Raw genomic sequence first — 46,041 nt, forward strand, 5'->3', positions numbered from 1 at the left:
CGCCCTCACGACCGGTGACGACGCCGACGTGGCGGTCGCCGTCGCGCAGGCCTACGCGGCGGCCGTCGCCGTCCACGCGGCCGAGGAGGCCGTGCAGTTGCACGGCGGCATCGGCATGACGTGGGAGCACCCCGCCCACCTCTACCTGAAGCGGGCCAAGGCCGACTCGATCGCCTACGGCACGGCGGGCGCCCACCGTGAGGCGCTGGCCGAACTCGTCGACCTGCGAGCGCCCCGACCATCATGAGGTGAAGCCCGCGAGAAGCCCGTCCCACCTGGGGCGGGCTTTTCCGTGCGCCGCCGCCGAAGGAGTGAACAAGCGAGGGCAGTCCGGCCAACTCCTGTCAGGTACAGGTTCGTTGGCATCCCTACAGCCTCATACTCCCTGTGGTCCGACCCCGCCCCACAGGGAGGAACACCATGGCCCTCATCACCCGCCGCAGAGCCCTCACCGCGTTCGGCGCCACCTTCGCGGCCGTCCTCGCCCCGCCCGCGGGCAGCGCGTTCGCCGGCGAACAAGGGCGCCGGCCGCGGCCGTTGTGGCGCGCCCACGCCCACAACGACTACGAACACCCCCGCCCGCTCTTCGACGCCCTCGACCACCGCTTCGGCAGCGTCGAGGCCGACATCTTCCTCGTCGGCGACCAGCTCCTCATCGGTCACGACGCGACCGAACTCGACCCGAGCCGCACGCTCGAATCCCTCTACCTCGACCCGCTCGCCGCCCTCGTGAAGGCCAACCACGGCTCGGTGTACCGGGGTTGGCGCCAGCCGCTCCAGCTCCTGATCGACATCAAGACCGAGGGCTCCTCGACCTACCTCGAACTCGACCGCCATCTCCTGCGCTACAAGCACCTGTTCACGACGTACGCCAAGGGACGCGTCCACCAGGGCGCCGTCACCAACGTCATCTCCGGCGACCGCGCGGCCCGTACACCGATGGAGGCACAGACCGTACGACGCGCCTTCTACGACGGCCGCCTCACCGACCTCGGCAGCGCGGCGCCCGCCTCCTTCGTCTCGCTCATCAGCGACAACTGGCAGACCAACTTCACCTGGCTCGGCGACGGCGTCTTCCCCGACGCCGAACGGCAGAAGCTGCGCGGCATCGTGCGGCAGGCGCACTCGGCCGGGCAGACCGTACGGTTCTGGAACACCCCGGACGTGGCGGGCCCGGGCCGTGACGCGCTGTGGGGCGAACTGTTCGCCGCCGGTGTGGACTTCCTCAACACCGACGACCTCGCCGGTCTGGAAGCGTTCCTGGACGCCCGCCGCACGGTGTGACACCACATGGGGTGACGGCACATGTCGTGACACCACACGTTCGGGGGACACGTCGGTAGCCCGGATGAACCCTCCGCTACGCCACACTTGCGGCCGAAAGCCGCGAACCAGACATGGCGGCGTGGCGGAGGAGGGTGACGATGGCCATTTCCATCTCTGTGGTGCTGCTGCTCCTGATCCTTGCGGTGATCTTCATGCGCAGCGGCGGGCTGAAGCTCTCCCATGCGCTGGTCTGCGCACTGCTCGGGTTCTTCATGGCGAGCACCAGCATGGCGCCCACGATCCACAGCGGCCTGACGGCCACCGCGGATCTGGTGAGCGGTCTGCGTCCGTGAGGTCAGCCGGTCGAGAAGACTCCGATGCCGTTCGGTACGGGCCGTTCGGCGCCGCCGCTGGGATGGTTCCGTACCGTGACGGCGCTCGCGCCGGGCGCGCGGGCGACCAGGGTCGTCGAGCCGCCGCCGTCCAGGCTGAAGGCGTCGACCGAGCCCAATTTCCGCATCTGGCCGGCGACTTCGGCGATCGTCAGACCGCTGCGGTAGGCGACCGCACCGTCCGTCGCGAACAGCACCAGCCGGTGGCCGCCGTCGGCGATCCCCACGGCGGTGCGCACGGCGGACGTCGAGTCGTCCAGACCGGCCAGCGGCGCGCCCCCGCGCAGGACCGGGTAGCCGCCGAGGGCGAAGCGGTACGGGACCCCGGACCTCGACGCGACCAGCTTGTGCTGCACCTTCACCCGCTCGCCGGTGAACAGCGTCCGCAGCCGCTGCGCACCCGCCTCACGGCCGACGAGGACGGTGGTACCGGGCGCGATGGCACCGCTGCCGGGCGTGGCGGCGGACGACACGACCCGGCCGCCGCGGACGGTCACCTCATAGGTGTTCGCACTACAGGCGCCGGCCCGGTTCGTGTCCGTGCCACATGTGGCGCGCACCCGGGAGACGCTGCCCCACTGTGTGGTGAACGCACCGATGGAGTTCTGCGGCAGGGCGTACTGATTGAACCCGCCGAGCGTCAGCAGTCCGTGCGGGGTTCTGACCGATCCGCTGAGGGTGAGGCTGTCCAGCCGGGCCACGCGGTCGACACCCACACCGAGCACGTTCCGGGTGTTCGTGCCGGGCGGCAGCGCGGGGCCGAAGCGCTGGCCGTCCGGTACCGCCGCCTTGAGTGCGACACCGCTCGCGATCGCCGGTCCGTCGGTGGAGCCGGTGGCCTCGACGCCCGGGTGCTGGGTCTCGGTGATGTTGAAGAAATCACCGTTGACACCCGCGACGGCACCCGCCGAGTCGGCCAGCCGGGAGACGGGCTGCCGGGCCGCCACCGCGCCCGGGTACAGCAGGTTGACGCGCACATGGGCGGTACGCAGGTCCACGACGACCACATGGGCGTGGGTCACACCCCTGGCCGCCGTGATGTCGAACTGCTCGTAGGTGACCCCCGGCGCGAGCCGCGTCGTGCCCTGCACGGCGCCGGCCGGTGCCGCCCCCACCAGGGCCGCACCGGCCAGCGCGCCGAGTGCCGTGAGATACGCGAGTACGGATCTGCTTGCTCTTAAAGGCTTTTGACGGTGCGTCACAAAGTCCCCTGATGTGTCGTCAACTCTCCCAGGTCTCAGGGGAAGTGCATCAGAAGACGATGACCGGCGGGGCTCCTAGGCGCCGACTACACGGGAACGAGTGAGAAAACGTACCCCCTCGGGTGCTTCCAGCGAGAAACCACTGCCGCGACCCGCTACGACGTCCACGATCAGGCGGGTGTGACTCCACACCTCGTACTGGCTGCGCGAGATCCAGAACGTCACGGGCTCCGGCACGCCCTCCACCGCCAGCTCGGCGAGGAGCACGTCCGAGCCGCCGGTGCGGAACTCGCCCTCCGGGTAGCACATGGGCGCGCTGCCGTCGCAGCAACCGCCGGACTGGTGGAACATCAACGGGCCGTGCTGTGCGTGCAGTTGACGCAGCAGGTCGGCCGCGGCGGGGGTGAGTTCGACGCGCGGGGTGTTGTCGTCCATGTCAGCCGTCCCAGGAAGCCGGATGCGATGACCCATCGCAGCACACACGAGGTTGCGAGAAGGTTGCGCGCCTACTCGGCACGGAGCGCGGTCGCCGTGCGGACGCGTGCCGCCCAGCCGGCCGGCAGCAGGGAGCCGAGTACGGCGACGGCGACACCGGCGAGTGCGAGCAGGACCAGGTCCCGGGCGTCGTAGACGTCGACGACGGAGTGCGGCAGCCGTAGGCCCGCCGCGTGGCCCATCGCGGGGATCACCGCGCCGTGCACGGCCAGGCCCAGCGGCACGCCGAGGGCGCCGCCGGCCAAGCCGGGCAGGAAGACCGAGGAGACGACCGTCGTGACGGTCTGCCGGGGTGTCATGCCGAGGGCCTTGTGGATGCCGAGGTCGTGGACGCGCTCGTGGGTGTCGAGGACGACCCCGCCCAGCACACCGAGTCCGGCCACGCACACCAGCATCAGGGTGAGCAGTGCCGTGAGCGAGTCGAGGACGGTGACGGTGCCGCTGCCGTTCGTGTACTTGGCGCTGCTCGCGCTGACCCCCAGGGGCTTCAACTCGGCGTTGAGCGCGGTGACATACGCGTCCGTGTCGGTGCCGGGCCTCAGATCGACGTACTGGGTGGTGGAGTCGAGGTCGGGCGCGGCGGGCTTCAGCGTGGCGGCGTCGGTGAGGACGGTCCGGCCGTCGTGACCGGTGTCGAACACCTCACCGACGATCCGGACCCCAACTGCCTTGTCCCGCACGGTGAGTGTGATCGTGTCGCCGATCTTCGCCCCGGTGGCGGTGAGGACGGTACTGGGCACGACAGCCTCACCCGGCGCCCTGAACCACCGCCCGCTGACCATGGTGTAGCCGCCCCAGGAGGCGTCACCGTCGAACGCGGTCACGGTCACGGCACCGCTCATCCCCGGGACGGCCACGTCCATGGAGGCGCTGCCGTAGTACGCGCGGGTGCCGGGCTGGGCGGCGATGGCGGCGGCGACGGCGGCGGGATCGATGGGTTCGGCGGCGGCCGGCTGCCCCTGGCGGACCACCTTGCCGGAGCCGTCCCCGGCGGGCCCGTCCGACGAACTGACGCTGACATCGGCCGCGTTGTGGTTCTTGGACGCGATCACCTCGCCCAACGACGAGGACAGCCCGGTGGCGAAGGTGACGGCCGCGACCCCGAACAACACCGCCACGACCATCGCGACCGCCCGCACGGGCCGCGCGAACGGCCGAGCCAGCCCCAGCCCCACCGCCCACGACACCGGCAGTCGAGCGGCGACTCGGGCTGCCCGACGGCCCGGGCGTGCGGGTGGGGCTGGCTCGGTCGGTTGCCGGGTTCCGTCCGTGGCCGGGGTGGGGCGGCCCACCCCCAGAACCCGCCTCGTCGCCCACCGACCCCGCCCCGCCCCCGGCGTCCGCCCGACCGTCAGTGCGTCGACCGTTCGCAGGTGCCCCGCCCGCCAGGCGGTCGCGCACGCGGTGAGGGTGACTATGGTCAACACCCCGCCGATTACCGCTGCATCGGCCCAGAACTCGATGCCGAGACCGGCCGTGCCGTAGGCGTCCGCCGTGTCGGAGAGGACGGGGGTCGCGAGAAGGTGACCGGCGGCTGTGCCCAGTGTCGCCCCGGCTGTTGCCGGAATCAGGGTCTGGGCGGCGTAGGCCCGTACGACCTGGGCGGGGGTGCAGCCGACGGCCTTGAGGATGCCGATGCGGCGTTGGGCCGTCGCCACCGCGCCGGCGACCACGTTGCCCACGATCAGTACCGACATGACCAGGCCCAGCACCCCGAACGCGACGAGGAACGGCACGAACAGCGCGGCCTCCCGAGTCGCGATCTTCCGTACGCCGAGCCAGGACTGAGCACCCGTCAGGGACTTCGCGGGGACCGTCGCCGTGATCGCCGCGCGGTCCCGGGTCAGCTGGGTCGACGTGTCGGCGTGGGTGAAGCGGTAGAGCATCTGGTAGCCGGACGTTTTGCCCGACGGTGTCAACTCGGCTATCTGCGAAGGGAGTACCCATGCGTCGGCGGTACGGCTGACCGAGCGGGCCACCCCGACCACCGTCAGCGTCGGGCTGCCAGGCAGATCCGGGAACTCCAGTTTCTGGCCGAGTCGCCCCTCGGGTCCCGTGTCCGCCGATACGACGATCTCGCCGGGCTTCTCGACCCAACGGCCCCTGGTCAGAGCCACCTTGTCGACCGTGCCGCCCGGCGCGGAACGGCCGGCCACCGAGAGCGGCGCGCCGCTGTGCCCGTCGAACCCCGGTGTGATCGTCGCGGTCGGGAACGGGCCCGATGACTCCGTGACTCCGAACGCCCGCGCCGAGGCGGCCAGTTGGGCGGCCGTCGCCCTCCGCGCGTCGAACTGAACGGTCAACTGCGCCCCGTGCTGCCGGTCGAAGGCCTTCTCGAACGGCACCTCGGACGACACGAGCAGCGCACCGCCGAGCACCGACGCCGTCACCGCCAGCATCGTGGCCAGCCCGATCACCAGCGTCTGCACCCGGCGCCGGGCCGTGCCCGAGCGGATCACCTGCCCCAGCGCGGTCATCGGACGGACTCCGGCTCCGGGACGTCGGACGTGATCCGGCCGTCGGTGAGCCGGACCGTGCGCCGGGTGCACGACCGCGCCAGCTTCGTGTCGTGCGTGACCACGACGATCGTCTGACCGTCGGCGTTCAACTCCCTTAGCAGGGCGCTGACTTCCTCGCCGGACGCGGAGTCGAGCGCGCCGGTCGGTTCGTCGGCGAGGAGGAGCGGGGGACGGTTCATCAACGCCCTTGCCACGGCGACCCGTTGACGCTCACCGCCGGACAGCCGGCCCGGATGGGCACCGGCGTGCCGGGCGATGCCGAGCGACTCCAGCAGTTCGGTCGCCCTCTTCCGTGACTCGCGCCGCCCGAGGCCCGCCAGCCGCGCGGGCAGCGCCACGTTGTCGGCGACCGAGAGATCGTCCAGCAGATGGAAGAACTGGAAGACCATCCCGATCTTCGCCCGCCGGTAGCGCGCCGCCCCGGCCTCGCCCAACCGGTCCACCCGCACCCCGTCCACGGTGACGGACCCGGAGTCCGGCCGGTCCAGACCGGCGACGAGATTCAGCAGCGTCGACTTGCCGCTGCCCGACGGTCCGAGGACCGCGACGGCCTCACCGGCCCGCACGCTCAGCGACGCGTCCGTCAGCGCGGGCGGCCCGCCGCCGTAGCGGCGGCTCACATCGAGCAGTTCGATGAGCGGTGTCGTCATGGGGGCCTTCCTCGGCTGTCGGAGACTGTCGGATCGGACGCCACCGACGCTAGGAAGCCGACCGCCCAGGCCGCGCCGGTCGCCCGGACCAATTGCCGTACCGCACAAGGACGATGGGCCACGACCTCATCCCTGAGATGTAGCCGACGGATGTACGCGCCCCGTCCGTCGGAGGGATTCCGGGCACGGTCGGCAGCCGAGAGAATGGGCCGGTGACGGTGGGAGAGGAAGCCCCGGCCCGGCCGGTCGAAGCTCGGCCTGCCCCGGTCCGGCTGCGTCGAGCGATCGGGGCTCTGCTGCGTCCCGGTGGTCAACTGCCGCGCCCCACAAGGCAACAGCGGCTCGTCGACGCCGCGCTCGCGCTCGTCCTCACCTTCGTGTCGGTGCAGTACGCGTGGGGCGACGGCTACGACGAGGCCCACCGGTACCGCATGACCGACCTCGTGATCCTGGTCTGCCTGGCCTCGACGTCGCTGGCTTGGCGGCGACGCTACCCCCTCGCCGTCCTGTGGATCGTGACGGTCGCGACGGCACTGACCCCGGACGACGTCGCCCGGCTCACCTTCTACGCCTGCGTCATCGCCGCCTACAGCGCGGCGGCCTACAGCCCGCACCGTCTGCCGACCCTGACCGGCCTCGCCGTGGCGGTCGCCGTCATCAGCAGATCCGGCCGGGTCGGCCCGCCCGACCCGTATGTCTATGTCGCCCCGACCGTGCCCACCCAGTACGTCCCCCTGTTCATCTCGGTGCCGATCGTCGTGGCCGCCATCGGACTGCGCACCTGGAAACTCCGGGCCGCCGAGACCCGCACCCGGCTCACCGCGGTGCAGAGCGCCCGGGCGGAGGAGCTGCATCGGGCCGTAGAACACGAACGCGCCCGGATAGCACGGGAGTTGCACGACGTGGTCACGCACAATGTCAGCGTGATGCTCATCCAGGCCGGCGCCGCCCGCACGATCATGGACAGGTCCCCGGAGCGGGCGCGCGAGGCGCTCCTCGCCGTCGAGGCGGGCGGCCGGGCCGCGATGGGGGAGCTGCGCGATGTGATGGGCCTGCTCACCACGGACCTGGACTCGGACCCCGCCGAGCCGGAAGACCTGGCTCCGCAACCGGGTCTGGCGCGTCTGGAGGCGCTGATCGGCCGGATGCGCGGCGCGGGCGTGCCGGTCGAACTGACCGTCTCCGGAACGCCCCGCTCCCTCCCCGCCGGCGTCGAACTGGCCGCCTACCGCGTGGTCCAGGAAGCCCTGACCAACACCGTCAAGCACGCGTCCGGAGCCGACGCGAGCGTCCAGGTGTCGTACGGCGACGACGAACTCCACGTCGAGGTCACCGACACCGGTGGCCGGCCCGGTCCCGGCGCGGTCACCGGCAACGGCCGCGGTCTGATCGGCCTGCGCGAACGCCTCGCCGTCTACGGCGGCACCCTGCGCACCGGCCCGCGCCCGCTCGGCGGTTACCGGGTGCGGGCCCTGATCCCCCTGGAGGACGCGTGAACAGCGCCCCGCGTGTCGTGGTCGCCGACGACCAGGCCCTCGTGCGCACCGGCTTCCGGCTGATCCTCGACGCCCACGGCATCGAGGTGGTCGCCGAGGCCACCGACGGCGCCGAAGCGGTCGACGCGGTCCGGCGCACCCGGCCCGACGTGGTGCTGATGGACATCCGGATGCCCGACATGGACGGCCTGGAGGCGACCCGGCGCATCCTGGCGGGTGCCGGGGACGCCCCGCGCGTGGTCATGCTGACCACGTTCGACCTCGACCACTACGTCTACGCGGCGCTGGCCGCCGGAGCCAGCGGGTTCCTCCTCAAGGACGTCACACCGGAACACCTCGTCGCCGCCGTCCGCACGGTCCGCGCCGGTGACGCGCTGCTCGCCCCGACCATCACCCGCCGCCTGGTCGAACGCTTCGCCCACCGGGCCCCGGAGACGGCCGCCCTCCATCGCGACCTGGCCGCCCTCACACCCCGTGAACTGGACGTCCTGCGGCTGCTCGCCCAGGGCCTGAGCAACGCCGAACTGGCCACCGGGCTCCATCTCTCCGAGGCCACGGTGAAGACCCACGTCTCCCACATCCTCGCCAAGCTCTCGCTGCGCGACCGGGCCCAGGCGGTGGTCGTGGCGTACGAGACGGGGCTTGTCAGTCCCGGGGCGTCCGAGGACACCGCCGCCGGGACGACGCGCGCGGGCGGTCGCGGACGCGGGTGAGTCGTAGAACGGCCCCTCCTGGACATACCGCGGGCCCCGGAGACGAAGCTTCGTCTCCGGGGCCCGTGTGGGGAGCCTGGTTCAGCCCTCGACGACGCCGGACGCGGCGATCTCGATCTTGGCCTTGGTGGAGCCCGACTGCGAGCCCAGGGACTCGATCTTGTCGATGATCTCCTGGCCCTCGACGGCCTCGCCGAAGACGACGTGCTTGCCGTCGAGCCACGGGGTGAGGACCGTGGTGACGAAGAACTGCGAGCCGTTGGTGTTGCGGCCGGCGTTCGCCATCGACAGCAGGTACTTGCGGTCGTGCTTCAGGGTGAAGTTCTCGTCGGCGAACTTCTCACCGTAGATGCTCTTGCCACCGGTGCCGTTGTGGTTGGTGAAGTCGCCGCCCTGGAGCATGAACTGCGGAATGACACGGTGGAAGCCCGAGCCCGCGTAGCCGTAGCCGTTCTGCCCGGTGGCCAGCTCGCGGAAGTTGCGGGCGGTCTTCGGGACGACCTCGTCGAAGAGGCTGAAGACGATGCGGCCCGCGGGGGCGCCGTCGATGGTGATGTCGAAGTAGACGTTACTCATGGTCAATTTGTCACTTTCGGTGTATTGCACCCTCTGCCCGGTGTGGCCGTGTGCCGTGCGCCGGGCCGTTACATCAAAGGGCTCTGATCGGAGTCCAGTCCGTCGAACTCTATCCGCAGACCGGCGCGCACGGCGGCCCGGTGTAGGGCCGGGAGGCCCGTGGTAGCGTCGGTATACAAACTGTATGCGATGTCTGGGGGTTGCCGTGGTGTCCGGTCGGGAGAAGGCCTACGCGTATCTCAAGGACACGGTGCTGACGGACCCCGGGATGCAGGGGGCCTTCCTGTCGGAGCAGGAGCTCGCCGATCGTATCGGTGTCTCCCGCACCCCCATCCGCGAGGCGCTGCTGATGCTCGCCGCCGAGGACCTGGTCGAACTCGTGCCCAAGCGCGGCGCCCGCGTGGCACCGCTGACGGGGCGCGAGGTCCGGGAGCTGATGGAGCTGCGCGGCATGGCCGAGCGGTACGCGGCCGAGCGGCTCGTCGCGGCCGACCGGGTGCCCCTGGAGGAACTGCGCGCGCTGCTGGGACAACAGCGCGCGCTCACCGGCGCCGAGGAGACCCACGAGTTCATCGCCGTCGACCACCGCTTCCACGCGTCCCTGGTCTCGGCCGTCGGCAACACCCTTCTGGACCGGCACTACGACGGCCTGCGCAGCCGCCAGGTCCGTGCCGGAGTGGTCGCCGTCTTCAACCAGCGGGGCCGGCAGAAGGCGGTGCTCGACGAGCACGAGGCCATCGTGGACGCCCTCGCCGCCGGTGACGCGCGGGCCGCGTGCGCGGCCATCGACCACCACCTGGAGTCGACCCTCAAGGTGCTCCTCGACGGCTGAACCCCCTCTGTATCAGGGGCAGTTGATCACGCGGTTCAGGGGTAGGTGATCACCAGCATCGTCACCCCCTCCGGTGAGATCCACGGCCCGTGCGGCATACCCGGAGGGCGACAGGCGTACATGCCCGCCGTGAAGGTGCGGTCCAGCGTCAGGTCGTGCATCACCCCCTCGACGAGATACACCTCCTCCCATACGTCGTGCAGGGCCACGCCCGCCGCCGAGGAATCCGTGCCCGGCGCCCACCGGACGAGCGCGGTGCGCCGGCCGCTCTCGGGGTCCTCGGCCAGGACGCGCTCCTCGACGCCGGGTCCGGCGCCCGCCGGGGCGGCCCAGGGTCCGTCGGGGTGGTGGAACTCCAGCTCGGGCCCGCTCATCGCCACACCTCCGGCCGCCGGTTCGCCAGCACCGACGTCTTCTCGCGGACCGCGCCGACCTCGTCGACGTCCAGATCGGTCACCAGCAGCTCCGGCTCCGCGCCGAGTGCGGCCCGTACGGTCCCGTCGGGGCCCACCACCAGGCTGTGCCCGACGCCGGTCGGTACCGGGCCAGGACCGGTGCCGGGGTCGGCCTGGCCGACGGCGGCGACCCAGACGGTGGCGTCCAGCGCGCGGGCCCGCACCAGCAACTCCCACTGGTCGAGCTTGCCGGGTCCGGCACCCCACGAGGCCGCCAGCAGGGTCCCCACCGCCCCGTTGTCGGCGTGCGCCCGGAACAGCTCCGGGAAACGGACGTCGTAGCAGGTGGCCAGGCCCAGCCGGACACCGTCCACATCGACCACGGCGGGGCGGGAACCCGGGGCCACACTCTCCGACTCGCGGAAGCCGAACGCGTCGTAGAGATGGATCTTGTCGTACGACTCCTCGACGCCGGGGCCTGTGGCCAGCAGGGTGTTGGCGACCCGGCCCTGGTCGGCCGGGGTGAACATGCCGGTCACGACGACCGTGCCGGTCGAGCGGGCGATCTCGCGGACACCGTCGGCCCACGGTCCGTCGAGGGGCTGGGCGAGCGGGGCCAGGGGTGTGCCGAAGCAGGCCATCGTCGCCTCGGGGAAGACGACGACGCGGGCTCCGGCGTCGGCGGCGCGGCGCGTCCACTCGTCGACCAGGCGCAGGTTCTTGTCGGGGTCGGGGCCGGTGGTGAGCTGGCTGAGGGCGATCCGCATGAGGCGGTCTCTCCTTGTCTGAGGGGGCGATGTCAGCGTGGCAGGGGGAGGTCGGCCGAGACCGGGGTCCTCGGCGCGGCGAGTTGAGCGTCCTCCTCGACGGCGGCCTCCGGGTTGCGGCCCAGCAGGACGCCCACCAGGGAGATCGCGGAGGCGAGGGCGATGTAGAGGGCCAGCGGTACCCAGCTGTCGTAGGCGCTCAGCAGGGTGGTGAACAGGAGCGGGGCGATGGCGCCGCCGATGATCCCGGCCAGGGTGTAGGCCAGCGAGGAGCCGGTGTAGCGCAGCCGGGGCGAGAACTGCTCGGCGATGAAGGCGGCCTGCGGGCCGTAGAGACAGCAGTGGATGACGAGGGCCACGAGGACGCCGGCGGCGAGCGGCAGCCAGGAACCGCCGGCCGCCATCGGGAAGAACACGAACGGCCACACCGCCGCCGCGATCGCCGAAGTGCCGTACAGGAGGCGGCGGTTGACGCGGTCGGAGAGCGCGCCGGCCAGGGGCATCAGGAAGACCTGGACCGAGGAGCCGATGAGGACGGCCGCGAGGGCGGAGCCGCGCGACATGCCGAGTTCCTGGGTGGCGTAGGTCAGGACGAAGACGGTGAACATGGCGTACAGCACGTCCGGGCCGACCCGGCAGAGGATCGCGGCGGTCAGGGCGCGGGGCTGGGTGGTGAAGACCTCGCGGACGGGTGTCTGGGGGCGGGACTGTTCGGCCTCCATCGCCTTGAAGACCGGGGTCTCCTCCAGCTTGGCCCGGATCCACAGGCCGAAGCCGACCAGCACGCCGGACAGCAGGAACGCCACGCGCCAGCCCCACGACTCGAACTGCGCTTCGGTGAGGAGCGCGCCGAGGGCGGCGAGCACGCCGTTGGCGAGCAGGTTGCCCGCGGGCGGGCCCACCTGTGCGGCGGAGGCGTAGAAGCCCCGGCGGCGCGAGTCGCCGAACTCGCTGGACAGCAGGACGGCGCCGCCCCACTCGCCGCCGACACCGACGCCCTGGGCGAAGCGCAGGACGACGAGTGCGATGGGCGCGGCGATGCCGATCGTGCCGTAGGCGGGCAGCAGGCCGATCAGGAAGGTGGCCACGCCGATCAGGACCAGGGTGGCGATCAGCACCTTCTTGCGGCCGATCACATCGCCGAGCCGGCCGAAGACGAATCCGCCGAGGGGGCGGGAGAGGTAGCCGACCGCGTAGGTCGAGAACGCCAGGAGCGTCCCGGTGAGCGGGTCCTCCGACGGGAAGAACAGATCACCGAAGACCAGGGCCGCGGCGGCGGAGTAGACGGCGAAGTCGTACCACTCCAGGGCCGTGCCGGTGAGGCTCGCGACGAAGGCGCGGCGGACGCCGGAGTGCCTCGCCGCGGTCCCGGCGTCGCTCTTCGGGGTGTCGTGCATGGTGCCCATCCTTGCTCGGGAACATCGACCTTCCGGCATACTTCTTGTATACAGGTCGTATGCGCAAGCCCTGCGCCGGAAGTTCACGAGCCCGTTTCCTGACTGGGAGTGCCCTCATGGCCGTGCTGACCTTCGAACTGCCCGACGGAACGACACGCGAGGTCGATGTCGTCCGGGTCCTCAACGCCGGGTACGCCGGGCGCAGTCAGGACGATGTCGCCGCGCATGTCGCGGAGCTCGCCGAGCTGGGCGTGCCGGGTCCGTCCGTGACGCCCGCGCTCTACCCCGTGTCCCCGTATCTCGCCCAGCAGACCGGGCGGGTCGCGGCCCAGCACGGCCGCACCTCCGGCGAGGCCGAGTGGGCGCTGGTCGTCGCGGCGGGCGGCGAACTGCTGCTGACCGCGGCCTGCGACCACACCGACCGCGACCTGGAGGCGCACGGGGTGGCGTGGAGCAAGAACGCCGGCCCCGATGTCCTCGCCCGTCACGCCTGGCGGCTGGCCGATGTCGAGTCCCGCATCGACGAACTCACCCTGCGCGCCTGGGTCGGCCACGCCGGCACCGAGACCGAGATCCAGACCGGCACCCTCGCCGAACTCCTCGCCCCGGCCTACTGGGTCGACGTCCTGCGCGCCCGCGGCGAACTGACCCCCGGCACCGTCCTGATCTCCGGCACCATCCCGATGGCCCCGGGCGTCGACCAGTTCGCCGACAGGTGGCGTGTGGAACTGGCCGACCCGGCGGCCGGGGACACCATCAGCCTTGCCTACGACGTACGGCCGATGCCGGAGCCGATCGGCTGACCGGCCGCCTTCAGGGTGATGTCGTCGGCGTAGTAGGTGCCTTGTGCGTACCAACCGTGCACGTAAATGGTCGCGCTGGTCTGGGAGTTGCCGGTGGTGAAGGAGACGGTCAGGGGGCTGTAGTGGGCGGGGGAGGTCGCCCAGGTGGAGGTTCCGCCGCTCACGCCCAGGTAGACGTACGAGCCGCGGACCCAGCCGCTGAGCGAGTACGTGGTGTTCGGCCGTACCGCGACGGTCTGGTCGCACTGTGCGGTGTCGCTCGAACTCACCTTGCCCTGAAGGGCTTTGGCGCCCGCGTGGACGGGGGAGGTGACGACCGAGCCCGGGTTGCCGCCGCAGTGCCACGGCGAGACGCCGCCCGACTCGAAGTCGGGGTTGGCCAGGGCGTCGGAGGCCCCAACTGCGTTCGGGGCGGCCGATGTCGGTGCGGCGGACGCGCTCGCCGAGGGTGTGACCGGGGTGGCCTTCGTCGGGCTGGGGATCAGCAGGGAGCCGCCGAGGCCGGCGACCGCCGCCGCGGCGATCGTGATCGTCATGGCTGCCCGGCGCTGTCCGGGCCCCAGGCGCGGGCGGTCCTCGGGGTGTTGAGGGCGGGCGGTGGTGTCGTGTGCGGTCTTGTGGCCGGGGACGGGCGGGAGTTGCTCCGTCTCGCCGTCGGGCAGGGTGTGCGGGGCGGTCGCGGTGCCGCGGTAGTGCTGGTCCTGGCGTATCTCGTCGAGGAGTTGGGCCAGTGCGTCCGTGTTGCGCGGGCGCAGCACACGGATGGGTTCCAGCACGGTGCGGTCGTCCGGTGAGTCGGACGCGGTCGGTATGGGCACGGCGCTCTCCTTACGTCCCGTGGCACAGACCGGAGCTGTCCCTCGGGGATGGATACGCAACGCCCGCTGCAGAGGTTCAGTCGGCGCCGTGCGCGGCGTCCGTGAGGTCCGGGACAGCCGTACGTCGTGCGGGAGTCGACGCGGGCCGGCCCGAGGTGGGAGTCCTGGACTGTCGTACGCCGTCCGGGAGTTGGCGCGGGCCAGCCCGAGGTTGGAGTCCTGGACTGCCGGACGCCGGCCGGGGATTGGCGTGGGCCGGTCCGGCGTTCTCGGCTGTACCCTCCGCGGTCCTACGCCGCGGCCGCGTGGGCCGCGCCCACCAGTGCGGCGTCCTCGGCGGAACCGGCGGGCTTCAGCACACGAGTGCGCCGCGCGTCGGCACGCGGGTCCTCCGGTGTCCAGCCCCCGGTCGCGAGGCCGGCGGACAGCGCGGGGGCGACGAGGTCCCAGGAGCGGGCCATGGAGCCGCCGACGACCAGGGCGGTCGCGCCGAAGTCCACCATGCGCGGGCCCAGTACGACGCCCAGTACGGTGAAGACCTCGTCGAGTACCTGCCGGGCCCGCTTCTCTCCCGCTCCGGCCCGGTCCGCGATGTCGTGCACATCGGCGGCGGGGTCGCCGTAGCGGGTGAGGATCGCGCGGCGGGAGACGGTGTCCTCCAGCGGGCGGCCGTCGATCTCGGTGAGGTCCATCCGGCCCTCGGGCGGTATGCCGGGACCGTCGGCGCGGATGAGGCCGTCGGCGATAAACGCCGAACCGACACCGGTGCCGAGCGTGATGCCCACCGCGCGCCGATGTCCCCGGACGGTGCCCGCGGACCACTCGCCGGTCAGGAACGCGTGGGCGTCGTTGAGGAAGACGACGTCGCCGGGACGCTGCCGCAGCCCGTGCAGGAGCGCTGCCCGGACGTCCAACCCGTACAGGGCGTCGAACTTGCCCACGTCCTTGAAGAGGGCGACCCCTCGTGCGTAGTCGAACGGCCCGGGCACCGCCACGCCCCACCGCGCACCGGGCGGCGCCGACAGCCCGTCGGCGCAGCACCGTACGACGTCGAGGATGTCCTCGGCGGCGCCGTCCGCGTCGAGCGGCTCGCGCGTACGGCTGGTGACCCGCCCGTCGCGCGGGTCGACGAGCGCGGCGGTGACATGGGTGCCGCCGATCTCCAGGACGGGGATCAACGGACCAGCGCCTTCACGACACGCACCGGGCCGCCACCGGTCGCTCGCAGGGTGTACCGCCCGACCGCGGCCGGCACGGTCAGGGTCTCCGCGTAGGCCAGTTCGTGCCGGTCCCCGGCCGCCGTGCGCACGGTGACGCCGTCCCCCTCCACCACGTTCAGAATGTGGAACCGCCCCTGCGTGTCGTCCGAGGCCTCGGCCTCGGCGTCGAGCACGAACCTCCTGACCTCGTAGAACATCTCGTCCAGCCCGCCGATGACCTCCTCGCGCCAGCCGGTGCCCTCGCGCAGGGTGCGCGGTTCCTGCACCAGATCACGGGCGACGGCCGTACCGCGCCGTGCGGTCGCCAGGTTGGCGAACCCGTGCTCGTACGGCAGCGGGCGCGGGTTGCCGTCGGCGCCGGGGCGCAGCCAGTCGTAGAACCTCAGGCTGTACAGGTACGGGGTGGCGCTGATCTCCAGGACGAGGTTGCCCGCGCCGCTCGCGTGCGGGGTGCCCGCCGGGATCATGAACAACTGGCCCTGCTCGGCGGGGAAGGACAGGACGTGGTCCTCGGGGTCCATGGGGACTCCGTCGGCGATCGCCCGCTCCACCTCCTTGCGGAAGACGTCGGCGTCGGCGTCCTCGCGCAGGCCGAGGTACACCTTGGTGTCGGTGCTGCCGAGGGTCAGGTAGTACGTCTCGTGCTGGGTGTAGTCCCAGCCGAAACGCTCGCGCATGTACGACTCCTTGGGGTGGCAGTGCACGGAGAGGCTGCCGCCGCCGACGGTGTCCAGGTAGTCGAAGCGGATCGGGAAGGACGTGCCGAAGCGGGCGTGCACCTGAGCCCCGAGCACGCTCAACGGCTCCAGTACGCACAGGAGTTGGAACGGCACCTCGGCCTGATCCTCCGGTCCGGTGCCGATGAGAATGCCGGCCTCGGGGGCGATCAGTTCGTAACCGAGCGCGGTGTTGCGGGAGCCGGGGTTGAAGCCGAGCTCGCGCTGTGCCCAATGACCGCCCCAGGGCGTTGAGTTGAAGTACGGGAGGGCGCGGACGGGCTTGCGGGCCAGCTCTGCGTAGGTGGCGCGCAGGCCTGGTCCGTCGATCCACGCCGGGTGGTCGGGGTGCTGCATGTCGAGCCAGGCGTCGAGGCGGGGCGCGAGCGCGTCGCGGTGCCGGTCGAGCATCGGCCAGTCGATGTAGAAGAGGCGTCTGAAGTCGGGCTTCTCGTCCGGCAGACCGAGGTTGGCGCCCACCTCACCCGCGCCTACGGCGGCCTCCGCGTAGCGCTTGGGGACGTCGGCGTACCAGAGCAGGTCGTGCTCCACGAGGGCGGCGCCGGGGCCGTGGACGAGGAGCAGGCCTTCGGTCGGCGGTGCGGCGAGAGGCAGGCTCTCGAAGAGGTCGTCGAGGGGGTTCTCGGCGAGCTTGCGGAAGTAGGGGTCGTCGGCGTCCGGCAGGTGTTCGGTGCGGATTCTGATGTGGGCCGGTGATGCGTAGTGGGTGCGGATGTCGAGCAGGGTGACGGGGGTGCCGCGTCCCGTCAGTTCGTGGGTGAGGCGGTCGGAAAGGAGGGACCAGTCGACGGACGGGGGGCCGTCGATCGCCAACACCGCCGGACCGGAGGGGAGTTGGGAGGCCGCTGCCTGCCAACCCGAGTGGAGGGCGGCCTGCGGGGCGGGTGTGTAGCGCGGGTCGAGCCGGAACACGGGGTTTCCCTTCGTGGGCGGAGCGCCGGTCATTCCTTGCTCGATCCGGCGAGCATCCCGGACACCAGCGTGCGCTGCGAGAAGAGGAAGAGCACCAGTACGGGGAGGATGGCGATGACGATGGCCAGGGCGAGTTCGGGGATGGTGATGTTCAGTCCCGCGCCGGCGACGGGGTTGAACGACGGTGTGGAGGTGAGGAGTTGGTTCAGGCCCACCTGGACGGGGAACTGCTCGCTGTTCGGCAGCACGAGATACGGCAGGAAGAAGTTGTTCCAGTTGCCGACGAAGCTGAAGAACGCGACCAGTCCGACCACCGGCTTGGCGAGCGGGAGGGCGATGCGGGCGAAGAGCTGCCACTCCGTGCAGCCGTCGATGCGCGCGGCGGACAGCAGGTCCCTGGGGAGGCTGCTCCCGAAGTAGATGTAGACCAGGTACACGCCGAACGGATAGAAGGAGAAGGGGAGGATCAACGACCAGACGGTGCCGATGAGATGGAAGCGGTTGAGCTCCAGGAAGATCGGCAGCACCAGGGTGGCCTGCGGCATGATCATGGCGACCAGGGTGATCACCAGGAGCGTCTTGCGCCCCCGGAACTTCGTCAGCGCCAGCGCGTACCCGGCCGGGACACTGACGGCCAGCGTCAGGACGAGTGAACCGCCCGAGTAGATGGCCGAGTTGAGCAGCCATCTCGACATGGCGCCGTCCTGGAAGGCGAACAAGTGCCGCCAGGCCGTGCCTATTTGGTGGAACGAGCCGAAGGAGAGCGGGTTGTCCCGCACCACTTCGCCGGCCGTCTTCGACGGGGCCAGCAGCAGCCAGATCACCGGCAGCACGAAGAAGACGAGGAGGAAGGCCAGGAGGAGGCCGACTACCAGGAAGGGGAGGCTCCTTGACGGGTGGACGCGTCGCCTCACGGCCGTCAGGAAGAGAGTCGTCTGTGTCATTTCTCGTCCAACGTGAACAGGTTCGAGCGGGCGACCAGCAGACCGGCGACGAGGAGGCCCACGGCCAGGAGGACGACGGAGATGGCGGCGGCGCCGTTGAAGTCGCCCTGCTGGAAGGCGTAGACGTACGCGAGTTGGTTCGGCGACCAGGTGGGACTCACCCTGCCGAGGCTGGCCGTCTGGAGGAGTTGGGGTTCGACGAACAGCTGGGTGCCCGTCGCGAAGGCCATGATCGTCATGTAGACGATCCACTGCCGGATCATGGGTATCTGGATGTGCCAGGCGGTGCGCCACGGGCCCGCGCCGTCCATGCGGGCCGCTTCCAGCACCTCGTCGGGGATGTTGTTCAACGCCCCGTACATCACGACCATCCAGCCACCGGCGCCGGTCCAGAAGGCGATCAGCATCAGGACCAGTGGCAGGTTGCCGGGCGCCAGGACGGCGGCGAAGGTCTTGAACCCCAGGGCGGTCAACAGCCGTGACACCGGGCTGACATCGGGGTCCAGCATGAACAGCCAGACCAGCACGCTCGCCACTCCGGCGAGGGCGCCGGGGATGTAGTAGAGGAAGCGGAAGAGCGCCGAGGTGCCCGGACGCACCCGGCTGCGCAGGATCACGGCGGTCAGCACGACCACGACGACCAGGGTCACCAGCCACATGACCAGATAGACCAGCATGTGGGTGAAGGCCGGGACGAAGCGGTAGTCCTGGACGACCTTCACGAACTGGTTGACCCCGGTGAACTGGCCCCGGTCGTTGGTGAGCGACAGATAGAACGCGTACCCGGTGGGAAAGACGCCGAACGCGAGCAGCAGCACCGCGTACCCGGCGACGAAGAAGTAGCCCGCGCGACCGCGGCCCGTGCGCCGCGGCGTGGTGCCGCGGCGCACGGTGGAGGCGGTGACGCGCTCGGTCTCCAGCAAGGTCACTGATCGACCACCTTGTAGCCCTGGGTCTTTGCCTCGCCGGCGATCTCCTGCTGCCAGGCGGGCAGCGTCTCCGTCAGGCTCTTTCCGGCGGTCAGCGCCGGGAGGACGACGCTGGACCAGGCGGTGGAGTCCGAGAACCTGGTGTTCGACCAGCCGGTCCACACCTCGTTCGCGGCCTGCTCGAACGGCCCGCTCACGTCATTGGCGAAGTAGTCCTTGTTGGCGGGGTTCGCCAGCCACGCCTTCGCGGCCTGCGTGTACGCCGGGTAGGTGGGCGCGGCGGCCTGGTTCTCGTCGGAGGTGGTCAGCCAAGTGACCAGGTCCGAGGACGCCTTGAGGTTGGCGCTGTGCGAGGACACCATCCACACACCGCCGCCGACGTTGCCCGTGGCGGCCGTGCTCTCGCCCTGCCAGGTCAGCGGAGATGCCGCGGCGATCTGCTTGGCCGGGGTCTTGAAGCCGGTCTTGAACAGATACTGGCCGTACCACGAAGGGCCGTACGCCATAAGGACTTTGGAGCCGCTGTTCTTCGCGAAGCCCTGGCTGAAGAAGCCCTGGGTGGCGACCGCCTTGGCGCTGATCAGGTTGTCCAGCAGCGTCGCCATCCGCGTGCACTTCGGATCGGAGAGGTCGGTGCGCAGGGTGTCCGGCTTCACCAGGTCGAACGCGGGGCACTGGCCCGACCAGAAGTACGACTCATGGGAGTTGGTGTCGCCGACCGAGCCGACGAGATAGCCCGGGTGCTCCTTGGCGACCTTCTTGCCGAGGGCCTCGTACTCCTGCCATGTCGCGGGGACCTTGTAACCCCACTTGTCCATGAGGGACTTGTTGTACCAGAGGAGGACCTGCGCGATGTCATTGCGCATGCAGTAGGTGTGGCCGTTGAACTGACAGGGCGTCAGCGAGCCCTTGGCGAAGCCGTCCAGGGTGGTCTGCGGTACGAGCTTCTCGTCCAGCGGCGCGGCGAAGGGCTGCGCGCCGGGCTTGGTCGCCTCCGACGCCCAGGTCACGTCGGTCGGATTGCCGAACACCACGTCCGGCCAGCCGCTGCCGGTCCGGTCGAACAGCTGCACCTTCGACTGGAGATACGTCGAACCGTCGGCGCCGCCGTCGTACGTGACGATCTTCATCTTCACGTCGGGGTGCGACTTCTGGTAGGCCTGCACCGACGGCAGCCTGGTCGAGTCGGCCCACACCGTTATCTGCGAACCCGCCTTCTGCGTGGCCGGCTTGAACGCCGAAGTGCCGGAGGAGGAAGGGGTGGTGGTGTCGGCGCCGGCACAGCCGGCCAGGGCGGCCGCGGTGGCCAGGGACAGCGTGACGGCCGCCGCGCGGAGCAGCGAGTGACGCCGGCCGGTTCTCGGAGATCGGGAAGACTCCATCGTCTTGCCTTGCCTTTCTGTTCTCGCGCCGCTCAGCGCGCTTGCTCGACGAACGGCAGAAGTGCGCCGCCGTAGCCGAAATCGAGGGGAAGGGCGATGCCGGGCCCCGTGGGGGCGTGCACCAGGCCCTGGTCGTCCACATGGCGCTCTCGGACGACGTTCACCGAGGTCACCAGGGACTCGTAGTAGGTGGTGTTGGAGATGGCCATGCACAGGTGGTGGTTGGGGATGTCCGAACCGTGCACCTCGGCGCGCAGCCGGTAGGCGTCGGCGAGATGCGCGGTGCGCAGGGCGCCGGTGATGCCGCCCCGGAGGGTGGTGCCGGCCCGGACACCGAAGGTGGCGGCGCCGGACCGGATGAAGTCCGCCGCGTTCATGTGCGCGCCGTCGGAGGTCTCCGCCACCAGCAGCGGTACGTCGACGGTCTCGGCGAGCCGCTGATAGGCCGAGATGCTGAACTCGCGGATCGGCTCCTCGTACCAGAGGTAGTCGGCCTCGGAGAGCGCCCGCCCCAGCCGGATCGCGTCCGGCAGGTCGAAGCCCGCCGAACCGTCGTACATGAGCGGGACGCCCGGACCGACGTGCTCGCGCAGGGCCAGGCACAGTTCCGCGTCGCGGCGGGCGTCGCCCCAGGCGTGCAGTTTGATCCCGCGATACCCCAGGGCCACACACTGGTCCGCCACGTCGAGGAACTCCGCGATGCTCGCGAACGTCGAGGTGGAGGCGTAGGCGGGGATGGCGTCCCGGAAACCGCCGAGCAGGCGCCAGACCGGTTCGCCGTAGTAGCGGCCGGCCAGGTCCCACAGGGCGATGTCGATCAACCCCAGGGTGGGGAGCGGGAGTTCGTGGATACGGTCCAGCTCCCACACCCGATGCCACAGCCATTCCCGCTGGAACGGGTCGGCTCCGAGCAGTTCCTCGCGGAAGACCCGGTCCACCAGGTCCCGCAGGACGAGGTGGGCGCCCGGACGGGCGAACACCGCGACTCCTTCGGCCCCCTCGTCCGTCCCGATGTGCAGGACCGCGCCGTCGCCCACCGGAGCGCTTCCGCTCAGCCCGTCGCGCCAGCGGAAGGGCGGAGCGGCTGCCGGAACATCGATCCGGTGTACTTCGACATGGGTGATCTTCATCCTGGCTTTCGTCTTCTGTAGGGAAACGTTTTGGCTGGGAAGCGGGCGGGGCTCAGAAGCCGCCGTACGCCTGGAGCGCGTAGACGCTGCCGCCGTTGCCGCTGGAACCGGTGACGGTCAGACGCAGATAGCGCGCGGTGACCGGGGTGCCGGCGAAGGCGTAGTTGGTCTGCGCACTGGTGCTCTGGGCGGTGTGGTCCTCGAACGTGGACCAGCTCTGGCCGTCGGTGGAGTACTCCAGGCGGTACTTGTAGCCGCTCGTCAACTCGAAGGTGGTGACCACGGTGGAGACGGCGGTGTCCTTGCCGAGGTCGACCTGGATCCAGGACGGGTCGGGCAGTCCCAGGCCCTGCGCCCAGCGGGTCGACAGATCGCCGTCGACCGCCTTCGCGGGGGCGTAGCCGTCCGACTCGGAGGACGAGGTCGCCGTTCTGTTCAGGGCCAGGTCGTTGTCGGCCGGGGTGGTGACGACCGCCGCCTTGCTCGGGGCCGAGGCGTTCAGCGCTTCGTCCCGTGCCACGACGGTGAAGGAGTACTGCGTGCCGGCGGTCAGACCGGAGACCCGCAGGCTGGTGGCGTCGGTGACACCGATCCGCTTGCCGTCCTGGTAGACGACGTAACTGGTCACACCGGTGTTGTCAGTGGCCGCGGGCCAGTCGACGTCCACCAGGCTGGGCAGCAGCGGCTTGACCGTGGGCTGTCCCGGGGCGGTCGGGGCCGTGTGGTCCGTGACGGTCCTGGGGGTGCCGTAGACCTGGAAGTCGTAGATGCTGCCGCCGTTCCAGTTGGAGCCGGTGACGGTCAGTCGGACGAAGCGGCCCGCGACCGGGGTGTCCGTGTGGACGTAGTCGGTCGCCGTCGTGGTGTTCGCGGCGGTGCGGTCCGCGAGGATCGTCCAGTGGACCTCGTCGGGGGAGACCTCGATGCCGTACTTGTATCCGCCGGCCTTCTCGAAGGTCGTGATCGCGCCGTTCACGTCGTACGACGCACCCAGATCGACCTGGATCCAGGACGGGTCGGGCAGGCCGAGGCCCTGCGCCCAGCGGGTGGAGAGGTCGCCGTCGACCGCCTTGGCCGGGGTGTTGTCCTCGGAGTACGACGAGGCGGTGATCGACTTCTTCAGCGCGAGGTCGGAGCCGGACGGCATGGTGACCTTGAGCGTCTGGCTGGGCTGGGACTCGTTGCCCGCGGCGTCACGGGCGGTGATCTTGAAGGTGTACGTCTTTCCGGCGGTCAGGCCCGGGAGACGTACCGAGTTGGTGCCCGTGGCGCTGACCAGCTTGCCGTCGCGGTAGACGGAGTAGCCGGTGACGGCCGTGTCGTCGGTGGACGCGGCCCAGGTGAGGTCCGCGATCGTCGGGAAGTCGGTGACCGCGCTCGGAGTACCGGGCCTGCTGGGCGACTTGTGGTCGGTGACGGCCGGGCCCGGGTCGAGGTGGCGGTAACTCGCTTGCAGGCCCGCGTTGTTGACGATGGAGGCCGGCAACTGGGCGCAGGAACCCGCGGTGGTGTTGCCGCTGATGGTGCTGCCCGTGCTGTTGGCCTGGGTGGAGAAGGCGGGCTGGGTGGTGTAGTTGCCGGTGGCCTTGATGTCCAGGCCGTGGTTGAGGAACAGCCACTGGTAGGCGACGTCGCACAGGGCGTTGCCGGTGTTCGTCCAGTACCGGCTGCCCTCGTCGTGGTAGATCGCGCCGTAGGCGGGCGGCGGGGTGCCGTGGATGTAGTTGCCGGACACCACACCGCCGGGGTTGGAGCTCAGTGTGTAGATGGCGCCGCCGTCGGCCTGCGACTTCATGATGTCGTAGATCTCGTTGTCCGTGACCTTGGTGTCACGGCTGGTCGTGGGGGTGTCCCAGATCGGAACGCCCAGGTTTCCCGGGTAGTTGGTGTCGCCGCCCTGGTCGGTGAGGCCCCAGCCCCAGCCGACGGAGATGCCGGTGTAGGGCAGGTCGTAGACCTTGTTGTGGGTGATGGTGGTGTGGTCGGTGTAGCCGGTCAGGATGCCGACGGAGCCGTTGTACTGGTCGGCGACCTTGGTGACCACGTTGTTGGCGACCCGGGTGTCCTTGGTGATGTCCCGGGGGTCGTCGGGGTGGGCGTCGATCACGTCGACCCCGCCGATCTGGACGCCGGTCGCGGCGATCTGGCGGAAGACGTTGCCCGTGATGTCGGTGCCCTGCGTGCCGGTGTTCAAGTTCAGCCCGACCGCGCCGAGATGGGTGAAGGTGTTGCCCTCGAAGCCGATCCCGTGGCCGTAGTCGACGTTGACGGCACCCGGAGTCTTCTGCCACTTCAGACGGGTCGCGTCGAAGTCGGGGTCGTTGCCGACCATCCGGAAACCGGCCTGGCCCTCGATGAGGCCCTCGGACGAACTGGGCGCGAGCCAGGTGGAGTAGGAGAAGGTGATGCCCTGGAAGGAGACATTGCCGACCGGGGCGGCTCGGGTGCCGTCGAGGTCCACCAGATCCTGCACCTGCGGCACGGTGACGGTCGAAGTGGACAGGTTCTGGCCGGACTTGGGCATGTAGTAGATCTCGCCCGCGCCCTTGTCCAGGTACCACTCACCGGGTGTGTCCAGCAGCTCGCGGGCGTTCTCCAGCCAGGTCGGGTTCTGGATCTCCTGGCCCTGCTGGAGATGCGCGTTGTGCCAACAGGGCTGCTGCATCGTCATCTTGTTGTCGGCGATCGACTGCACGGGGCAGCGCATCAGCTTCCAGCCCCAGGAGCTGACGACCTCCAGGTCCGAGGGACGCTTGTAGGAGTTGAGGCTGGAGTCGGTGAAGGCGTAGCCGGTCGAGGTCTGGCCGAAGCCGCCGGGGTTCTTGCCGCTGCGCGCCCGGGTCTCCAACTCGCCGTCCACGTAAAGCTGTCGGGTGTCGATGTCGCCGACCTTGGCCTTGTAGACCTGTCCCGCGCTGTCGGCCGGAACCCAGCCGGTTATCTGCTTGCCGCCGCTGATCACCGGGTGCGCGCCGGGGGCGGCCTCGTAGAAGATCCGGTGGCCGTTGGTGCCGGAGTCCCGGGCGGTCAGGGCGAACGTACGGCTGAGCTGGTAGGTACCGGACAGGAGCCGGACATGGATGTCGCCCTTGGCCTTCTGCTTGACGTCGCGTACGTAGTCCCGCGCGTGGTCGAGCGTCTTGAAGGGGTGAGCGGCGGTACCCGAGCCCACGTCACGGCCGGTCGGGGAGACATAGACATTGAGGTCCGGCTGCGGGGGAGCGGCCTGGGCCGGTACGGCGTTCAGCAGGGCTGCCGCCACCGTGGCCACCGTGAAGGCGGCCGTGAAGGCGGAGGGGAATCTTCTTCGCGGCGGCGTGGAGGCGCCCCTGCGCGCAGACGGATGAGACACACGGATCCAATCGCCTGAGGGAGGTTGTTACCTGCAAGTCCCGGTCGTCCACCGGGACTTGCAGGGCATCGGGCGGCCCGATCGCTGTGCTGGGGCACACACGGGGCCGGCCGGGTTACGAGGCCGGCGTCTCCGGGGAGGGCGGTTGAGCCCCGGGACTGAACAGCCGGTCGCGAATCTTGTTCTCGAACTGGCTCTGGGTGGTGGCGATGTGTTCCACCATCAGCCGCTCGGCGAGATCGGCCGCCCCCGCGGCGACCGCCTCCGCTATGGCCACATGCTGATGGGCGGCGACCTCCAGCGATCCGGGCACGTCACCGTGGAAGAGCAGTACGTCGGACTGGGAGGCCAGGCGCCGCACACCGGCGACGCTCGCCCTCAGGAACACGTTGTGCGAGGCGGCGCCCACCGCGTCGTGGAAGGCGGCGTCGGCCTTGGCGAAGGTGTCGACGTCGTTCATCGAGGCCGCGGTCAGGGAACTCTCCGCGCTCTCCCGTATGGCCCGGACCTCGATCGGGGTGGCGTGCGAGGCGGCACGACGCGCTGTCTCCGACTCGATCACCTTGCGGTAGTCCAGGAGCATCCGGACGTCTTCCATGCCGGTCGGCCGGAAGTGCGAGAACTCGTCGTCCAGCAGCCCGCCGACCGAGGCGGCGACGAAGATGCCCGCGCCGCGCCGCACTTGGAGCCGGCCGATGGCGGCCAGGACCTTCACGGCCTCGCGGGTGACGTTGCGGGATGCTCCCAGGATCTCGGCCAGGCCCTGTTCGGTGGGGAGGCGGTCGCCGGGCCGCAGGTTCTGCTGGGCGATGTACTCCAGCAGTTGCTCCGCGACCAGCTCATATCCCGGACGGTAGGCCGGTGTTGAGTCGCCCAAGGCGAGTCCCCTCTTGCTTCACGGATGAATCAGGTTCATTTTCGTGGCCAATATGGCACTGCGGTGGGGAGTTGGGAAGAGATCGGACACATCTCGGTCTGAAGTCCTGCGGGTATCCTGACAAAATCTCATTAACTACGCACTTCTGTCGAGGTGTTGCGTGAAATGGATCCCATCCTTAAGGTCCTGCCTGCCAGATGAAGCAGATCCTTCTCTATGCGGCGAGGGCCGCGGAAGCGGGAACCTCGTGAGGGCACGCCCACTCGGTCGTACGAGCGTCCAGGTCAGCACACTGGGATTCGGTGCCGCCCCCATCGGCAACCTCCACGGTCCGATCGACGACGACCAGGCGCGGGCCACCCTCGACGCCGCCTGGGACGTGGGGGTGCGCTACTTCGACACCGCCCCGCACTACGGCCTCGGACTGTCCGAACGGCGGCTCGGCGATGCCCTCGCCCATCGCCGACGTACGGAGTTCACCGTCTCCACCAAGGTCGGCCGGCTGCTGGAACCCCACCCGGCCCCCACCGGATCCGACCTGGCGGCAGGAGGCTTCGCCGTACCGGACACGCTGGTCCGCCGCCCCGACTACTCACGGGACGGCGTACTGCGCAGCCTGGAAAGCAGCCTGGACCGCCTGCGACTGGACCACGTGGACATCGTCTACGTCCATGATCCCGACGATCACCTGGACGCGGCCCTCGGCCAGGCCCTGCCGGCGTTGACGGCCCTGCGCGACCAAGGTGTCGTCGGTGCCGTCGGCGTCGGCATGAACACGGTCGCCCCGCTGCTGCGCGTCGTCGCGGAGGCGGACGTCGACGCCGTGATGGTGGCCGGACGGTGGACCCTGCTCGACCGCACCGCTCGCCCGCTGCTGGACGCGTGCGCCGAACGCGGGGTCGCGGTGGTCGCCGCCGCCCCCTTCAACTCCGGCCTCCTCAGCCGCACTTACCCCGCGAGTGACGCCACCTTCGACTACGGCCCCGTACCGGATTCGGCACTGCGCCGCGCCCGGCTCCTCGCCGAGATCTCCGCGCGACACGGCACCGTACTCCCGCACGCCGCCCTGCGGTTTCCGCTGCGCGAACCCGGGGTGGCCTGTGTGGTCGCGGGGTTCCGCACCCCTGAGGAGGTCGGGTCCGCCGCGCGCTGGGCCGGCGCCGATCTGACACGGGAGGCGTGGGTGAACCTTGACGCGGCGGCTGCGGATCGGTTCGACGGCACGTCCGGTGCCCTGGGCGCGGAGGCGGCTACGCAACCGAACTGAGCGTCTGTGAACGGACCGTCTCGTTCGGCGCGTTTCCCGCGCGGCGCGGCGGCGTCCGCCACCAGGGCAACACCGTCGCCCGGGACCTGCTGGCCCGCCGTCCCATCGCCCTGCACGGCACGCTCCCCGCCCTACCGCGAGGCACGAGAATCCCCACCCGGAACGGCCCACCCGTCACCGTGGGCATCGGACCACCGCTGCGGACCACCTCTGCGGATCGCCGCCGGCGAGGCAGCCCAGTCGTTCCGGGACCGGATGCGGGAGCGCGTCAGCGGGTTGTGAGGGTCACCGGTCGGAGTCGGACAGCAGGCCGATCAGATAGATCGTGATCGCGCGCTCGAGCGTCGCGGCGAAGGGCGTGCGGAGGAACACGAGGCTCGGGTCGGTGGCGTAGGCGGTGCGGACGGCGTCCGCCGGGTGGCTGTGGGTCCACAGGGCTCCGACGAGGACGATGGTCATGCTGGCCGCTTCGGCCGCTTCGGCCGCCTCGGCCGCCTCGCGGTCGTCGAGCTCGGGGAGGATCTCCCGCAGCATGCCGGCCAGACCGGCGAGACCGTCGTGGGCACCCCGCTTGTACTTCGCGGCCAGCTCGGCGGAGACATTGTGCTCCAGGATGCCGGCCTGGGCGCTGAGCAGTTCCGACGGGAAGCGCGCCACCCTTGTGCACCCCAACGCCGCCGGCCACGCCAACGCCGCCAAACAGGTCGAAGCCGCCATCCGTAAGGCACTGACCTGACCCGGCAGCACGCCGGCCCTTCACCTCGCCGAACGGTGGTGCCCGGAGGCATGCACCTGGGCACCACCCACGGCACACCGCTTCCCCCGCCTCCGCCCCGCTTCATGGCCGGGCCCGATCGCCCTGACGACGGAGCCGAGTGTGACGGCCGACCGTCACGGGTCTGCGGCACCTTTCCCGTACGCGGACTCATACGACGCCGCCCCCCCCGCCACCGAGCACCGAGGCGACGCCCCGCGACGACTCCCCAAGATCTGTGACAGAGCCCGCATCTCTTCGCCTCGGACTCGCGGGGCCGGTGTCAGCGCGGTGCGTCGGGCAAGGCGACGAGCAACTGCTTGTCCGTCACCACGGCCAGCGACAGGGTGCGATAGCCGACCGACTCGAACAGGACGGTGATCTTGCCGTCGCCCTCGCTCATGACCTCGCCCTCGCCCCACTGGTCATGGCGCACACGGACGCCCGGCAGGTAGGCGTGCTCGTCCGTCGCGGGACGTGCGGCCGGCTCCGCGGCTCGGACGGCACCCGCTGAGGCGTCCGCGCGCGCACCGGCCCGGATCCACCGACGCTGCCATGCGGCGGAGTTGTACGACCGTCCGGACTTCCCGGAGCGCTTGCGCCTCAACCCGTGCGCGGGTTTGGCCGCCGGGTCCGTGCAGTTGTCGCACGCTCCGCAGGGGACGGGGGCGGAGTCGCCGAAGTATCCGAGGAGGAACCGTCGCCGGCAGTCGGTCGTCTCGGAGTAGCCGCGCATCATGTCGACCCGGGACTGTTCGAGCTTGCGGTGCGTCGCGTGGCGGGCGAGCGCTCTCCGCACAGCGGTGTCGACGTCGTCTTCCGCGGAGGCGCCGTCGGCGTCGACCACGCCGGTGAAGCGGCTGCCGTCCCGTCCGGTACGGACGGCCCCGACCTCCTCCAGCAGGTTCAGTACGGCGGACAGTGCCGTCGCGCTGAGTTCGCAGGAGGCCCGGAGCCGGGTCGCGCTCACGGCGCCCGCCTCGCCGCGCAGCCGCTCGGCGACGCGTCGCAGCGCGTCGGCGTCGGGTGCCCCGGCGGCGAAGAAGCGTTGCAGGCCCAGATCCTGCGGGCGGTAGGCGAGGATCGCCCTGGCCGGTGCGCCGTCGCGGCCGGCCCTGCCGATCTCCTGGTAGTACGCGTCGAGCGAGCCGGGGACGGACGCGTGCAGCACGAACCGCACGTTGGCCTTGTCGATGCCCATCCCGAACGCAGAGGTGGCCACAACAACGTCGAGTTCACCGGAGCTGAACCGGTCCTGGGTCTGCCGACGTTCGGATGCCGAGAGGCCCGCGTGGTAGCTCGCGGCGGCGAGCCCGAGGTCGCTCAACTGCGCGGCATAACTGTCCGCCGCCTTCCGCGTTCCCGCGTACAGGATTCCCGGCTTCTCCTCGACGGCCGCCCGCTCCACGACGAACCGCTCCTTGGCGGCTGCGTCCTGGAAGGCAGACACCTCCAGGTGGATGTTGGGACGGTCGAAGCCGGCCACTATCTCCACCGGGTCGTTCATGCCGAGCCGTTCGGCTATGTCCCGTCGTACCGGTGCCGCCGCGCTCGCAGTCAGGGCGAGCACCGGCGGGTTGCCGAGGCGCTCGCGCGCGTGGCGCAGCCGCAGGTAGTCCGGCCGGAAGTCGTGTCCCCAGGACGACACGCAGTGTGCCTCGTCCACCACCAGCAGCCGGGGCCGTACGGCGGCGAGCCGGTCGGTGACGTCGGGCTTGGCGAGCTGCTCAGGAGCGAGGAAGACCACGTCGACGGAGGAGGCGCTGATACGGGCCCATGCCGTCTCGTTGTCGCTCTGGCGCTGCGCGGAGTTGATGGCGGCGGCGCGCAGCGCGCCGGATCCGAGGAGGCTCTGCATCTGGTCCCGCTGAAGCGCGATCAGCGGTGAGACGACCACGACCGGACCGCCGAGCAGGACCGCGGGCACCTGGTACACGGCGGACTTGCCCGCACCGGTCGGCATGACGGCGAGCACGTCACGCCCCTTCAACACGGCTTTCATCGCGGTCAGTTGGGCCGGACGCAAGTGCTGCCAGCCGAAGACCCGACGGGCGGTGCCGCGCAGACGACGGGACGTGAGTGTGAGCATCGTTCTCCTTGAAGGACGGGCGTCCGATCGCCGTGTGTCTGGCGGCTACCCCGGTTCGCCGGGATATCGCCTCACGCGACGGGGTCGCCCATATCGAGATCCCCACGGGACGCTCGCAGTGCCCACCGGCACGCTCCGGCACCGCCTCGATCGCGACACCGTCGACATGGTTCACGCCGGGCTCGCTCGGCGTGCCCGGCCTGCCGTACGGATATCCGCTGCCGATTGTCCCGGCACTCCTGTCCGTGTACGCCGATGAACGTGCGCCCCTGTTCACCGCTGTCCCGCCCTACAGCCGTTGCCTACAAGGTCCCACGCGCTGGTCTCACGGTGATGCCGCATGCGACACCGGTACAACGACACGGCCTGTGAAATTACGTCATCAGCCGCAAGGCCCAAATCGATGTAGGGTCTCGCCGCTCATGGCGCAGGCTGCGCTCGATGACCAGTGGTTCTTCCGCTGCTGAAGCAGTGGGGGGTCTGCGGCACCGCGCTCTCTACTCGACGGCGATGACGCTCTCGACCGGCTCGCATCCCTCGGCGGTCGCCCGGACGCGGATCGTGCCGGAGCCGGTGGGACGGATGATGGCCAGAGCGCGGCCGTCGTAGGTGAGTCGCTCGGCGGCGTCGAATCTCTGGAGGGACTGGGGATCGGCGCTGCCCAAGGCGATCAGTTCGCCCGCGCCGGACACGTCGATGTGCACTGTGCGGTCGGCGCCGGTCCAGCAGGTTCCCGCCGGATCGGTCAAGGTGAGGGACACATAGGCGAGGTCACCAGTGGTGGCCCGGACGGTTCGCCGGTCGGCTGCTGCCGTCAGCCGCACGGCTCCGGTGGCGGTCGCCAGCGCCCAGCGGCCTGTCTCCCTGCCGTCGCGGTAGGCGATCGCCTCAACGCGGCCCGGCTCGTAGGGCACCGTGAACTCGGCGCGGAAACGGTGCTCGGCGCCCGCGGGCCCGCGCCCCGCCGACCGTCCGTTGACAAGGAGTTCGACCTCGTCGGCGTCGCTGTAGACCTCGACGGTGACGGGTGCGTCCTCGGCGCCGGTCCAGGTCCAACTGGCGATGCTGTCGCTCCAGGACCAGGGACTCCCGATGAACGTCCTGCCGTAGGTCTCCGGTCGTTGGACGGCGATGTACGGCTCGCCGCGCAGGCCGAAGACGATCTCGCGGTAGTAGGAGACGGGGCGGCGGTGGCCGGTGATGTCGATGTCGCCGCAGCCTGCGAGGAGGTAGGGGTAGGGGGCGGTGTGGCTGGGCCTGGAGTTCCGGTCGTCGGCGTACTGCGGGCGGCCGATGCCGACTTCGCCGAGGTAGTCCCAGCCGGTCCAGGTGAAGTCGCCGATGACGTGGCTGTGTTGGCGCACCTGCGCCCAGTAGCGGTCGATGCGGGAGGGGAAGGTCTCCGTGCCGAGGATGATCCGGCCGGGGAAGAGCTCCCGGTCCATGGCGTAGCGGCTGTCGGAGTAGTTCATGCCGGCGATGTCGAGGACGCCGTAGGACTCGGCCGTGCGCTCGGTGACGAGGTCGGACGCGCTGACGGCGTTCATCATGTCGCCCGCGTCCGCCATCAGGGTGTTGATGCCGGCTCCGTCGCCGTCGGCCTTCTCCTTCGGTTGCTTCTTTCTCTGGGCCGCGAACTCGGACATGACGGCGAGCATGTTGTTGATGCCGTTGGTGACGTACCGGCTGGAGTCGAGGGAGCGGATCTTCTCGGCGAGGCGGCGGCCCCAGGCCGCGCCGACGGCGGATCCGGCCTCGGGGATCTCGTTGCCGATCGAGTACATGATGACGCTGGGGTGGTTGTAGTCCTTGGCGACCATGGACTCCAGATCGCGCTCCCACCACTCGGGGAAGTTGAGGCTGTAGTCGAAGCCGCTCTTGGCGGAGGTCCACACGTCGAAGGCTTCGTCGACGACGAGAACACCGTGCTGATCGCAGGCGTCGAGCATGGCCCGGCCATCGGCTGGTGGGAGATCCGGATGGCGTTGAAGCCGGCCTGCTTGAGGAGTTCGACACGACGTTCCTCCGCACGCGCGTAAGTGGCGGCGCCCAGGGGGCCGTTGTCGTGATGCACGCAGGCGCCGCGCAGTTTGACGGTCTGCCCGTTCAGGCGCAGTCCGTTGTCGGGGTCGAGCTGGAGGACACGGATACCGAATGCGGTGCGGTCGCTGTCCACGAGGGCGCCGCCCTCGGCGAGGGTGATCCGGGCGGTGTGGAGGTGAGGGGTGTCGGGACCCCAGAGCCGGGCGTCGCGTACGTACAGCCGCTGCCGGACCGTCGTTTCCCGCCCGGGCAGCAACGTGACCTTGGTGGTGCCCACGGTCTCCGTCCCGGCGTCGGGGCCGGTCAGCACGGCGGTGAGGTCGAGGGTGCGGATCGCGATCGAGTCGTTGTGCAGGCGGGTCGCGACCTCGACGACCGCCTGGCCGGCGTCGACGTCGAGGGTGGTGACGCGGATGCCGTCGGGTGCGATGCGCACGAGACCGCCGACCAGCATCCAGGTGTCGCGGTAGATGCCGGCGCCGGTGTACCAGCGGGAATCCTGGTGAGCGCGGGCCTCCACGCGGATCTCGTTCTCCTGGCCGTAGCGCAGGTAGGGATCGATGGCGACGGTGAAGTGGGAGTATCCGTAAGGGCGTTGACCCGCGTAGTCACCGTTGATGTGAACGGTGGCGTCGCGGTAGACCCCTTCGAACGCGATGAAGACGCGATTGCCGCGTAGGTCCTCGGGAACGAAGAAATTCTTGCGGTACTCGTGGACGCCGCCCGGGAAGTAGGCGCCCGCCCCTCCTTCCATGGTCGTCCCGCCGTCCGGCGGGACTCGGTCCTGGCCGATCATCGCGTCGTGGGGCAGGGTGACGGGAGTGAACGGGGCGACGGGGCCGGAGAGTTCGGCGAAGGGATTGACCTTGCGCCGGGTCTCCCAGTTGCCGTTGAAGGAGGTGCGGATCATCTGTCTCTCTTGTCGTTCGTGGTCCGAGAGTTACGGAGGGCCGGATGCCGTCGAGCCCGGCGAAGCGTGCCTCAGGCGTGGGCCGGCTTCTTCCTGGGGCTCTTGAGGAGGCCGGCGCCCGCCCCGAGCGAGACGAGGCCCATGCCGGCGGTGGCAGCGATGCCCTTCACGCCGTCGAGGAGGAAGTAACAGCCCGCGGCGACACCGGCGTTGAACAGGAACAGGAACCACAGCACCGGCCTGGAGCCGAGGAAGTCCCGCACCCGCCGCTGCTTCATGAGGACGGTGCTCGTCACGAACGCGCCGACCGTCCCGCCCGCGGTGACCAGATACTTCGCGGCGCCCTCCAACACCTCTCCGGCGGCGATGGACGCGCCGATACCGGCCATGAACACGAAGAAGAGCAGCAGTAGGGAGAGGACCGACATCTGCCGTTTCATGGAAGCGCCTTTCAGATGGGGGAGGGCCGGAGAGTCTGCGCGGGCGGATCACGCCTGCCGTGTCACGGCCTCGGACAGGTAGGAGCGCCGGCCGTCGAGGGGTGACGGTGTCGCCGGTGATCTCGAAGCGGCCCGTCGTGCGGATGTCGTCGGAGGCGGCGCCGACCGATACGCCGACAGGGCCCGGCTCCAGGACGAACGCGCCGTCGAGGCCGACGTAGCCGAGCTGGCTCATCAGGACCGTGAACTCGACCGTGGCGGTGGCACCTTGGGCGAGGTGGACCCGCTGGAACCCGACGAGTTCCTGGGCGGGCCGGGTGAGGCCGGTGGCCGTGTCGTGGAAGTACGCTGGACGACTTCATCGCCGTCCCGGTCGCCGGTGTTGGTGACCGGCACGGACACGACGACCGATCCGTCGACGGGCACTTCGGCGCGATCGAGGGCCAACTCGCCGTAGCGGAACGTCGTATAGCCCAGTCCGTATCCGAACGCGAACAACGGTGTGGCGGGCAGATCGAGGTAGCCGCGGTGCATGTCCTGGTCGGTGCGCCGGTAGCCGCTGCCGGTCTTCTGCCCGTGGTGCAGAGGGACTTGGCCCACATGCCGCGGAATGCTGTACGGCAGCCTGCCGCCCGGCTCGGCCGCGCCCGTCAGGACGTCGGCGATGGCCCGAGTGCCCTCCTGGCCGCCGTAGAACGCCCAGACGACGGCGGTCAGTTGGGCGATGACGGAGGTGATCGTGAACGGTCGCCCGGTCTGTACGACTGCGATGGCGGGAGTTCCGGTCGCGGCGACCTCCTTGACCAACTGCTTTTGTGCGGGGGGTAGTTCGAGGTCGGTGGTGTCGTGGCCCTCGCCTTCGGTGCCGTCGGGGAGCCAGTCGGCGTGTCCGCCGAGTGCCAGGATCACCACGTCGGCGTCGTGGGCGGCAGTCACCGCGGCGGCGCCGGGCTCCAGAACGGTGACCTCGGTGTCCGGCAGGGCAAGCCGTACGGCGTCGGCGAGGGAGAGCGTGTCGTACTCGGAGCGGATCCACGCGTCGCCGTCCGGGACGGCTGCCAACTCGGCGGCCAGGGGCGGCGCCGAGGCGTCCGACACCGACTCGGTGCCCGGCATCGCGGCACCGGCGACGGACCGCAGGAGCATCTTTCGTATCGCCGGATAGGTGTACGTCGGGAAGGCGGCCGTGACGTCGTCGGCGAGCGGGCCGACGACCGCGACCTTGCGGATGCCGGGCGACAGCGGCAGGACCGGGCCCTCGTTCTTGAGCAGGGTCACCGACTTGCGGGCCAACTCCCGTGCCAGGGCGATGCCTTCGGCTGCGGTCCGCCCGATGGTGACCGGGTCCTCGTCGACGTACGGGTGGTCGAAGAGGCCGAGGGCGAACTTGTCGCGCAGCACGCGTCGTACGGACCGGTCCAGTACGTCCTCGCCGATCCGGCCCGCCTTGACGGCCTCGGCGAGGGCGGGGCCGTAGCCGGCGATCTCGGGGAGTTCGACGTCGAGTCCGGCGGCCAGGGCCAGGACACCGGCCTCCTGGTTGTCTGTGGCGACCCGTTGGCGTGAGCCGAGCCACTCGATGGTCATGTAGTCGGCGACGACGGTGCCGGTGAACCCCATGCGCTCACGCAGCAGTTGGGTGAGGATCGCGTGGGAGGCGCCGACGGGCACGCCGTCGTACTCGGAGTAGGAGTTCATCACCGAACCGAGCCCGGCCAGGTGGATCGCGGCCTCGAACGGGCGGGCGTGCACCTCGTACAACTCCCGTGCGCCGACCGCGGTCGCGGCCATGTTCTGGCCGCCCTCGGTGACGGCGTAGCCCAGGAAGTGCTTCGCGGTGGCGAGGACACCCTCGCCCTGAAGGGCGCGGACGAAGGCGACGCCCAACGCGGAGACCAGGTACGGGTCTTCGCCGTACGTCTCGTGGATACGGCCCCAGCGCGCGTCCCGGGCCACGTCGAGGACCGGAGACAGCGCCTGGCGCATGCCGATCGCCCGCATCTGGCGGCCGATCAGGGCCGCCATCCGCCCGACCGCCTCCGGGTCCCAGGTGGCGGCGAGGGCGATGCCGGTCGGGAAGACGGTGAATCCCGGTGCCATGACGCCGTTGAGCGCCTCGTTGTGGAAGATCGCGGGAATGCCCAGGCGGGTCTTCTCCACCAGGAAGCGCTGGATCTGGTTGACGGTGCGCGCCACCTCGGGGGGCGGCTTGGCGCCGAAGCCCGCGAGACCGGAGACCTGGCCGATCCCGTTCCTCAGGCGCGCCGACAGCCGTTCCGGATCGGCGCCGTCCGCCCCGGAGAGGCTGGGCCACATGACCGAGGTCAGCTGGAATGCCTTCTCCTCCAAGGTCATCCGCGCCAGAAGGGCGTCTACGAGCTGGGTCGAGTCGATCACGGCCACTCGTTTCTCCTTCTTGGGGCGACTTCATGGGGCGATGCGACTGTCTCGTGCTAGTTACTATCACGTGCTAGTGAATCAGAACACCTCGGGAAGCGCCCGTCTTCGTCTTCCTCGTCGGCGGTGGTGTCGGTGTCGGTGTCGGTGTCGGCGATCGAGTCGCTCAGTGGGCGGTCGCCATCCGGCCGTGGCGTTGCTGCCGCCCGACTAGCACGTGCAAATAGGATGGGGGAGGCAGGTCGTGGGACGGATGGCGACGGATGGCCGGTGAGCGGCCCAGGAAGGAAATGGTGCGCGTGGCGGATCCGAAGCGGGTCACGGCGGCGGACGTGGCCCGGTCGCTGGGGCTCTCGCGGGCGACCGTGGGGTTCGTCCTGAACGACACCCCGGGGCAGACGATCCCGGAGAGCACCCGTCGGCGGGTGCTCGCGGAGGCGACGCGCCTGGGCTACCGCCCGCACCGGGCGGCACAGACGCTACGACGCGGCAGCAGCAAGGTGATCCTGTTCGTTCTGCCGGACTGGGCGGCCGGTCTCCCCATGCAGCAGCACCTCGACGAGGCCGCGCTCGCGCTGGACGAGGCGGGGTACACCCTGGTCACCTGCATGCGTTATGCCGCAAGCCGGGCGCGCTCCCTGTGGGAACTCCTCACGCCCGACGTCGTCCTCGGATTCAGCCCTTTCGACGCCGCCGAGCTGGCCTCGATGCGCGCCTGCGGCATCACCAGGATCGTCCCCGCCCCCGGGCAGCCGGTGACACTGGACGACTGGCCCGCGCTGGCTTTGGGAACGGCCCTTCAGGTCGAGCACCTGCACGACCAGGGCCATCGGCGCATCGGCTTCGCGGCCCCAGTCGACCCGCGTAGTTCCCTGCTGCTCGACACCCGCGTCCGTGCAGCCCAGCGGGCCGCTGTCCGGCTCGGCCTCGATCCGATCGACGTCCGGCCGGTGGATCACGGCGACGACTCCGCCCGCTCGGCGGTCCGCGGCTGGCGCGAGGCGGGGGTCACGGGCATCGCCGCCTACAACGACGACGCCGCGGCAGCGGTGGTGGGCGCGGCGATCCGGGCGGGCGTGTCCGTCCCCGGCGAACTCGCGGTCGTCGGCCACGACGACACGCCCCTGGCCGGCCTGTTCGTCCCCTCGATCTCCAGCGTACGGATCGACATCGTCAACCTCGGCAGGCACTTCGCCGCCTTCGCCCTCCATGAGGCCGACGGTCGTCCACTGCTTCCACGAGACACCAAGGACGACACGCTCGTGATCGTCCGAGAGTCGACGCGGGCGGATTCCGACACGGCGCGCGAAGTGGCCTGGGCCTGCCCTGACGGCTCGTCAGCACCGACGTCTCGGCCATAGGGATCGAAAGTCCTCGTGCGGTGAGGCGAGTTGCGGACCGGCCCTGGGTTGGCGTGCTCAATGCGGCGCGTCCGTGAACGCCTGGAAGTCTTCCCTCCGCGACAACGCCAGATTCCCCGGATCCAGTTCAGGGTGTCCTCGCTGAAGCGTGAATGCCTCGACCGGGCGATCTCAGATTCGTGGCCGATCGGCCATCGGCTGGTCGTTGGTCGTCGGTCGTCGGTCGTGAGATGTGGCCACGGTGTTCGAGATCCCACAGCAGCGGCCGCATCGCAGTTCGTCGCGGGCAGAGGGGAAAAACGCGAGAAGGACTGGCCGACGTGTGCGCCGCCAGGTCGACGTAGATCGCCCTCCGGGAAAACCTCGGCGAGTAGCTCACCAGTAGGTTCTTGGTCTGCTGGTGGTACACGAGCCCAACCGCCCCTGAGCCGCAGAGATAGGCGAAATTGCCCGATGGGAGGCGAAGTTGGCCCGCTCCTGGTCCGGATCTTGGTGAGGCACCGGCGTCCTCGGCCATGTACAACGGGTTCTCGTAGCGCATGTCGATCACGCCGGTACCGATCCGTCTCCAACGACGCCCCGTCGTGGACGTCCACGTCCGCGCTCAAGGCCGACGGCACCACCTGCAACACCATCTACACCCCCTACGACTCCCTGCTGCGCACCCTCCAGACACAGTCGCCGACAGCTGTCGGGGGCAGGCTACTGACGGACACCCGGTGCGTCAGCAGGGGCCTGGCCTACGAGACGCGCGCCGACATCTTCGACTCGACGGCGGGCTGTGGCTCCTTCAGAGGTGACTGGTCTCGTCGTAGATTCTCCAGTGCCACCACCCCCCTCGCCGCCGTGGTTGCCGATACGCGAAAGGATCGGGCAGGGTCCTGCGCCAGAGTTCCCCGTCCAACTCGGCCACCAGGACTGCCAGTTCGTCGCGTGCACGGGGAGGTAGCCTCGCCAGGACCAGTTCAAGGAGATCCCGGGCCAGAGCCACGTCCTCCTGCAGTTCACATCCATCACAGGGGCAGCGGGATCTGCGCAGGTACAGGTGACGGCCCGGACGGGCCAGGAATGTCCGGTAGTAGCGCAGCGCCGCTCGTGTGGCACCGGGCCAGAGGCCCTGATCGTCTGGACAGCAGGACTCGGCTCTGTGAATGGCGGACACGGTCCGACCTGACAGCCGATCGACACGGGACGGCCAGGGCACAGGAAGGCTTTCGTCCCACCAGGGACCGGCTCCCCTGTACAGCTGACGAGGCACCGACTTCTGGGCGCGTAGCACGCTGGGCCGTTTACGCGGCATGAGCCTTTCGGGTGGCGGTCATTCTGTGACCCTGGCACGGGTGACGAAGAGTTGTCCAGGCTCGTCCCCCCCCGTTGTGTTTTCCGCGGTCCTGCAAGAGGGTCGCCGGCCTCCGGGCCCGGCATGACTGTTCCCCCCTGCCGAACCGATGACCTGGGGGATGCAGGAAGAGCGCCCAGCGGGAGTCGTCGGCGGTCTGGACGAGTTCGGCGTGGCCGGTCGGCCGGACGGGGTGCATAACAGCGTGCCGGTGTGAAGGCGCGGGGTTGTGTGTGGAGGGCGTGCTCGCGGGGTTCTCGGGGCGAAAGCACTGCGGGCGCGGGCCCGCGTGAGGCCCTGCCTGGTGCCCCCCCGCCGGAGAACCGGTAGTACATGCCGCCGATCCCGTAGAGGCGGGGGCCTTCGATGTCGTCGGAGCGGCAACCGCACTGACCGGCCGTGATGAGCACCAGGCCGCATGAGGTCGACCTCGTTGGGCTTGAGGACACCAGTGGGGCCGGACTACGCCCGCCGGAGCCTGGATCGGCTGTCCGACTCATCCGGGCAGGACGGGCCACCACAAGGTGATCGACCCGCGCACACCGGCGCCGGGGAGCGAGGGGCGCAAGACCGGGCGGTCGGAGGACAGGGTGGTGTCGCGGCACCTGTAGGACGGTGATGACGGCACGATCAGGAGGTGGGAGAACGCCGGTCCAGGCGGTGTGGGCCACCGAGCGCTGGTCCGTGTGCCCACCGCCGACACTGTCGCCGCGGACGACGTCACCGATCTTCAGCAGGCGTTACGGAACGCGGCGCTCGACCCCTCGGACGGACCTCGCTCCGGTCAGGGACTCCGCGGGAGAACTGGCGAAGGTCTGCACGAAGTAGTGGCCCTTTCGGGGGAGTGGACCGGGAGGCGGGGGCGTCTCCCGCTTCGTGGTGTGAGCGACCTTGTTCGACGGGTTCGGGCAGACCACGCGTCGACCACTCCCTGGGACACGGCTCCCGGGTCGCGCGGCGGCTGACCTGCCGTCAGCACCATGCACGGCCCCGAACCGCGCCGACACGACGACGACCTGCGGATTCCGGCAGCGGGGCACGCTCCCGTCACGCCTGCGGTGATGAGGAGTCGAGCACGGCGAGCCGCTCGCGGATCAGATCGCTCTCGGGGTGCCCGATGGTGCCCAGGATGTCGAACGCCTCGCTCCACGCCGCGCGGGCGTCCTCGCTGGACTCCGTCGCGTGTACGTCGCCGATGTGAACGAGTGCGTCCGCGATCAGGTAGACGTCGTTCAGTCGGCGATAGGCGGCCAGGGCGCGGTCGAGTGCCCGCAGGGATGCGGCGTTGTCGCCGAGGCGATGGTGGGCCACGCCCAGGCTGTCCCAGGACGCTGCCTCGACAATGCGGTTGCCGGCTGCCTGGGCGAGCGCGATCGCATGACGGCAGTCCCGGACCGCACCCTCGAAGTCGCCCAGGAGAATGCGGGTCCAGCCGACCTCGTTGGAGACGGAGGCCGCCCCGACCGTGTGACCGGCCCTCTCGTAAAGGGCTGTTGCCGCCTTGTAGTGCACGAGGGCGACCCTGTGGGCCTTTCTGACATTGGCGAGGAAAGCCAAGTAGCGCCGGGCCAGCGCCTCTTCGGGGAGGTCGCCGATCTCGGAGAACATCGCCAGCGCCGTATGGAGGTGCTCCTCGGCCTCGTCGTCCGGCTCCGAACGACCGAGGGCGAAGCCCAACGACCGGTGCATCCACGCCTGTCCAGCGATGTCACCGACCCGCTGAGCCGCGGGCAGGGCCGCGCGCTGCGTCTCGATCTGCTCCTGGCGCCGTCCGCTGCGATCGAGGAACAGTTCGAGAACGGCCGCGAGTCGCCAGATCTGCGCACCGGCGCCGTAGTCCGTGTGATGGGTGACGATGGCCTGCAGATTGGGCATCTCGTGGTGCAGCCATTCGGCCGCCTCCGCGGTGCTCGCGAACGAGATGGCCTGGGCGCCCGGCGTGGGGAGCGGCAACACGGGTTGTTCGCGGTGGGTGTTGATGGCGGTCGAGGTGTTGTGCGCCGTGTGTAAGTAGTGGTCGTAGAGCCGCTGCCGGGCCTCCTCGACGAGGTGCCGGGAGTCCTCGGCCCGGGACGCCTCCCTGCTGAAGAGCCGCAGCATCGAGTGGGTGCTGTAGAGGCCGGACCTCTCCGGGGTGCACAGGCTGGCGCGGTGCAGTTCGGACATCACCCGGCGCATGACGCGCACCGGCAGGCCGGTCATGCTCGCCGCGGCCTCAAGGGAGACCTCGTGCGACGGGATCAGCCACAAACGGCGGAACGCCTCGGCCGCCCGCTCGCTGAGAGCGCGGTACGACCACGAGAAGACCGACCGTGTGTCGGTGACGGGATCGCTCGCGCCGCTGATCGAGAAGGCGTGGAGCCCGTCGCGCCCTTCCTCCAGCTCCGCCGCGATCTCGGCGAGTGGAGCGGCCGGGCGGATCTCCGCGCGGGCGCAGACGATGGCGAGGGCCAGGGGCAGTCGGCCGCAGTGCCCGGCCATGGCGGTCGCCACCTCGCGTTCCCGTTCGACCCGTGCCGTCCCGAGTCTCCTCGCGAGGTATTCGAGGGCTTCGGGGAGGGTGAGGACGTCCAGGTCGAGCAGCCGCGCACCTGAGGAGACGGCGAGTCCGGTCAGCTGCTGGCGGCTGGTGATGATGGTGAGACAGGCCGGATTGCCCGGCAGCAGCGGACGTACCTGGTTGGCGTCCCGCGCGTTGTCGAGAAGGATCAGACAGCGGCGCCGGGCCAAAAGGCTGCGGTACAAAGCGATTTGGCCGTCAAGGAGCGAGGGGATCCGTTTGTCGGGGACGCCGAGCGACTCCAGGAAGTAGCGGACCGCCGTGGAGGGGGTGAGGGGGTCGCCCTCGGGGTCGTAGCCGCGCAGGTTGACGTACAACTGGCCGTCGGGGAAGCGGTGGGCGGTGCGGTGCGCCCAGTGCAGGGCGAGCGTGGTCTTCCCCACGCCCGGCGCGCCCCCGATCGCGCCGATGACGCCCCTCGGGCTCGTGTCCGTCGGCAGGAAGGAGTCCAAAAGCTCGATCTCGGCCCGTCGCCCGGTGAACACCGGCAGACTCGCGGGCAGTTGGGCTGGTTCGGGCACGCGGGGAAGGTCACCAGGGGGAGCGGCGGAGGCCTTGGCGTGGGACGGATTGCCCTTGGCGGCGGGGGCCGTACCGCGCAGCACCTGGGCTTGTGCGGCGCGGAGTTCGGGACCGGGGTCGACGCCCAGCTCGTCGACCAGCTGCGAGCGCACGCGTCGGTAGTGCTCCACGGCCTGGGCCGTCTGCCCCTCCGCGGCCAGGACCCGGATGAAGCAGGCTTGCAGGGCCTCGTTGAGGGGATCGCCCTTCGCGGCCGGTCTGAGCAGCGGCAGCACCGTCCCGGTGTGCCCGGTGGCCAGCGCGGCCTCCGCGGCGGCCTGAGCGGCCTGGAAGTACTCCGCGTCGATCCCGGCGAACACGGTGTGCGAGCGGACCTCGTGGGGCAGACCGGCGACGACGGGGCCGCGCCACAGGGAGAGCGCCTTGACGAGATCGAAGGCTGCCGCGTCCTGTCGGCCGACCTCGGCCGCCTTCCGGCCTGCGTCGCGGTGCTCGCGGAACTGGAGGAGGTCCAACTCCGCGTCACTGAGGTTCAGTCGGTAGCCCCCGGCGGCCCGGACCAGTACCCGCGCCTCGCTCCGCTGCGTCAACTCCGGTTCCAGGAGACGTCGTAGAGCCCCCACATGACGGTGTACGACGTTGATCGCGCGCGACGGCGGATCGTCGCCCCACAAGGCGTCGACGATCTGGTGCACCGGTACCGGGTGGCCTGCCTGGGCCAGCAGCATGGCCAGCACGCTCTGTTGCTTGGGCGGTCCCAGGTGCAGCTCTCTGTCCTGGTACCAGGCTCGTAGCGGCCCGAGGACCGAGAGACGAAGCGGGTTCCGCTCCGCGGTGGGCGTCGGGTCCTGGTCCACTTCCTTGTCTCCTCAGGGTTGATGGGGACGGGGCGTCCGGGACGCCGCACGACGGACGGCATCATGACGGGGGACGAGGAGGGTCCGTTCTCCTAGTGCGAGGCACGTGTGCCCTCTCGGCCAGCTGGTGTCACAAAGGAACTCAGCCGGCACCGAACCGTTCTGCTCGCCCGAAGTTGGTCCGGTTGTCGTAGGCGTCCGTCCGGGAGACGCCGCTCCATGCCGCTGCCTTTGTCCGAGTCGCCGAAGTGGAGGAACCGGGTGGCCAGAACGCCGATCATCGGGCGCACCCGGTCGAGTGCTTCCTCGGATCCGCCTGCCAACACGGTGAGTTCACCGTGGGTGGCCGGTTCCACCGCGCCCGGCACCGGGGTGTCGAGGAGGCCGTCGGATCCCTCGTACACCTTCCGCACGGTCCGGCCGTCGGAGAGCGAGACGATCACGATGCCGGCCGAAGCAGCGGTCTCTCTGGGGGAGTTGACGGCCCGTGCGCCCGTCTCCGCCGCGACGTTCAGGGCCCGCTCGCGGGTCCGGGTGGTGACCGTCACGCTGTGCCCCGCCCTGCGCGGGCGTGCCACCATGAGGCGGCTGAGGCGACCGACGCCTACCACGGCCTCACAGGGCAGAGCGCCGCTCATGCGAGGCCGCCGTTGAGGCTGACGCCGTTCGCCGAGGGGTTCTCCACCAGGAGGACGGAGCCGTCGGCCATGTCCCGCGTGGTGGGCGAAACTCCGGTTGGGTGCGCTCGCGGGCGGCGTCCGACACCGGTTCGTTGCCCGCCCAGCAGGGGCTGTCGCCGCCGACACCGGAATGGATGGCGTTGAGGCCAGGCCACCGGACAACCGCACCGGGCCGGTGGGGGAGGTGCGCGACCGCAGAGTGTGGACGACGGTTGTGCAGCCGACCAGCTTCGACACGGCCAACTCCGTTGCCCCCGCGATGTCGTGGTCCGCGATCGTGTTCTGCCGCCTTCTCCGCCCGCGCTGTCGCGTCCGGCGATGACCACGAAGGCCTCGCGGCTCGCGTGGGTCGCGGCGAGTTCGCGGCCGATGCCGGCCGCTCCGGCGGCGACAAGAATCTGATTCGTCATGACATTTCCATTCGTAGTGACACGTTCGAAGCGGCAGGCCGGTAACGACGCTTTCGTGGCGGCCGGCTCTCCTGTCGCTGTCGATAGTGGTACGAACGTCCTATCGATTCCAACGAAATGTATTGAAAGGTATTATCGATGCTGACGATAATTAGGGGGCGGGATCACGGTCATTGAGATATTCCGTCACCGTCGCGGGGGAGTTGAGCTTCACCCGCGCAGCCTCCCGGCCCTCCGCGGCGGGGTCGGTGTTCCTGCCGGAGGCCAAGGCGGTCGTCGCGGCGGCGGAACGGGCCGGGGGCGGGTCGTGGACCGCTTCGTGGTGTGAGCGACCTTGCTCGACGCGTTCCGGTGAGCCGCACGACGACCACCCCAGGGGACACGTTTCCCGGGTCGCGCAGCGGCCGACCTGCCGTCAGCCTCATGCGCGGCCCCGAACCGCGCCGATACGGGGATGACCTGCGGATCGGCACGATGACCCGCGGCTGCGCTCGACGTGCCTCGCCTCGTGGGTGCCTTCCGGCGCCGCCATCCGCTGGTCGACATCCGGATCCAGATCCCCGACAGTGGCAGTGGCGGCGTCGCCGAGGACGTGCGGCGAGGGGCGGTTCTACGTCGGCGTCGTCGCCCTCGGGTCCGGCGAGGCCCATGATCCGGACCTACGGCATTTCGCCACCGTTCCCCTGGTGATGCTAAGGAAAAGGACGGAGATCCCCCTCGAAGCCGCGCGCCGCAGGATCCGTTCCCGGGCGGCGGACACCGGTCGCGCACTGACAGTGGCAGGCCGACGGCGACGGGTGGGTGTCCCTCCCCGTCCTCCCGCTACGTGTGATCGTGCCGGCCTGACGCTCGGGCACGTCCGGGAACGACAAGAAATGTCAGCGACATGGTGCCCAGTGCCTGTCCGCTGTCATGGAAATGTCGCAGAGGTGTCACGGGGTGAAAGATGGCGCATGCGTGTGCCGTGTTGTCGGCGTGACGGTCACGGAGATTCCGCGGCCCAGCCATCAGGAGGCACACACATGCTGCACGAGCGATTCGGGATCCTCGCCATTTCCGTGATGACAGGAGCCGTGCTGCTGACGGCTTGCAAGGGGGAGAACGACAGCGGCGCGGCCCTCGACGGACCGGCGCAGGCGTCCAACAGCGCGGACAGCTCGGCCGGTTCGCCACGGAGCGGCGCCGCCGTGACCGGCATCGGCGCTTATGCCAAGGACGCCGCGGGCGCGGTGTTCCTGGCCTCGGTCCTCACCGGGAGCAACGAGGTGCCTGTCGAGGGCAAGCCCGCGGTGGGTGATAAGGACGGCAGTGCGGTGGCCCTCATGCGGATCCAGGGACACGCCGTGTCCTTCGCGTTCACCTGGACGGGCACGGGCACCCCGACGATGGCACACCTTCACGAGGGCGAGCAGGGCAGCAACGGCGATGTGAAGATCCCCTTCTTCATGAAGACGCTCAAGGACGGCAGCCGTCACGTCTACGGCACGGTGAACGTGGCCGACTCCGGCCTGCTGAAGGACATCACCGTCCACCCCGAGCGGTTCTACTTCAATCTGCACACCGCCGAGTTCCCCGGTGGCGCGGTCCGCGGCCAGGCGCTCACGCTGCCCAGCGGCATCGATCTGCCGAAGACCATCAGGAACTCGTCCGTGAGCGGTGTCGTCAAGGGAGCGCAGGTCTACGCCTGCACCAAGCAGGCCGACGGTTCGTACGCGTTCACTCAGGACAACGTCGACGCCACCCTCCAGGGCGGTATCCAGCACTCGTTCGCCAAGGCCGGACCGGCAGGACCGCCGCAGTGGATCGCCAAGGACGGCTCCTCGGTCACCGGCTCGGTGGTCAACAAGTTCGACAACGGCGAGGGGAACGTCCCCCAACTGATCCTGAAGGCGAACCAGACCGGCAAGGACGAGGGGCTTCTCGCCAGGACGAACGTCGTCCTACGGCTCAACACGCACGGCGGCGTCGCCCCCGCGGGCACATGCGACCCGGCTGAGAAGCCCGAGGCACGCGTGGCGTACACCGCGGACTACCTCTTCCTCGCCGCGCGCTGAACCTGCCCACGTGAGTGGCGCGCTGAAGCGCGCACGGAAAGGGCACAGCCTGTCTCGCTCAGTCGACGGAGAACGGCTGAGCGAGACGGTGAGGAACGTGAATCTCCCGGGGGAGGCGGAGACCAGCACCGCGCCGATGTGAGGCGTGGTCCGCGGCTGACGGTGAACCCGCGAGTTGCTCGTCCTCGTATCAATTGGTTCGAGGCGTCGCGTTATTCGGTACGAGACGTCGCGACCGCGCGGCGCCACGCATTCAAGAAGGGTGAGGGTATGTCCGCACAGCGAGATGGCGGGGTTTCGTCGAAAAGATCGGTCGTCTTCGGGTATCTGGGTATCGCGTTCTGCCTGTTCTCGCTCTTCTGTCTGATCTCCACCGGCGATGCCAAGGACCCCACCTACTTATCCTCCGTGATTCTCGCTTTCGCGATCTGCGGCGGAATCGTTCGGCGGGGGCGCCGTTAGCCTCGATCGTTCATGAGTCCTCGTCGGTGTGCTGACGGGGACTCTGTGTTTGTGAGGTGCGGTCTTTTCGGGGTTGGGGCACGCTTTCGGCC

The 46,041-nt window shown here is 70.0% G+C and carries 32 protein-coding genes and 5 pseudogenes (1 of these 37 only partly in view); 11 read left to right on the top strand and 26 right to left on the bottom strand.

Features of this window, described 5'->3' with window-relative positions:
• The 3 genes from ACIRRY_RS33420 to ACIRRY_RS33430 form a co-directional block, all read left to right on the top strand.
• Positions 1–247, top strand: partial view of an acyl-CoA dehydrogenase family protein gene (locus tag ACIRRY_RS33420; RefSeq protein WP_403980141.1) — the final stretch only. It extends 836 nt beyond the left edge of the window; the window shows 247 of its 1,083 coding nt (coding positions 837–1,083); its start codon lies off the left edge, out of view; its stop codon occupies positions 245–247.
• A 173-nt stretch (positions 248–420) separates the two neighbouring features.
• Positions 421–1,284 (top strand): phosphatidylinositol-specific phospholipase C/glycerophosphodiester phosphodiesterase family protein, encoded by an 864-nt coding sequence (locus ACIRRY_RS33425; RefSeq protein WP_403980143.1) that lies wholly within the window; start codon positions 421–423, stop codon positions 1,282–1,284.
• Between the two features lie 140 nt (positions 1,285–1,424).
• Positions 1,425–1,619 (top strand): hypothetical protein, encoded by a 195-nt coding sequence (locus ACIRRY_RS33430; RefSeq protein ID WP_366094206.1) that lies wholly within the window; start codon positions 1,425–1,427, stop codon positions 1,617–1,619.
• Positions 1,620–1,621: 2 nt separating this feature from the next.
• Here the strand turns inward: ACIRRY_RS33430 and ACIRRY_RS33435 are convergent, their stop codons facing one another.
• The 4 genes from ACIRRY_RS33435 to ACIRRY_RS33450 form a co-directional block, all read right to left on the bottom strand.
• Positions 1,622–2,773 carry a phosphodiester glycosidase family protein gene (locus tag ACIRRY_RS33435; protein WP_403980238.1) on the bottom strand — a complete coding sequence of 384 codons (1,152 nt, stop codon included), beginning with the start codon at positions 2,771–2,773 and terminating at the stop codon, positions 1,622–1,624.
• 162 nt (positions 2,774–2,935) lie between these two features.
• Positions 2,936–3,295, bottom strand: a complete 360-nt coding sequence (locus ACIRRY_RS33440; protein ID WP_403980146.1) for a DUF779 domain-containing protein — start codon at positions 3,293–3,295, stop codon at positions 2,936–2,938.
• A gap of 71 nt (positions 3,296–3,366) precedes the next feature.
• Positions 3,367–5,832: an ABC transporter permease gene (locus ACIRRY_RS33445; protein WP_403980148.1), complete on the bottom strand. Its 2,466-nt coding sequence runs from the start codon at positions 5,830–5,832 to the stop codon at positions 3,367–3,369.
• Complete coding sequence (locus ACIRRY_RS33450; RefSeq protein WP_403980151.1) at positions 5,829–6,524, bottom strand: ABC transporter ATP-binding protein; 696 nt, start codon at positions 6,522–6,524, stop codon at positions 5,829–5,831. Before ACIRRY_RS33450 ends, ACIRRY_RS33445 begins: the two co-directional genes overlap by 4 nt.
• A 212-nt stretch (positions 6,525–6,736) precedes the next feature.
• On the opposite strand from ACIRRY_RS33450, the gene ACIRRY_RS33455 reads away from it, so the two are divergent.
• Entirely contained in the window at positions 6,737–8,020 is a 1,284-nt protein-coding gene (locus ACIRRY_RS33455; protein ID WP_403980154.1) for a sensor histidine kinase, read from the top strand.
• Positions 8,017–8,733, top strand: a complete 717-nt coding sequence (locus ACIRRY_RS33460) for a response regulator (protein ID WP_403980156.1) — start codon at positions 8,017–8,019, stop codon at positions 8,731–8,733. Before ACIRRY_RS33455 ends, ACIRRY_RS33460 begins: the two co-directional genes overlap by 4 nt.
• 81 nt (positions 8,734–8,814) lie before the next feature.
• Here the strand turns inward: ACIRRY_RS33460 and ACIRRY_RS33465 are convergent, their stop codons facing one another.
• A complete protein-coding gene (locus ACIRRY_RS33465) occupies positions 8,815–9,309 on the bottom strand; it encodes a peptidylprolyl isomerase (RefSeq protein WP_403980159.1) in 495 nt (164 codons plus the stop codon).
• Positions 9,310–9,514: 205 nt separating this feature from the next.
• Between ACIRRY_RS33465 and ACIRRY_RS33470 the strand changes: the two genes are divergently transcribed.
• Positions 9,515–10,141 carry a GntR family transcriptional regulator gene (locus ACIRRY_RS33470; protein ID WP_403980240.1) on the top strand — a complete coding sequence of 209 codons (627 nt, stop codon included), beginning with the start codon at positions 9,515–9,517 and terminating at the stop codon, positions 10,139–10,141.
• A 35-nt stretch (positions 10,142–10,176) separates the two neighbouring features.
• On the opposite strand, the gene ACIRRY_RS33475 is transcribed toward ACIRRY_RS33470, so the two are convergent.
• From ACIRRY_RS33475 to ACIRRY_RS33485, 3 genes are read right to left on the bottom strand one after another with little or no spacing between them, the layout of a single operon-like run.
• Positions 10,177–10,515 carry a cupin domain-containing protein gene (locus ACIRRY_RS33475; protein WP_403980162.1) on the bottom strand — a complete coding sequence of 113 codons (339 nt, stop codon included), beginning with the start codon at positions 10,513–10,515 and terminating at the stop codon, positions 10,177–10,179.
• The gene (locus ACIRRY_RS33480) at positions 10,512–11,303 is read right to left on the bottom strand and encodes a carbon-nitrogen hydrolase family protein (RefSeq protein WP_403980164.1); all 792 of its coding nucleotides are present in this window, start codon (positions 11,301–11,303) and stop codon (positions 10,512–10,514) included. The genes ACIRRY_RS33475 and ACIRRY_RS33480 overlap by 4 nt, the downstream gene beginning before the upstream one ends.
• A 32-nt stretch (positions 11,304–11,335) precedes the next feature.
• Positions 11,336–12,700 (bottom strand): MFS transporter, encoded by a 1,365-nt coding sequence (locus ACIRRY_RS33485; RefSeq protein ID WP_403980166.1) that lies wholly within the window; start codon positions 12,698–12,700, stop codon positions 11,336–11,338.
• A 116-nt stretch (positions 12,701–12,816) separates the two neighbouring features.
• Here ACIRRY_RS33485 and ACIRRY_RS33490 point away from each other — a divergent pair, with 116 nt between their 5' ends.
• Positions 12,817–13,503, top strand: coding sequence for a DUF2848 domain-containing protein (locus tag ACIRRY_RS33490; protein ID WP_403980169.1), 687 nt, complete (start codon positions 12,817–12,819; stop codon positions 13,501–13,503).
• On the opposite strand, the pseudogene ACIRRY_RS33495 reads toward ACIRRY_RS33490, so the two are convergent.
• From ACIRRY_RS33495 to ACIRRY_RS33535, 9 genes and pseudogenes are all read right to left on the bottom strand, one after another.
• A pseudogene (locus ACIRRY_RS33495) lies at positions 13,488–13,991 on the bottom strand (carbohydrate binding domain-containing protein); the annotation flags it as partial. The gene ACIRRY_RS33490 and the pseudogene ACIRRY_RS33495 sit on opposite strands and share 16 nt — an antisense overlap.
• Positions 13,992–14,611: 620 nt before the next feature.
• Entirely contained in the window at positions 14,612–15,499 is an 888-nt protein-coding gene (locus ACIRRY_RS33500; protein WP_403980172.1) for an ROK family protein, read from the bottom strand.
• Positions 15,496–17,190, bottom strand: a complete 1,695-nt coding sequence (locus ACIRRY_RS33505; protein ID WP_403980174.1) for a class I mannose-6-phosphate isomerase — start codon at positions 17,188–17,190, stop codon at positions 15,496–15,498. The genes ACIRRY_RS33500 and ACIRRY_RS33505 overlap by 4 nt, the downstream gene beginning before the upstream one ends.
• Positions 17,191–17,219: 29 nt before the next feature.
• Positions 17,220–18,134: a carbohydrate ABC transporter permease gene (locus ACIRRY_RS33510; protein WP_403980176.1), complete on the bottom strand. Its 915-nt coding sequence runs from the start codon at positions 18,132–18,134 to the stop codon at positions 17,220–17,222.
• The gene (locus tag ACIRRY_RS33515) at positions 18,131–19,063 is read right to left on the bottom strand and encodes a carbohydrate ABC transporter permease (RefSeq protein ID WP_403980179.1); all 933 of its coding nucleotides are present in this window, start codon (positions 19,061–19,063) and stop codon (positions 18,131–18,133) included. Before ACIRRY_RS33515 ends, ACIRRY_RS33510 begins: the two co-directional genes overlap by 4 nt.
• Positions 19,060–20,445: an ABC transporter substrate-binding protein gene (locus ACIRRY_RS33520; RefSeq protein WP_403980182.1), complete on the bottom strand. Its 1,386-nt coding sequence runs from the start codon at positions 20,443–20,445 to the stop codon at positions 19,060–19,062. The genes ACIRRY_RS33515 and ACIRRY_RS33520 overlap by 4 nt, the downstream gene beginning before the upstream one ends.
• A 32-nt stretch (positions 20,446–20,477) precedes the next feature.
• Complete coding sequence (locus ACIRRY_RS33525; RefSeq protein WP_403980185.1) at positions 20,478–21,575, bottom strand: enolase C-terminal domain-like protein; 1,098 nt, start codon at positions 21,573–21,575, stop codon at positions 20,478–20,480.
• Between the two features lie 52 nt (positions 21,576–21,627).
• Complete coding sequence (locus ACIRRY_RS33530) at positions 21,628–24,837, bottom strand: discoidin domain-containing protein (RefSeq protein WP_403980188.1); 3,210 nt, start codon at positions 24,835–24,837, stop codon at positions 21,628–21,630.
• Positions 24,838–25,042: 205 nt separating this feature from the next.
• The gene (locus ACIRRY_RS33535; protein WP_403980191.1) at positions 25,043–25,804 is read right to left on the bottom strand and encodes a FadR/GntR family transcriptional regulator; all 762 of its coding nucleotides are present in this window, start codon (positions 25,802–25,804) and stop codon (positions 25,043–25,045) included.
• Positions 25,805–26,051: 247 nt separating this feature from the next.
• Here ACIRRY_RS33535 and ACIRRY_RS33540 point away from each other — a divergent pair, with 247 nt between their 5' ends.
• A complete protein-coding gene (locus ACIRRY_RS33540) occupies positions 26,052–27,071 on the top strand; it encodes an aldo/keto reductase (RefSeq protein ID WP_403980193.1) in 1,020 nt (339 codons plus the stop codon).
• A 285-nt stretch (positions 27,072–27,356) separates the two neighbouring features.
• On the opposite strand, the gene ACIRRY_RS33545 is transcribed toward ACIRRY_RS33540, so the two are convergent.
• The 7 genes and pseudogenes from ACIRRY_RS33545 to ACIRRY_RS33575 all read right to left on the bottom strand — a co-directional run.
• Positions 27,357–27,728 (bottom strand): hypothetical protein, encoded by a 372-nt coding sequence (locus ACIRRY_RS33545; RefSeq protein WP_403980196.1) that lies wholly within the window; start codon positions 27,726–27,728, stop codon positions 27,357–27,359.
• Positions 27,729–28,108: 380 nt separating this feature from the next.
• Positions 28,109–29,914: a RecQ family ATP-dependent DNA helicase gene (locus ACIRRY_RS33550; RefSeq protein WP_403980198.1), complete on the bottom strand. Its 1,806-nt coding sequence runs from the start codon at positions 29,912–29,914 to the stop codon at positions 28,109–28,111.
• Positions 29,915–30,411: 497 nt separating this feature from the next.
• Positions 30,412–31,863, bottom strand: a complete 1,452-nt coding sequence (locus tag ACIRRY_RS33555; RefSeq protein ID WP_403980202.1) for a DUF4982 domain-containing protein — start codon at positions 31,861–31,863, stop codon at positions 30,412–30,414.
• 254 nt (positions 31,864–32,117) lie between these two features.
• Positions 32,118–32,867: pseudogene (locus tag ACIRRY_RS33560) on the bottom strand (sugar-binding domain-containing protein); the annotation flags it as partial.
• A 71-nt stretch (positions 32,868–32,938) separates the two neighbouring features.
• Positions 32,939–33,307: a hypothetical protein gene (locus ACIRRY_RS33565; RefSeq protein ID WP_403980205.1), complete on the bottom strand. Its 369-nt coding sequence runs from the start codon at positions 33,305–33,307 to the stop codon at positions 32,939–32,941.
• 211 nt (positions 33,308–33,518) lie between these two features.
• Positions 33,519–33,593 (bottom strand): annotated as a pseudogene (locus tag ACIRRY_RS33570) (hypothetical protein); the annotation flags it as partial.
• 242 nt (positions 33,594–33,835) lie between these two features.
• Positions 33,836–35,662: pseudogene (locus ACIRRY_RS33575) on the bottom strand (glycoside hydrolase family 3 protein); the annotation flags it as partial.
• A 341-nt stretch (positions 35,663–36,003) separates the two neighbouring features.
• On the opposite strand from ACIRRY_RS33575, the gene ACIRRY_RS33580 reads away from it, so the two are divergent.
• Positions 36,004–37,065 carry a LacI family DNA-binding transcriptional regulator gene (locus ACIRRY_RS33580; protein ID WP_403980207.1) on the top strand — a complete coding sequence of 354 codons (1,062 nt, stop codon included), beginning with the start codon at positions 36,004–36,006 and terminating at the stop codon, positions 37,063–37,065.
• Between the two features lie 567 nt (positions 37,066–37,632).
• Positions 37,633–37,842: pseudogene (locus ACIRRY_RS33585) on the top strand (hypothetical protein); the annotation flags it as partial.
• Between the two features lie 1,609 nt (positions 37,843–39,451).
• Here the strand turns inward: ACIRRY_RS33585 and ACIRRY_RS33590 are convergent.
• Both ACIRRY_RS33590 and ACIRRY_RS33595 read right to left on the bottom strand, forming a co-directional pair.
• On the bottom strand, positions 39,452–42,343 hold the full coding sequence (locus ACIRRY_RS33590) for an AfsR/SARP family transcriptional regulator (protein ID WP_403980210.1): 2,892 nt from the start codon (positions 42,341–42,343) through the stop codon (positions 39,452–39,454).
• Positions 42,344–42,435: 92 nt separating this feature from the next.
• Positions 42,436–42,981, bottom strand: a complete 546-nt coding sequence (locus ACIRRY_RS33595) for an NAD(P)-binding domain-containing protein (protein WP_403980213.1) — start codon at positions 42,979–42,981, stop codon at positions 42,436–42,438.
• Between the two features lie 1,474 nt (positions 42,982–44,455).
• On the opposite strand from ACIRRY_RS33595, the gene ACIRRY_RS33600 reads away from it, so the two are divergent.
• Positions 44,456–45,487, top strand: coding sequence for a CHRD domain-containing protein (locus ACIRRY_RS33600; RefSeq protein ID WP_403980216.1), 1,032 nt, complete (start codon positions 44,456–44,458; stop codon positions 45,485–45,487).
• The last annotated feature ends 554 nt before the right edge of the window (positions 45,488–46,041 follow it).

The sequence above is a fragment of the Streptomyces sp. NPDC101776 genome (assembly GCF_044766845.1).
GTDB lineage: Bacteria > Actinomycetota > Actinomycetes > Streptomycetales > Streptomycetaceae > Streptomyces.

Coding starts and splice junctions, on each gene's coding strand:
- ACIRRY_RS33425 (WP_403980143.1), top strand. CDS start 421: ATGGCCCTCATCACCCGCCGCAGAGCCCTCACCGCGTTCGGCGCCACC.
- ACIRRY_RS33430 (WP_366094206.1), top strand. CDS start 1,425: ATGGCCATTTCCATCTCTGTGGTGCTGCTGCTCCTGATCCTTGCGGTG.
- ACIRRY_RS33440 (WP_403980146.1), bottom strand. CDS start 3,295: ATGGACGACAACACCCCGCGCGTCGAACTCACCCCCGCCGCGGCCGAC.
- ACIRRY_RS33445 (WP_403980148.1), bottom strand. CDS start 5,832: ATGACCGCGCTGGGGCAGGTGATCCGCTCGGGCACGGCCCGGCGCCGG.
- ACIRRY_RS33450 (WP_403980151.1), bottom strand. CDS start 6,524: ATGACGACACCGCTCATCGAACTGCTCGATGTGAGCCGCCGCTACGGC.
- ACIRRY_RS33465 (WP_403980159.1), bottom strand. CDS start 9,309: ATGAGTAACGTCTACTTCGACATCACCATCGACGGCGCCCCCGCGGGC.
- ACIRRY_RS33475 (WP_403980162.1), bottom strand. CDS start 10,515: ATGAGCGGGCCCGAGCTGGAGTTCCACCACCCCGACGGACCCTGGGCC.
- ACIRRY_RS33480 (WP_403980164.1), bottom strand. CDS start 11,303: ATGCGGATCGCCCTCAGCCAGCTCACCACCGGCCCCGACCCCGACAAG.
- ACIRRY_RS33485 (WP_403980166.1), bottom strand. CDS start 12,700: ATGCACGACACCCCGAAGAGCGACGCCGGGACCGCGGCGAGGCACTCC.
- ACIRRY_RS33490 (WP_403980169.1), top strand. CDS start 12,817: ATGGCCGTGCTGACCTTCGAACTGCCCGACGGAACGACACGCGAGGTC.
- ACIRRY_RS33510 (WP_403980176.1), bottom strand. CDS start 18,134: ATGACACAGACGACTCTCTTCCTGACGGCCGTGAGGCGACGCGTCCAC.
- ACIRRY_RS33520 (WP_403980182.1), bottom strand. CDS start 20,445: ATGGAGTCTTCCCGATCTCCGAGAACCGGCCGGCGTCACTCGCTGCTC.
- ACIRRY_RS33525 (WP_403980185.1), bottom strand. CDS start 21,575: ATGAAGATCACCCATGTCGAAGTACACCGGATCGATGTTCCGGCAGCC.
- ACIRRY_RS33550 (WP_403980198.1), bottom strand. CDS start 29,914: ATGCTCACACTCACGTCCCGTCGTCTGCGCGGCACCGCCCGTCGGGTC.
- ACIRRY_RS33555 (WP_403980202.1), bottom strand. CDS start 31,863: ATGCTCGACGCCTGCGATCAGCACGGTGTTCTCGTCGTCGACGAAGCC.
- ACIRRY_RS33565 (WP_403980205.1), bottom strand. CDS start 33,307: ATGAAACGGCAGATGTCGGTCCTCTCCCTACTGCTGCTCTTCTTCGTG.
- ACIRRY_RS33595 (WP_403980213.1), bottom strand. CDS start 42,981: ATGAGCGGCGCTCTGCCCTGTGAGGCCGTGGTAGGCGTCGGTCGCCTC.
- ACIRRY_RS33600 (WP_403980216.1), top strand. CDS start 44,456: ATGCTGCACGAGCGATTCGGGATCCTCGCCATTTCCGTGATGACAGGA.